Origin of the sequence: Duganella zoogloeoides, assembly GCF_034479515.1 — a bacterium.
In the GTDB taxonomy this organism is placed as follows: domain Bacteria; phylum Pseudomonadota; class Gammaproteobacteria; order Burkholderiales; family Burkholderiaceae_D; genus Rugamonas; species Rugamonas zoogloeoides.
Window position 1 is genome coordinate 2,804,339 of the sequence record NZ_CP140152.1, and the last position, 57,671, is coordinate 2,862,009.

General features: G+C 63.1%; 51 protein-coding genes (2 of these 51 running past the window's edge). 22 read left to right on the plus strand and 29 right to left on the minus strand.

Annotated features, from left to right (window positions below; genetic code table 11):
- Positions 1-61, plus strand: the 3' end of a protein-coding gene (locus tag SR858_RS12450; protein WP_322534580.1) for a TIGR03013 family XrtA/PEP-CTERM system glycosyltransferase. Its footprint begins 1,541 nt before the window's first position; only the last 61 of its 1,602 coding nucleotides appear in the window; its start codon lies off the left edge, out of view; its stop codon occupies positions 59-61.
- A gap of 60 nt (positions 62-121) precedes the next feature.
- Here the strand turns inward: SR858_RS12450 and SR858_RS12455 are convergent, their stop codons facing one another.
- The 7 genes from SR858_RS12455 to SR858_RS12485 all read right to left on the minus strand — a co-directional run bounded on the left by SR858_RS12455 (position 122) and on the right by SR858_RS12485 (position 5,949).
- Positions 122-472, minus strand: coding sequence for a hypothetical protein (locus SR858_RS12455; RefSeq protein WP_019921117.1), 351 nt, complete (start codon positions 470-472; stop codon positions 122-124).
- A 219-nt stretch (positions 473-691) separates the two neighbouring features.
- Positions 692-1,072: an Hpt domain-containing protein gene (locus tag SR858_RS12460; RefSeq protein WP_019921118.1), complete on the minus strand. Its 381-nt coding sequence runs from the start codon at positions 1,070-1,072 to the stop codon at positions 692-694.
- 94 nt (positions 1,073-1,166) lie between these two features.
- Positions 1,167-2,042 (minus strand): proteasome-type protease, encoded by an 876-nt coding sequence (locus tag SR858_RS12465; RefSeq protein ID WP_026637157.1) that lies wholly within the window; start codon positions 2,040-2,042, stop codon positions 1,167-1,169.
- A 58-nt stretch (positions 2,043-2,100) separates the two neighbouring features.
- The gene (locus tag SR858_RS12470; protein WP_019921120.1) at positions 2,101-2,904 is read right to left on the minus strand and encodes a transglutaminase family protein; all 804 of its coding nucleotides are present in this window, start codon (positions 2,902-2,904) and stop codon (positions 2,101-2,103) included.
- Positions 2,905-2,914: 10 nt separating this feature from the next.
- The gene (locus SR858_RS12475; RefSeq protein ID WP_019921121.1) at positions 2,915-3,868 is read right to left on the minus strand and encodes an alpha-E domain-containing protein; all 954 of its coding nucleotides are present in this window, start codon (positions 3,866-3,868) and stop codon (positions 2,915-2,917) included.
- A 10-nt stretch (positions 3,869-3,878) separates the two neighbouring features.
- Positions 3,879-5,309 carry a circularly permuted type 2 ATP-grasp protein gene (locus tag SR858_RS12480; protein WP_019921122.1) on the minus strand — a complete coding sequence of 477 codons (1,431 nt, stop codon included), beginning with the start codon at positions 5,307-5,309 and terminating at the stop codon, positions 3,879-3,881.
- Positions 5,310-5,430: 121 nt separating this feature from the next.
- Positions 5,431-5,949: a PRC-barrel domain-containing protein gene (locus SR858_RS12485; protein ID WP_019921123.1), complete on the minus strand. Its 519-nt coding sequence runs from the start codon at positions 5,947-5,949 to the stop codon at positions 5,431-5,433.
- Between the two features lie 199 nt (positions 5,950-6,148).
- On the opposite strand from SR858_RS12485, the gene SR858_RS12490 reads away from it, so the two are divergent.
- From SR858_RS12490 to SR858_RS12515, 6 genes are all read left to right on the plus strand, one after another.
- Entirely contained in the window at positions 6,149-6,979 is an 831-nt protein-coding gene (locus tag SR858_RS12490) for a ferritin-like domain-containing protein (protein ID WP_019921124.1), read from the plus strand.
- Positions 6,980-7,112: 133 nt separating this feature from the next.
- Complete coding sequence (paoA, locus tag SR858_RS12495) at positions 7,113-7,787, plus strand: aldehyde dehydrogenase iron-sulfur subunit PaoA (RefSeq protein ID WP_019921125.1); 675 nt, start codon at positions 7,113-7,115, stop codon at positions 7,785-7,787.
- Positions 7,784-8,737 (plus strand): FAD binding domain-containing protein, encoded by a 954-nt coding sequence (locus tag SR858_RS12500; protein ID WP_019921126.1) that lies wholly within the window; start codon positions 7,784-7,786, stop codon positions 8,735-8,737. Before paoA (SR858_RS12495) ends, SR858_RS12500 begins: the two co-directional genes overlap by 4 nt.
- Positions 8,738-8,740: 3 nt before the next feature.
- A complete protein-coding gene (gene paoC, locus SR858_RS12505; RefSeq protein ID WP_019921127.1) occupies positions 8,741-10,939 on the plus strand; it encodes an aldehyde oxidoreductase molybdenum-binding subunit PaoC in 2,199 nt (732 codons plus the stop codon).
- Positions 10,940-11,115: 176 nt separating this feature from the next.
- Entirely contained in the window at positions 11,116-12,519 is a 1,404-nt protein-coding gene (locus SR858_RS12510) for a glycoside hydrolase family 28 protein (protein ID WP_019921128.1), read from the plus strand.
- A 58-nt stretch (positions 12,520-12,577) separates the two neighbouring features.
- Complete coding sequence (locus tag SR858_RS12515) at positions 12,578-14,128, plus strand: TerC family protein (protein ID WP_019921129.1); 1,551 nt, start codon at positions 12,578-12,580, stop codon at positions 14,126-14,128.
- A 35-nt stretch (positions 14,129-14,163) separates the two neighbouring features.
- Here the strand turns inward: SR858_RS12515 and SR858_RS12520 are convergent, their stop codons facing one another.
- Positions 14,164-18,072 carry a beta-galactosidase gene (locus SR858_RS12520; RefSeq protein WP_084669888.1) on the minus strand — a complete coding sequence of 1,303 codons (3,909 nt, stop codon included), beginning with the start codon at positions 18,070-18,072 and terminating at the stop codon, positions 14,164-14,166.
- Between the two features lie 456 nt (positions 18,073-18,528).
- On the opposite strand from SR858_RS12520, the gene SR858_RS12525 reads away from it, so the two are divergent.
- From SR858_RS12525 to paoC (SR858_RS12560), 8 genes are all read left to right on the plus strand, one after another.
- Positions 18,529-21,375, plus strand: a complete 2,847-nt coding sequence (locus tag SR858_RS12525; RefSeq protein ID WP_019921131.1) for a TonB-dependent receptor domain-containing protein — start codon at positions 18,529-18,531, stop codon at positions 21,373-21,375.
- Positions 21,376-21,380: 5 nt separating this feature from the next.
- The gene (locus tag SR858_RS12530; protein WP_026637159.1) at positions 21,381-23,210 is read left to right on the plus strand and encodes a glycoside hydrolase family 28 protein; all 1,830 of its coding nucleotides are present in this window, start codon (positions 21,381-21,383) and stop codon (positions 23,208-23,210) included.
- A 2-nt stretch (positions 23,211-23,212) separates the two neighbouring features.
- Positions 23,213-24,820 (plus strand): DUF5060 domain-containing protein, encoded by a 1,608-nt coding sequence (locus SR858_RS12535; RefSeq protein WP_322534581.1) that lies wholly within the window; start codon positions 23,213-23,215, stop codon positions 24,818-24,820.
- Between the two features lie 11 nt (positions 24,821-24,831).
- Positions 24,832-26,103 carry a pectate lyase gene (gene pelA / locus SR858_RS12540; RefSeq protein WP_026637160.1) on the plus strand — a complete coding sequence of 424 codons (1,272 nt, stop codon included), beginning with the start codon at positions 24,832-24,834 and terminating at the stop codon, positions 26,101-26,103.
- A 192-nt stretch (positions 26,104-26,295) separates the two neighbouring features.
- The gene (locus tag SR858_RS12545) at positions 26,296-27,486 is read left to right on the plus strand and encodes an MFS transporter (RefSeq protein ID WP_019921135.1); all 1,191 of its coding nucleotides are present in this window, start codon (positions 26,296-26,298) and stop codon (positions 27,484-27,486) included.
- Between the two features lie 12 nt (positions 27,487-27,498).
- Complete coding sequence (gene paoA, locus SR858_RS12550; RefSeq protein ID WP_019921136.1) at positions 27,499-28,167, plus strand: aldehyde dehydrogenase iron-sulfur subunit PaoA; 669 nt, start codon at positions 27,499-27,501, stop codon at positions 28,165-28,167.
- Positions 28,168-28,219: 52 nt separating this feature from the next.
- Complete coding sequence (locus tag SR858_RS12555) at positions 28,220-29,161, plus strand: FAD binding domain-containing protein (RefSeq protein ID WP_019921137.1); 942 nt, start codon at positions 28,220-28,222, stop codon at positions 29,159-29,161.
- A gap of 3 nt (positions 29,162-29,164) precedes the next feature.
- Positions 29,165-31,366, plus strand: coding sequence for an aldehyde oxidoreductase molybdenum-binding subunit PaoC (gene paoC, locus SR858_RS12560; protein ID WP_019921138.1), 2,202 nt, complete (start codon positions 29,165-29,167; stop codon positions 31,364-31,366).
- A gap of 61 nt (positions 31,367-31,427) precedes the next feature.
- Here paoC (SR858_RS12560) and SR858_RS12565 read toward each other — a convergent pair whose 3' ends face one another.
- Entirely contained in the window at positions 31,428-32,321 is an 894-nt protein-coding gene (locus SR858_RS12565) for a LysR family transcriptional regulator (RefSeq protein ID WP_019921139.1), read from the minus strand.
- 110 nt (positions 32,322-32,431) lie between these two features.
- Here SR858_RS12565 and SR858_RS12570 point away from each other — a divergent pair, with 110 nt between their 5' ends.
- Complete coding sequence (locus tag SR858_RS12570) at positions 32,432-33,208, plus strand: DNA-binding protein (RefSeq protein ID WP_084669892.1); 777 nt, start codon at positions 32,432-32,434, stop codon at positions 33,206-33,208.
- A 3-nt stretch (positions 33,209-33,211) separates the two neighbouring features.
- Here the strand turns inward: SR858_RS12570 and SR858_RS12575 are convergent, their stop codons facing one another.
- The 10 genes from SR858_RS12575 to mdcA form a co-directional block, all read right to left on the minus strand.
- Positions 33,212-33,859 (minus strand): DUF2726 domain-containing protein, encoded by a 648-nt coding sequence (locus SR858_RS12575; protein ID WP_084669893.1) that lies wholly within the window; start codon positions 33,857-33,859, stop codon positions 33,212-33,214.
- Positions 33,860-33,894: 35 nt separating this feature from the next.
- Positions 33,895-34,836 carry a malonate decarboxylase subunit epsilon gene (gene mdcH / locus SR858_RS12580; protein ID WP_019921142.1) on the minus strand — a complete coding sequence of 314 codons (942 nt, stop codon included), beginning with the start codon at positions 34,834-34,836 and terminating at the stop codon, positions 33,895-33,897.
- On the minus strand, positions 34,833-35,492 hold the full coding sequence (locus tag SR858_RS12585) for a malonate decarboxylase holo-ACP synthase (RefSeq protein WP_019921143.1): 660 nt from the start codon (positions 35,490-35,492) through the stop codon (positions 34,833-34,835). Before SR858_RS12585 ends, mdcH begins: the two co-directional genes overlap by 4 nt.
- A gap of 3 nt (positions 35,493-35,495) precedes the next feature.
- The gene (gene madM / locus SR858_RS12590; protein WP_019921144.1) at positions 35,496-36,260 is read right to left on the minus strand and encodes a malonate transporter subunit MadM; all 765 of its coding nucleotides are present in this window, start codon (positions 36,258-36,260) and stop codon (positions 35,496-35,498) included.
- A 10-nt stretch (positions 36,261-36,270) separates the two neighbouring features.
- On the minus strand, positions 36,271-36,678 hold the full coding sequence (gene madL / locus SR858_RS12595; RefSeq protein WP_019921145.1) for a malonate transporter subunit MadL: 408 nt from the start codon (positions 36,676-36,678) through the stop codon (positions 36,271-36,273).
- Between the two features lie 87 nt (positions 36,679-36,765).
- Complete coding sequence (mdcE, locus tag SR858_RS12600) at positions 36,766-37,590, minus strand: biotin-independent malonate decarboxylase subunit gamma (RefSeq protein WP_019921146.1); 825 nt, start codon at positions 37,588-37,590, stop codon at positions 36,766-36,768.
- The gene (locus SR858_RS12605; RefSeq protein ID WP_019921147.1) at positions 37,590-38,435 is read right to left on the minus strand and encodes a biotin-independent malonate decarboxylase subunit beta; all 846 of its coding nucleotides are present in this window, start codon (positions 38,433-38,435) and stop codon (positions 37,590-37,592) included. The genes mdcE and SR858_RS12605 overlap by 1 nt, the downstream gene beginning before the upstream one ends.
- Positions 38,432-38,767 carry a malonate decarboxylase subunit delta gene (locus SR858_RS12610; RefSeq protein ID WP_026637161.1) on the minus strand — a complete coding sequence of 112 codons (336 nt, stop codon included), beginning with the start codon at positions 38,765-38,767 and terminating at the stop codon, positions 38,432-38,434. Before SR858_RS12610 ends, SR858_RS12605 begins: the two co-directional genes overlap by 4 nt.
- Complete coding sequence (locus SR858_RS12615) at positions 38,748-39,662, minus strand: triphosphoribosyl-dephospho-CoA synthase (protein ID WP_019921149.1); 915 nt, start codon at positions 39,660-39,662, stop codon at positions 38,748-38,750. The genes SR858_RS12610 and SR858_RS12615 overlap by 20 nt, the downstream gene beginning before the upstream one ends.
- Positions 39,662-41,323: a malonate decarboxylase subunit alpha gene (mdcA, locus tag SR858_RS12620; RefSeq protein WP_019921150.1), complete on the minus strand. Its 1,662-nt coding sequence runs from the start codon at positions 41,321-41,323 to the stop codon at positions 39,662-39,664. Before mdcA ends, SR858_RS12615 begins: the two co-directional genes overlap by 1 nt.
- Positions 41,324-41,472: 149 nt before the next feature.
- Between mdcA and SR858_RS12625 the strand changes: the two genes are divergently transcribed.
- The 3 genes from SR858_RS12625 to SR858_RS12635 all read left to right on the plus strand — a co-directional run bounded on the left by SR858_RS12625 (position 41,473) and on the right by SR858_RS12635 (position 45,201).
- Complete coding sequence (locus tag SR858_RS12625; protein ID WP_019921151.1) at positions 41,473-42,390, plus strand: LysR family transcriptional regulator; 918 nt, start codon at positions 41,473-41,475, stop codon at positions 42,388-42,390.
- Positions 42,391-42,548: 158 nt separating this feature from the next.
- Complete coding sequence (locus SR858_RS12630; protein ID WP_019921152.1) at positions 42,549-44,096, plus strand: methyl-accepting chemotaxis protein; 1,548 nt, start codon at positions 42,549-42,551, stop codon at positions 44,094-44,096.
- A 37-nt stretch (positions 44,097-44,133) separates the two neighbouring features.
- A complete protein-coding gene (locus SR858_RS12635; protein ID WP_019921153.1) occupies positions 44,134-45,201 on the plus strand; it encodes a porin in 1,068 nt (355 codons plus the stop codon).
- 58 nt (positions 45,202-45,259) lie between these two features.
- Here SR858_RS12635 and SR858_RS12640 read toward each other — a convergent pair whose 3' ends face one another.
- Positions 45,260-45,649, minus strand: a complete 390-nt coding sequence (locus tag SR858_RS12640; RefSeq protein WP_019921154.1) for a YfeK family protein — start codon at positions 45,647-45,649, stop codon at positions 45,260-45,262.
- Positions 45,650-45,741: 92 nt separating this feature from the next.
- On the opposite strand from SR858_RS12640, the gene SR858_RS12645 reads away from it, so the two are divergent.
- The 3 genes from SR858_RS12645 (at position 45,742) to SR858_RS12655 (ending at position 49,220) form a co-directional block, all read left to right on the plus strand.
- The gene (locus SR858_RS12645; RefSeq protein ID WP_019921155.1) at positions 45,742-47,295 is read left to right on the plus strand and encodes a phage tail sheath family protein; all 1,554 of its coding nucleotides are present in this window, start codon (positions 45,742-45,744) and stop codon (positions 47,293-47,295) included.
- 110 nt (positions 47,296-47,405) lie between these two features.
- Positions 47,406-48,956, plus strand: coding sequence for a S8 family serine peptidase (locus tag SR858_RS12650; RefSeq protein WP_026637164.1), 1,551 nt, complete (start codon positions 47,406-47,408; stop codon positions 48,954-48,956).
- 30 nt (positions 48,957-48,986) lie between these two features.
- Positions 48,987-49,220, plus strand: coding sequence for a hypothetical protein (locus SR858_RS12655; protein ID WP_019921157.1), 234 nt, complete (start codon positions 48,987-48,989; stop codon positions 49,218-49,220).
- Here SR858_RS12655 and SR858_RS12660 read toward each other — a convergent pair.
- From SR858_RS12660 to SR858_RS12700, 9 genes are all read right to left on the minus strand, one after another.
- The gene (locus SR858_RS12660) at positions 49,217-49,657 is read right to left on the minus strand and encodes a hypothetical protein (RefSeq protein WP_019921158.1); all 441 of its coding nucleotides are present in this window, start codon (positions 49,655-49,657) and stop codon (positions 49,217-49,219) included. The two genes, SR858_RS12655 and SR858_RS12660, sit on opposite strands and share 4 nt — an antisense overlap.
- 18 nt (positions 49,658-49,675) lie before the next feature.
- Entirely contained in the window at positions 49,676-50,548 is an 873-nt protein-coding gene (locus SR858_RS12665) for a hypothetical protein (protein ID WP_019921159.1), read from the minus strand.
- 109 nt (positions 50,549-50,657) lie between these two features.
- Positions 50,658-51,686 carry a methionine synthase gene (locus SR858_RS12670; protein WP_026637165.1) on the minus strand — a complete coding sequence of 343 codons (1,029 nt, stop codon included), beginning with the start codon at positions 51,684-51,686 and terminating at the stop codon, positions 50,658-50,660.
- 29 nt (positions 51,687-51,715) lie between these two features.
- Positions 51,716-52,699, minus strand: a complete 984-nt coding sequence (locus SR858_RS12675) for a DUF1852 domain-containing protein (RefSeq protein ID WP_019921161.1) — start codon at positions 52,697-52,699, stop codon at positions 51,716-51,718.
- 107 nt (positions 52,700-52,806) lie between these two features.
- Positions 52,807-53,703 carry a LysR family transcriptional regulator gene (locus SR858_RS12680; RefSeq protein WP_019921162.1) on the minus strand — a complete coding sequence of 299 codons (897 nt, stop codon included), beginning with the start codon at positions 53,701-53,703 and terminating at the stop codon, positions 52,807-52,809.
- 47 nt (positions 53,704-53,750) lie between these two features.
- Positions 53,751-55,577, minus strand: coding sequence for a glycoside hydrolase family 2 TIM barrel-domain containing protein (locus SR858_RS12685; RefSeq protein WP_322534582.1), 1,827 nt, complete (start codon positions 55,575-55,577; stop codon positions 53,751-53,753).
- A gap of 8 nt (positions 55,578-55,585) precedes the next feature.
- Positions 55,586-56,146 (minus strand): sugar-binding domain-containing protein, encoded by a 561-nt coding sequence (locus SR858_RS12690; protein ID WP_322534583.1) that lies wholly within the window; start codon positions 56,144-56,146, stop codon positions 55,586-55,588.
- A gap of 139 nt (positions 56,147-56,285) precedes the next feature.
- Complete coding sequence (locus SR858_RS12695) at positions 56,286-57,176, minus strand: class I SAM-dependent methyltransferase (protein WP_084669894.1); 891 nt, start codon at positions 57,174-57,176, stop codon at positions 56,286-56,288.
- 102 nt (positions 57,177-57,278) lie between these two features.
- Positions 57,279-57,671, minus strand: the 3' portion of a protein-coding gene (locus SR858_RS12700; RefSeq protein WP_019921165.1) for a MerR family transcriptional regulator. It continues 27 nt past the right edge of the window; the window shows 393 of its 420 coding nt (coding positions 28-420); the start codon falls outside the window, past its right edge; its stop codon occupies positions 57,279-57,281.

Genomic DNA, 57,671 nt, shown 5'->3' on the forward strand with positions numbered 1-57,671 from the left:
TGGCCTGCGCCAGGCATTACGCTGGTATATCGAACAACTGGACCACGGCCGGCGCGCATAAAAAAGCCGCGCGGCCCCGGGGGGCAGCACGGCGGTTGGTGAGACGAGGCGTCTCGACAGATCAGCGCTGCAAGTGGCCAGGGCCTGCGCGTACCAGTCCCACCAGACCTGCCGCACGGGCATCGCCGCCATTGGCCGCGCGCTGGAACAAGTCCAGCGCTTCGTCGCGTTTATCGGGATCGGAGAGATAACGCAGCGCCAGTTCGCGTTGGGCAACCGGGGAACCGAGGTCGGCCCATTCCTGCAACCTGCGCTCGGCAGCGACGTGGCCGGCGTCGCCGATACGCGTGGCCACGGCTTCAATCTTGGTCGGAGCGGGGATCGGGCTTTCCTGCGCCTGCCAGCCGATCGCGGTACCGACCATTACCAGTACCGACGCCACCAGCACTCCAGACTTGTTGAATAAATCCATATGCTCGACTATTCCCTTCGATGCTAGCCATTCGATGTCCCGATCTTACAATCGGGCGCATTGCAACGTCGCACGGCTTGCACAGCAAAAGAGGCTGCCATCCGTGATCAGCGATGGCGATAGTAGCATGCAGATTTCTCAATATTGACGATTCCAAGGGGGTGCCAGGGTAACAATTGTAACCATTCGTTAAAGCCGTCAACGGGCTGTGAACCCAGGTTACAGCTGTGCCAGCCAAGCGTCGGCCGCAGCCAGTACGGCGTTATATTCGGCGCTGGCGGCGTCCAGCAGGGCAGGGATGGCGGCGGCATCGCGCGCGACCAAGGCCTGTTCCAGCGCCAGCGAGGCGGCGACCAGGCGCTTGGCGCCGAGGCTGCCCACCGAACCGCGCAGGCCGTGGAAGATTTTTCCTGCTTCGGCCAGGCGGCCGTCATCGATGGCGGCGTGGGCCTGGTCGAGCGGCGCCTGGCGCGGGGCGCAGGCATCGCGGACGATCTTGGTGACAACGGCCAGCGCCTTGTCGTCGTTGCCCATGTATTTGAGCAGCGTGGTAACCGAGAATACGTCGTCGTCGGTATGTGACCGGGGGGTATCAGGCATGCGTCACTCCAGAGGTTGAGTGCACATCATACCCCGCTGCGCCACAGACGTGCCGGCCAGTTGTGCACACATTGTTACAATTTAAAGGGAAAGTTTACTGCTGACCGTCGGTGAACTGCTGCGCCAAAGTTTGCAGCGGCACCCTGGGTGCGGTGGCGACCGCGACGCCGGCCGGCGCCGGTACGCGCATCGGCTTGGCCGTCGCGGTACTGGCATGCAGCACGTTGTCGCGGGTATCGGGCGCAGCGTCCCATACCGGCTTGTCCAGTCCTTCGAACACCTGCTTGAGCTGGTCGCCCCAGGTGTTGCGGATCATCTGGAAGTACTGGTTGCGCTGGTCGATGGTGACAAAGTGGGTGATGGCCAGCGCGCCTTGCTCATACACGAGCAAATCGAGTGGCAAGCCGACCGAGACGTTCGAGCGCAAGGTGGAATCCATCGAAATCAGCGCGCACTTGGCTGCATCGTCGAGGCTGGTGGCAGGCGTGATCACGCGGTCGATGATCGGCTTGCCATACTTGGCCTCGCCGATCTGGAAATAGGTGTTTTCATCGTGCGATTCGATGAAGTTGCCTGCAGAATAAATCTGGAACAGGCGGCAGCGCTCGGCGCCGATCTGGCCACCGAGAATGATGCTGACATTGAAGTCGATGCCGAACTCGGCCAGCGCTTTGGCATCGCGCTCGTGCACCCGCCGCACGACATCGCCCATCAGGCGCGCCGCTTCGAACATGCTGGTGACATTCCAGATGCTGCGTCCGTCCGCGCTGACATAGTCTGCTACCAGTTGCCGGATCGATTGCGAGATCGACAGGTTACCAGCAGTCATCATGACCATGGTGCGGTCGCCTGGGACGTCAAAAACGCTCATCTTGCGGAAAGTACCCACCTGGTCCACACCCGCGTTGGTTCGCGAATCCGATAAAAACACCAGGCCGGCGTCGAGGCGCATGGCCACACAATAAGTCATGTTGGATCTTGATTAATGAAAACAGTTTAATTTTACACCGGGCAACCTTTGAGGGGCACTACCGGGTGGAAATATCGACTGTCACCTCCATCGATTCAATGCCGCCGCCGCGCCGCACGCCGCGTATCGGCGCGGCGCCGTCATAGTCGCGCCCGATCGCCAGCCGGCAATATGCATCGGTCATCAGGCGCGCATGGGTAACGTCGATGCTGATCCAGCCGTGATAATCCTTGTCCTGCACCCAGGCGTCCACCCAGGCATGGCTGGCCGCGTGGTCGCTGTTTTCCGGATCGATGTAACCGGATACATAGCGCGCCGGAATGCCATGTGCATGGCAGCAAGCCAGGAACAGGTGGGCGTGATCCTGGCACACGCCCTGGCCCAGAGCCAGGGCATCGCTGGCCGTGGTCGTGACCGCCGTTGCACCGCTTTGATACCGGACTGCACCAAAGATGTGCTCGGCTAAGCTCATGAGGTCGCGCGATTGGGCCTGGCCATCGGGCAGGCACGAGGCAGCCAATTCGAGAATGCCGGGCGTGGCTTCGGTCAGCCGGGTAGGCGCCGTGAACAACAGCGGCGACAGCGCATCGCTGTTCGGCACGCGGCCCTTGAGCGGGGCCGTGGTCTCGACTATGCCCGACGCAACGATGTCCAGCCCCCGGTGCTGGGTGTCCAGCGTCATCATGTGCGACAGGTTGCCGAACGCATCGGTATAAGCATGCACATGACCAGGCACGTTCAGGTGCCAGGAATGCACCTGCTGCTGCGGCTCCTTGCGCGGCGTCATGTGCAGTTGCTGGATGGTGTAGGCCAGCGGCGCCGTATAGATATAGCGCGTTTCGTGCCGTATGGTCAGTTGCATCGATTGCCTTTCAGGCCGCCAGGGGGACCAGGAAATCGCGGCTGACGCGATTGCCAAGCTGGTTGATGTCGGCCAGGAAGCGGGTGAGGGTGTCGTGCAGGCCAGCTTCGAGGATGTCGTCGATCTTGGAAAACTGCAGCGCCGCGCGCAGGCGGCCGGCCAGGCGCTCGGTATCGGCCGACACATCATTGCGCACTTCGCCCAGGTTGTGCACCACCTCGTCCATGCACGCCAGCAGCGAACGCGGCATGTCGGCACGCAGCATCAGCAGTTCGGCGATACGCGCCGGGGTGATCACGTCGCGGTACACCTTGCGATAGATTTCGAAACCCGATACCGAGCGCAGCAGCGCGCCCCAGTAATAAAAGTCGCGCTGGTTCATGGCGTCGCGCACGGCCGGCGCGGCGGTGCCGCTGTGGAACTTGACGTCGAGGATGCGCGCCGTGTTGTCAGCCCGCTCCAGGAAGGTGCCCAGGCGGATGAAATGCACGGCCTCGTCGCGCAACATGGTGCCCAGCGTGACGCCGCGCGACAGGTGCGAGCGGTACTTGACCCATTCAAAAAACTTGCTGGGGTCGTCTTCCAGCATATTAGTCTTCAGCATTTTCTGCATGTCGAGCCAGGTCTGGTTCTGGGTTTCCCAGACCTCGGTGGTCAGGGTGCCACGCACGGCGCGGGCGTTCTCGCGCGCCTCGGTCAGGCACGAGACCACCGACGACGGATTGGCGGGGTCGCGCACCATGAAGTCGATGACTTCGCGGGCGCCGAGGACGTCATAGTGTTCGGCAAAGCGGTGTTCCAGTTCGGAAATACCGAGCAGGGCGCGCCAGACCTGGGCGTTATCTTCGTCGGACTGCGGCAACATGCAGGTTTGCACATTGACGTCCAACATGCGGGCGGTGTTCTCGGCGCGCTCGGTGTAGCGCGCCATCCAGAACAGGTGGTCGGCGGTGCGGCTTAACATGGGTGTCTCCTTAGCGTTCCAAAATCCAGGTATCCTTGGTGCCGCCGCCTTGCGACGAGTTCACCACCAGCGAGCCTTCCTGCAAGGCCACGCGCGTCAGGCCGCCGGGCACCATCGAAATGGTCTTGCCCGACAATACGAACGGCCGCAGGTCGATATGGCGCGGCGCGATGCCGTCCTCGACATACGTCGGGCAGGCCGACAAGGCCAGCGTGGGCTGGGCGATATAGCCGTTGGGGTTGGCCAGCAGGCGAGCCCGGAAGTCCTCGATCTGCTGCTTGGTCGAGGCCGGTCCTACCAGCATGCCGTAGCCGCCGGCGCCGTGCACTTCCTTGACCACCAGGTCGGGCAGGTTGGCGAGCGTGTACGCGAGGTCTTCCTTCTTCCTGCACTGGTACGTCGGCACGTTGTTGAGGATCGGCTCTTCCGACAGGTAAAACTTGATCATGTCGGGCACGAACGGGTAAATCGACTTGTCGTCGGCCACGCCGGTGCCGATCGCATTGGCCAGCGTCACGCGGCCGGCGCGGTACACCGACAGCAAACCGGGCACGCCGAGCGAAGAATCGGGACGGAACGCCAACGGATCGAGGAAATCGTCGTCCAGGCGGCGGTAAATCACATCGACCCGCTTGGGGCCGCGCGTGGTGCGCATGAATACGGTATTGTCGCTGACAAACAAATCCTTGCCCTCGACCAGTTCCACGCCCATTTGCTGGGCCAGGAACGCATGTTCGAAGTAAGCCGAGTTGTACATGCCGGGGGTCATTACCACTACCACCGGGTCGGTAATGCCCATCGGCGCGACCGAGCGGAGGTTGTCGAGCAGCAGGTCTGGGTAGTGATCCACTGGTGCGATTTTGTTGCGGGCAAACAACTCCGGGAACAAGCGCATCATCATCTTGCGGTCTTCCAGCATGTACGACACCCCGGACGGCACCCGCAAGTTGTCCTCCAGCACGTAAAACTCGCCTGCGCCCGCGCGCACGATATCGACCCCGGCAATGTGGGCGTAGATGTCGGAGGCGACATTGATGCCTTGCATTTCCGGTCGATACTGGGCGTTCTTGTAGATCTGCTCTGCCGGGATCAGGCCGGCCTTGACGATATTCTGGTCATGATAAATATCATGGATAAACATATTGAGCGCCTTAACGCGCTGTACCAGGCCGGCTTCCATCTGCTTCCATTCGGCAGCGGTGATGATGCGGGGGATGGTGTCGAACGGAATCAGCCGTTCGGTGCCGGCGTCGTCCCCGTAGACGGCAAAGGTAATACCCACCCGGCGGAAGGTCAGGTCCGCCTCCGCCCGCTTGCGTTCGATGGTATCGGGCGACTGGCGCTGCAGCCAGCCACAAAACTCACGGTAATGCTCACGCACCTCGGCGCTGGCGTTGTGTGCCAGGCCATCTGCGGTCATTTCATTGAAAAATTTTCCCATAATATAACTTCCCCCTGTTGAGTGCAGTTATATCAAGAAACATGCCAGAAGACCCGCACGATTATGGTGCATAAAAAAAGCACGCGACCAGCGCGTGCTTTTTCGGTGAAACTTTTAAGATTTACAGGTTGCCCAGCCCCGAACCACGGCTGCTCGAATAGCCGGGATCGCTCTGCAGGCTGCCGGTGCCGGCGCTCATCACGCTGCCGCTGGCAGTACGGCCGCCGGGCACGGCTTGCTGGGTGCCATAGAAGTCGTGAATCTGGGTGGAGAATTCGGAACTGGCCATATCTGGCCAATTGTCCTTGTCGAAGCCGGGGGCGTTCTTCAGGTGGTCTTTCGACACGTTGAGCAGGAAGCGCTTGTTGACCGTGTCCAGTTGCAGCGCTTCCCATGGCACGGCAAACAGCTTGTCACCCATGCCCAGCCAGCCGCCGAACGACAACACGGCGTAAGCCACATTACCCTGGCGCATGTCGAGCATGATTTCCTTGATGTCGCCCAGGTCTTCTTCCTGCAGGTTGTACACGTCTTCGCCGATGAGGGTGTCGGCGCCCATCAGACGCGGGCCGGGGCCGTTATCGACGTCTGCATAGTCGGTGTTGTAGATGCCGTAGGTGTCGCGGTCGAGGTAGCTCATGGTGGTCTCCTGATGGTTGGGGGATACACGCTGGCTCCCGGCGCTTTCTGCCGGGTATGTAGCGCAGCACAGGACCCATGATGCGGTGAGCTCGCCGAACCGGGTATAGGTGCACGCGCGGCAGGGTTGTAGGACCAGGATGAGTAACTGAGGCACATAGCAAGATGCTACACTCGTGCCTTTGCTCTTCAGTATTTCCATGTCCTTGTCACCACACGCCAACAGCGGCGAACTGCGCGCGCGCGCCTTGCACTGCCTGCTGCAATCGGACCCGGTCGAGAAAGTCGCCGCCGTCAATGCCATGGCCGCAGCGGTCCGCGCCGGCGCCTGCGCGCCCGATCCCGCCGCGCAGCTGCAAGCGCCGGCAGACCGGCCCATACCGGGTCGTCCAAGCCTGCCGGAACTGGTGCTGCCCTCGGCGCTGGGCAAGCGCTCGATGAACACGGTAGAGGGGCGCGCCATGCTGATCCACGCACTGGCGCACATCGAATTCAACGCCATCAACCTGGCGCTCGACGCGCTGTGGCGCTTCCCCGATCTGCCCGCCACCTACTACACCGACTGGCTGAAAGTGGCGGAAGAAGAATCGCTGCATTTTTCGCTGGTGGCCGCGCACCTGGTGACGCTCGGCTACGCCTACGGCGACTTCACCGCCCACGGCAGCCTGTGGGAAATGGTGGCCAAGACCACCGGCGACGCGCTGGCGCGCATGGCCCTGGTGCCGCGCGTGCTGGAAGCGCGGGGGCTGGACGCCAATCCGCCGATGCGCGCCAAGATCGCCCAGGCCGGCGACTTGCAGGCCGCGGCCATTCTCGACATCATCCTGCGCGACGAAATCGGCCACGTCGAGATCGGCAACCGCTGGTACCGACACCTGTGCCACCAGCGCGGGCTGGAGCCGCGCGCGACGTTCGCCGCGCTGTGCGAGCAATACTGGGCGCCGGTGCCGCGCGGCCCGTTCAATCTCGAAGCGCGCCGCCAGGCCGGCTTTACGGAAGAGGAAATCGCCGACCTTTGCGCCAATAAGTAGTATCACGTAAGCCGCACTAACCTGGAGTCAACAGTGCGGATGTCGTCCTGATAATGCGATTAAGATGTTTTGACTCATCCGGCCACAAGTCGTCGATGAATCATTACTCACAATCTAGCCACAGGACGAATCGATGATGAACGACCTTAGCGATGTAAAAATCACCCGGCGCGACCTGCTGATCGCAGGCGCCATTACCGCCACCACTGCCGCCGTTCCCTCGGTAGCCGGCGCTCAAAACAACAGCAACTCCGGCGGTGGCAATGGCGGCGCGGCCCAAGCGGCTGCCGCCCCCGTGATCAACAAGGTCACGCTGGTGGTTAATGGCAAGTCGCGCGCAGTGGACGTCGATACCCGCACCACCTTGCTCGACGTGCTGCGCGAAAACATGCACCTGACCGGCACCAAGAAGGGGTGCGACCACGGCCAGTGCGGCGCCTGCACCGTCATTGTCGAAGGCCGGCGCATCAACTCCTGCCTGTCGCTGGCCGTGATGCACGACGGCGACAAGATCACCACCATCGAAGGCCTCGGTACGCCCGATAAATTGCACCCGATGCAAGCGGCGTTCGTCAAGCACGACGGCTACCAGTGCGGCTACTGTACCCCCGGCCAGATCTGCTCGGCCATCTCGGCCATCGAGGAGATCAAACAGGGCATCCCGAGCCACGTCACCGCCGACCTCAACACCAAACCCTTGCTCAGCAGCGAAGAACTGCGCGAGCGCATGAGCGGCAATATCTGTCGCTGTGGCGCGTACTCCAACATCATCGACGCCATCAACGACGTTGCCGGGAGCCGCGCATGAAAGCCTTCAGCTACGAACGCGCCAAGACCCCGGCCGAAGCAGCGGCCGCGATTGTCCGCCAACCCAATGCGAAATTCATTGCCGGCGGCACCAACCTGCTCGACCTGATGAAACTCGAAATCGAAGCGCCCACGCACCTGGTGGACGTCAACGGCATCGGCTTCGACAAGATCGAAGCGACCAAAGAAGGCGGCCTGCGCATCGGCGCCCTGGTCCGTAACACCGATCTTGCCGCCGACCAGCGCGTGCGGCGCGACTACGCGGTGCTGTCGCGCGCCTTGCTGGCAGGCGCCTCGGCGCAGTTGCGCAACAAGGCCACCACGGCCGGCAACCTGCTGCAGCGCACGCGCTGCCCGTACTTCTACGACACCAACCAGGCCTGCAACAAGCGTCAACCGGGCAGCGGCTGTTCGGCCATCGACGGCTTTTCGCGCCAGCACGCGGTGGTCGGCACCAGCGAAGCCTGCATTGCCACCCACCCGAGCGACATGGCCGTGGCCATGCAACTGCTCGACGCCCGAGTGGAAACCGTGAAAGCCGACGGCGCCACCCGCACCATCGCCATGGCCGACTTCCACCGTCTGCCGGGAAATACCCCGCATATCGAAACCGCGCTCGAACCGGGCGAGCTGATCACGGCGGTGACCTTGCCCAAGCCGCTGGGCGGCAAGCACTATTACCGCAAGGTGCGCGACCGCTCGTCGTACGCGTTTGCCCTGATTTCGGTGGCGGCCGTGGTGCTGCCGGACGGTACCGGCCGCGTAGCTTTGGGCGGCGTCGCCCACAAGCCGTGGCGTTTGCCAGCGGCGGATGCCAGCGTGGCGCAAGGCGGCAAGGCCGTGGCCGACCAGTTGCTGGCCGGCGCCCGCACCACCGAAGACAACGCCTTCAAGATCACCCTGGTCCAGCGCACGATCTCCGCCGTGCTGGCGGAAGCGAAGAAAGCCTAAGCCATGAAATTTACCACTCCCGCCACCATCAATCCGATCGACCAGCTGAAGGTCGTCGGCAAGCCGCTCGACCGCATCGACGGCCCCATGAAAACCACCGGCACCGCGCCGTATGCCTACGAGCAGCACGCGGTGGCGCCGAATGCCGCCTACGGTTACGTGGTCGGTTCGTCTATCGCCAAGGGCAAGATCACCGCGATCGACCTGGCTGCCGCCCGCAAATCGCCGGGCGTGCTGGCCATCGTCACCTACGAAAATGCCGGTAAACTCGGCAAGGGCAAGATGAACACCGCCCACCTGCTGGCCGGTCCCGACGTCGAACACTATCACCAGGCCGTTGCCGTGGTCGTGGCCGACACCTGGGAACAGGCGCGCGCCGCCGCCCAGCTGGTGCAAGTCAAATACGCCGAAAGCGCAGGCGCGTACGACCTCGCCAAGGTGAAAGACACCGCCAAGCCGCACAAGGACAAGGAAAACGCCGACACCAAGGTCGGCGACTTCGACGGCGCCTTCAAAGCGGCACCGGTGAAAATCGACCTCACCTACACCACGCCCGACCAGTCGCACGCGATGATGGAGCCGCACGCGTCGATCGCCAAGTGGGACGGCGACAAGGTCACCATCTGGACCTCGAACCAGATGATTGCCTGGGGCCAGGGCGATGTCGCCAAGACCCTCGGCCTGTCCAAGGACCAAGTGCGGCTGGTATCGCCGTACATCGGCGGCGGCTTCGGCGGCAAGCTTTTCGTGCGCTGCGAGGCCGTGCTGGCCGCGCTGGGCGCCAAGGCAGCGGGCCGTCCGGTCAAGCTGACCCTGCCACGACCGTTCATGTTCAACAACACCACGCACCGGCCGGCCACCATCCAGCGCCTGCGCATCGGCGCCAGCCGCGAGGGCAAGATCACTGCCATCGGCCACGAAAGCTGGTCCGGCGACCTGCCCGAAGGGCAACCGGAAACCGCCACCGCCCAGACCAAGCTGCTGTATGCCGGCGCCAACCGCATGACCAAAATGCGCCTGGCCGTATTGAATCTCCCTGAAGGCAACGCCATGCGCGCCCCGGGCGAAGCGCCGGGCCTGATGGCGCTCGAAGTGGCGATCGACGAGCTGGCCGAAAAGCTGAAAATGGATCCGGTGCGTTTCCGCATCATCAACGACATCACCCACGATCCGGCCAAGCGCGAGCGCAAATTCTCGCAACGCCGTTTCGTCGAGTGCATGCGCGTGGGTTCCGAGCGCTTCGGCTGGGACAAGCGCAACGCCCTGCCGGGCCAAGTACGCGATGGCCGCTGGCTGATCGGCTACGGTGTCGCATCCGCCTTCCGCAACAATATCGTCATGAAGTCGGGCGCGCGCGTCAAACTCGACAGCAAGGGCATCGTCACGGTCGAAACCGACATGACCGACATCGGCACCGGCAGCTACACCATCATCGCCCAGACTGCCGCTGAAATGATGGGTGTCACCATCGACAAGGTCGTGGTCAAGCTTGGCGACTCCGACTTCCCGGTCTCGGCCGGTTCGGGCGGGCAGTGGGGCGGCAACAGCTCCACCGCCGGCGTGTACGCCGCGTGCGTCAAGCTGCGCGAGGCCGTGGCGCAAAAACTGGGCCTGCCAGCCGACGCGGAATTTGCCGATGGTTCGGTGCGCGGCGGCGGCAAGACGGCCACCCTGGCCAAGGCCGCCGAAGGCGGCGACATCATGGCGGAAGACAGCATCGAATTCGGCGACCTGGACAAGAAATTCCAGCAATCGACGTTTGGTGCACACTTCGTCGAAGTGGGCGTCGATGCCGACACCGGCGAAACCCGCATCCGCCGCATGCTGGCCGTGTGTGCGGCCGGCCGCATCCTCAACCCCAAGTCGGCCCGCAGCCAGGTCATCGGCGCCATGACCATGGGCGCGGGTGCTGCCCTGATGGAAGACCTGGTGGTGGACCATCGCCGTGGCTTTTTTGTGAACCACGACCTGGCCGGTTACGAAGTGCCTGTCCATGCCGACATTCCCCACCAGGACGTGATCTTCCTCGACGAAACCGACCCGATGTCGTCGCCAATGAAGGCCAAGGGTGTCGGCGAGCTCGGTATTTGCGGGGTAGGGGCGGCAATTGCCAACGCCATCTACAACGCTACCGGCGTGCGCGTGCGCGAATACCCGATCACGCTCGACAAGCTGATCGACAAGCTGCCGCAGCAGGCGTGACAGCGACCGCTAGCCGCCGATCCGTCATTCCCGCGTTCGCGGGAATGACAAATTTCAGCGCAACGACTGCGATGACTATTGCGCGTTTGGTCACCCGCCTGAGAATTTGGCAGGGCCGGACAGCAGGGCACGGCTGCCGCGCTACCATCGCGGTAACGCCCATACCAAGATAACCCATGCTCCCAACGTCACCATCGCGCCGCAAGGCCGTTCTCGCCGGCCTCGGCCTGCCCCTGTTCGCCGGCTGCGCCAGCATCGCCGCTGGCGGCCACCCGCAACAACGGATCACGATCAAAGCCCCGTTCGCCATGCCCGTCATCGCGGTTCCCGACTTCGCCGCCAGCAAGCGTTTTCCGATCACCGATTTCGGCGCCGACCCGGCCAGCCAAAGCGCCACCTCGAGCGCGATCACGCGCGCCATTGCCGCCGCCCATGCCAGCGGCTCCGGCGTGGTCGTGGTGCCGCCCGGCGTATGGCCCACCGCCAAGATTCACCTCAAGAGCAACGTCAACCTGCACGTGGAGAAGGGCGCGACCCTGCTGTTTTCCGAGCGTCCAGAAGACTACCTGCCGGCAGTACTCAGCAGCTGGGAGGGGCTGGAATGCTATAACTACTCGCCGCTGGTGTATGCGTTCGAGTGCGAAAACGTCGCCATTACCGGCCAGGGCAAGCTGCAAGCCAAGCTCGACATCTGGCGCGTATGGTATGCACGGCCCAAGCCGCACATGGATGCGCTGGTGGCCCTGTACCACCAGGCAGCCAAGGGCGTACCCGTGAGCGAACGGCAAATGACCGGCGGCGCGGCCAACCTGCGCCCGCAATTCGTCCAGTTCAACCGCTGCCGCCATGTGCTGATCGAAGACATCAGCATCGAGGACAGCCCGTTCTGGGTGGTGCACCCGCTGCTGTGCAAGGACGTGGTGATCCGCCGGGTGAATATCCGCGCGCACGGCCACAACAACGATGGTGTCGATCCCGAGATGACCCAGAGCGTGCTGATCGAAGACTGCGTGTTCGACCAGGGCGACGACGCGATCTCCGTCAAGTCCGGGCGCGACCAGGATGCGTGGCGCCTTGGCGTACCTTCGCGCAACATCGTCATGCGCAACTGCCGTATCAAGAACGGCCACCAGCTGATCGCCATCGGCAGCGAACTGTCGGCCGGCATCGAGAACGTGTACGTCGATAACTGCCACTTCGACCATGCCGATTCGCGCGTGGCCAGCACCATCAACAACCTGCTGTTCGTCAAGACCAACGAGCGGCGTGGCGGCTACGTGCGCAATATTTACGTCAACAACGTTAGCGCCACCCGCATCGCCGGCGGCGTCCTCAGCGTGGAAACCGATGTGCTGTACCAGTGGCGCAACCTGGTGCCCACCTACGAACGGCGCCTGACGCCGATCGAGGGCCTGCATGTCAGTAACGTCACGGTGGGGGAGGCCAGGTTCGTTTGCCACATCAAGGCCGAGCGCGAGATGCCCGTCAAAAATGTCACTTTAAGCAAGATTCAAGTCAAAAAGGTGGGGGATACCCACATCTTGACCGAAAATGTCCACGGTTTCATAAACCAGGGATAAGTAGTCTTACCGAGATAATCGATTACAATGGCCTCCTCTTAACTCTGGAAGGCAAGGCATGGAATGGCTATTCGACCCAAACATTTGGGTCGGCTTGTTCGCACTTATCGTACTCGAAATCGTCCTCGGTATCGATAACCTGATATTCATAGCAATTCTCGCGGACAAACTCGCGCCCGAGCAGCGCGACAAGGCAAGGCTGATCGGTTTGAGCCTGGCCATGATCATGCGCCTCGGCTTGCTGTCTGTCATGTCCTGGCTGGTCACCCTGACCGAGCCGCTATTCCACATCGCCTCGCAACCGTTCTCCGGCCGTGACCTGATCCTGCTGTTGGGCGGCCTGTTCCTGCTGTTCAAGGCTACTACCGAACTGCACGAGCGGGTCGAGGGCAAGGTCCACGTCCACACCGGCAACCGCGAATATGCGAGCTTCGGCGCGGTCGTGGCGCAGATCGTCGTGCTCGACGCCGTGTTCTCGCTCGACGCCGTGATCACGGCCGTTGGCATGGTCGAGCAACTGGGCGTAATGATGGCCGCCGTGGTGATTTCGATGGCCGTGATGGTGCTGGCGTCGAAGCCGCTGACGCGCTTCGTCAATGCGCACCCGACCGTGGTGGTGTTGTGCCTGAGCTTCCTGCTGATGGTGGGCTTGAGCCTGATCGCCGAAGGCCTGGGTTTCCACATCCCCAAAGGTTATCTGTACGCAGCGATTGGTTTCTCGGTCGTGATCGAGTTTCTCAACCAGCTGGCGCGCCGTAACTTCCTGCGCAAGGATGAACACATGCCGCTGCGCGACCGTACCGCCGACACCGTGCTGCGCTTGCTGGGGAGCAAGAAGCGCGCAACGGCCGGCGAAGAGCCGGAACAGACCAGCGACACCGTCGAACTGCCCGCGTTCGAGGAGCAGGAACGCAATATGGTCAGCGGCGTGCTGAGCCTGTCGCAACGTTCGATCCGTTCGGTGATGACCAACCGATCCGACATTTCGTGGATCGACCTGGACCAGGACAGCGCCACCATCCAGGGCCAGTTGCTGGAAACGCCGCACAGCTTCTTCCCGGTCAGCCGGGGCCAGCTCGACAACGTGGTAGGCATCGTGCGCGCCAAGGACCTGGTGGCCTGCCTGGCCGCCGGCCAGGAAATCACCGATGAATACGTGCGCGCACCGATCATCATGCCCGAAGCCGGCGGCGTGCTGAAAGTGATGGAAACCCTCAAGCGTTCGCGCCAACTGGTGCTGATCGCCGACGAGTACGGCACCATCGTGGGCCTGGTCACGCCGATCGACATCCTGGAAGCGATCGCCGGCGAGTTCCCGGACGAGGACGAGCAGCCGGAAGTGCAAGTGGAAGGCCCGGGCCGCTGGCGCGTGGCCGGCAGCGCCGACCTGCACCACCTGCAGCAAGTACTGGAGACCGATGCGCTGGTCAGCGAGACCGACGACTACGCGTCCCTGGGTGGCTTCATGCTGGAACAATTCGGCGCCTTGCCGGAGCTGGGCCAGGCCATCGAGGTCGATGGCTTGCGCTTCGAGGTGGCGGAGCTACTGGAGCGCAGGATTGCCACGGTGCTGATCAGCCGGGTCGAGCCGCAGGGCGATAACGTGTAAAAAAAATCCCCGCAGCTGCGGGGATCGCATACTTCTTACTTCGCCGGGGCGTTCGACCCCGGCATTATTTCCAGCTTCACTCCACCGCGTACCGTCCGCAAATTCACCAGTTTCACAGGCTCCAGTGCGTTGGCCGCTTTGCCGTCAGTGGTGACCGCCAGCGCGATGGTGTTCTGACCGTTGGGATTCAGAATGCCCGGCGGCAGCACGAACACCCGTTGCGGGCCGATGTGGGCGATGAATTGGCCCATATTCCAGCCATTCACAAAGATCAGCACGCGATTCTCGCGTTCCGAACGCGGCGTGGTCGTGTCGCCGAATGCCAGTCCCAGTTGCACATCGTGGTCTTTCGGCAGGTCGAGGTCGAACGACGTGCGCAACCAGTAGGTGCCGGCTGCCGGTGGTGCAGCGGTGGGCTTGGCGGCGGCCCAGCCGATTTTGCTGTCCTGCTGCTCCCACAGCGGGCGATACCAGCCTGCGCGCTCGCCGTACAGGCCGCCGTTGTTCATCGGACCGCGCACCACGTCGGCAATCTGCTCGCCGCCGAGGTTGCCCTGGATGCGCCAGGTAATCGGCACGCCGAAACGCTGGCCGCCACGCTTGGTCAGCGACGCGGCGATCAGGCCGCGTGCTTCGCGGTGGTAATCGTCGGCCATCAGGTTCCAGTTGTGCGAATTGTTACGCACCATGACTGCGATGACGTGTTCGCCCTTCGTCAATTTATCGCCGAGCGACAGCTTGACGCTGTCGGTGGTCTCGGGGAACGAGCGGCCCACGTCCATCTCGTCCTGGCCGATGAACTTGCCATCGACCCACACCTGCACCATGCCCGCTCCGCCGGCGCCGTAGAACAGTTCCAGCTGGTTGGTTTTCGGGTCAACAATGTTGACGCGGCCGCGATACCAGACGTCGCCGTGGTGGAAGCCGTAGTCGCTCATCGCCAGCGTCGGCTGGCCACGCTCTGGCATGGTCCAGGTTTGCGCTGCCGAGGCGCGATTATCGACATGGGTCCACTTGCTGTCGTCGAAGCCGGGCTGGGCTTCCAGGCTGTCCATGCGGCGCGACCAGGGCAGGGTGGCCAGGTCGGGCAGCTTGACGGCGGCGGGACCGGCCAGGGTACCTGCCTTGATGCTGCCGTCCGGCTGCGGCGCCAGCGCCAGGTTGTCGCCATTGAAGCTGGCCGAGGTAAAGGCGGGGCCCCACACGGTCAGCTCGCTGGCGGCGGCGGTGTCGCCGGTCAGCGCCAGTTTGCCGTCGGCCAGGGTGGCGGTGCGCACCATGGCTGGCGTCAGCTGCAATACCGTGCCGGCAGGGGTGTTCTGGCTCCAGAACTGCAGGCTGTGCTTGTTATCGGCCAACAGCAGCAACAGCGGCGCCCGGCCACCGCCGGTGATGCGCACGCGCGCCAGGCCGTCGTGGGTATAGGTCAGCTTGAGGTCGCCCGTAGCGGCATCGAAACGCGCTGTCACCTGTCCGGCCAGCACTTCCACCTTCGGTTCGCCCTGGAAGCGCAGCACGGTTTCGCCGGCTTCGCCATCGCGGCCGTGCAGCAGCGCGATGTCGCGCTCGCCGTTGGCAAAGTGGGTCTGGATTTCGGAGGTCGAATACACCAGGTGCTGGCGTCCGAGCTTGTAGTTCGCCAGCAGCATCTTGGCATCCTGGCCGTTCAGGCGCAGCGGCACCTGGTACTTGCCGTCGGCGGTGGCCAGGTCGAACGTAAAGCTGTCGTCGGTGGTCAGGTCGGACGGGCTGTGCACGGCAAACAGCACGTGGGTGCCCAGGTCCGGGTTGATATTGTGATAGACCTTGGCTTTCGGCGACGAGGTGGCGATCTCCGGCCCCTTGTCCATCTTGACCAATGCCTGTTCGGCTGCCTGCACGAACATGCCTTGCTGCTTGAGCGACAGCGCCTTGGCACGCAAGCCGCGGTCTTCCGAGATCGGCGCGCCGTAATCGTACGACGTGTACACCACCGGACCGGCCAGCCAGCCCCACGACGTGCCGCCAAAAGTCATGTACACATTGTGGATGGTAATGCGGTTGATCAGGTTAGTGCCATAGAACACGCGCTGGTAGCCGGTGCCCTGGCGTTCAGCCGTGCAATTATAGGTGCCGTTTGAACCCCAGTAATCGAACCAGCCGCCGCCGAGTTCGGCCGCAAAGCCGGGCGTCTTCGGCGACGACAGCGAGCCGATCTTGGGCGAATTCTTGCCATAGATGCCCCAGTCGGGCGCCTTGTTGGGGCCGGCCGGGCTGGCAAACACGTTGCAGGTTCCGCCCGGGTAGCCGTCGAACGCGTACATGTCGGTGGGGCCGGGATTGGCCCATGGCGCGGTGGAGTTCTTTGGCGTCCAGTCCGGCAGGCGGCCGGCCGAGTTGTGGAAGAACGGCACGCTCAGGCCATCGGCGCGGGCTTTTTTGGCCAGGTGTTCCATCTGGCGTACGTGCTTCGGCTCGACCTTGCCCAGTTCGTTTTCGAGCTGGTAGGCGATCACGTTGCCGCCGCCGGTGGTGGCCTGGTGGCGGGCGATGATGGCGTTAATCTGCGTCATCCATTCATCGACGGCCGCCAGATACACAGGGTCGTCGGTGCGCGCTTCGGCGCGGTTGCGGAACATCCAGCCCGGGTAGCCGCCGCCGGTCAGTTCCGCATTCACGTACGGACCGGTGCGGGCGATCACGTACATGCCTTCTTCTTCGGCGATCTCGAGCGCGCGCTCGACATTGCGGACATTGGAAAAATCGTACACGCCGGGCGCCGACGAGTGATAGCCCCAGTCGAAATAAAAGGCCACGCCATTGAAGCCCAGCGCCTTCATCTTCTGGATCACGTCGCGCCACAGCGACGGGTTGGGCAGGCGGAACGGGTGGATTTCACCGGACCACACCACGATGCGCTTGCCATCGACCAGCATCGAATGCTCGTCCCAGCTGATTTTTTTCGGTTGGCCTTTCGTCTTGGTGGCGGCAGCGAACTGCTTGCCGTCTTCCGCCAGCACGGCAGTCTTGCCCAGCAGGCCGGACACGCCGCCCAGTTCCTGCTGCCTGGTCCAGGTGCGCAGGCCGTCACTGCTGTCGGCGTACCACAGCTTGCCCAGCACGGCGTCGGTAAAGTATGCGCGCCAGTGGCCGTTGGCCAGCTTGACCAGCGACTGGCCGCCTGCCGTGCGGCCCCAGCTCTCGCGGCCGCCGCGGGGGGCAACCGTCCATTGCCCGGCCAGCGTGGTGGAAGTGGCCAGCTCCAGCAACCCGGTTTGATCATCGCGCACCAGCGCGGCATAGCCGTCATCGGTCGCCACCACCACGGCATCGCTGGCGGCGGGCAGGCCGGCGAGCGTGACAGGCGCCGACCATTGCGACAGGTCGGCATTGGCCGTCAGCAGTTGCACAGTGCCGGTGCTGGAAGCGACCACGAGCTTGAGCGCGCCATCCTTGTCGCGCAGCCAGCGCGGGGTGCCGGCGATGCCGGGCAAGTCGCGCACGAACTGCCAGCGCTTCAAATCCCGCGAGCGCGTGAGGGCCAGCGCGCTGCCGGTGGCGTACACCACGTAATAATAGCCGTCGCTGTGCCGCACGATGGCCGGATCGCGCAGGGTGGCATTGCTGCTCTGCTGGTCGGGCTGGAACGCTTCCGAGGCCAGCGATGTGAAGGTCACGCCGTCGGTGGACGAAAACACGCTCAGCGCATTATTCGACGCCAGGTTGACACTGGTCAGCACGAACGCCTGGGCGTTGGCGGCCGCATTGTTGGCGCTGGCGGCAGAGGTGGCAGCATTGGCGGGGCGGTTGGCATCGGAAGCCTGGGGAATACCGAGTTCCTGCGCCATGCAGCTGAGCGCAAGCGACATGCCGCCAAGGGCGGTCAGGCCGGTATGGAGCAACTTGAGGCGGGGGCGGGAAGCGGGGGCGCGACGTCCGGAAAAGCGTGGTGGAATAGTGAGCATGGACCCTGTATCTGATGGTTAAAGATTCCGAGCGCTCATGATAAATGGTTACAGAGGACGAAAAATCTGTCATCCGATCAATTCCTTGAGAGATTCGCCCCGTTTTGAGCGCAAGTCACTATCAAAGAGATAGCCGAAAATCCACGAAAAACGTATTTCCTTCGACCCCGAAAACGCCCGCCGTTGCCAAAAAACCCGCATGGAAACGCGCTTGGTTAATCGTTTTCCAATTTAGTGATGCATTTCCACAACATCGATGCAAAGACTAATGACCGATTGGGCAACTACGTGCATACTAAAAAAACTGGTCCGACCAATTCTAAGATTGGTTTACCAGAAGATTAAACCGATCCAACCAATTTATAAAATCCAGGACGGAGGAGACACATGCATCAATCCACCCCACCACTGCGTCGGGCGACGATGGCAGTTTGCATTTCTGTAGCACTGCTTCAAATGAGCGGCCAGGCCTATGCCCAGACCGCACCGGCCGAAGCCCCTGCACAGGAAGTTCAGGCAGTCGTCGTTACCGGTTCGCTGATCCGCCGTGTTGCGGATGAAGGCGCCACCCCGCTGACCACCATCAAGTCGGCCGAGATGGAAGCGCGCGGCCACACCGAACTGAAAGACCTGGTCCTCGAACAGCCGCAGTCGCTGTCGCTGGGCACCAATACCGGCGCCGCCGGTCCGGTGACCAATTTGCGCGGCCTGGGCCCGATGCGTACCCTGACCCTGCTCAACGGCCGCCGCCTGGCCAACGAGCCGCTGCAGGACCAGTACGTGTCGGTCAACGTGATCCCGCGTATGGCGCTCGACCGCGTGGAAACCCTGTCCGGCGGCGCCGCATCGATCTACGGCGCCGACGCCATCGGCGGCGTGCAGAACTTCTGGACCAAGCGCGGTTACAAGGGCCTGACCCTGAAAGGCGAATTCGCCGCACCGCAAATGCACGGCGGCGGCACCACCAAGTCGTTCGGCGCCATCGGCGGCTTCGGCGACCTGGGCAAGGACGGTTTCAATGCGTACTTCGCCATCGACCACCAGGAGAAATCGGCGCTGATGCAGGGCGATCGTCCCGAACAGCACGACCCGGACACCCTGCGTTCCCTGGGCCTGGGCCTGCTGCCGGAAGGCCGCAACTCGAACCCGCTGGCCAACTTCGGTTTCACCCGCGCCTCGAACTCGAACTACAATCCAAACTACGCCACCGGCTGTAATTCGCCGGCCTCGCTGCCAACCCTGGGGGCGCAAAGTACCGCCGCCACCCCGACCTATGCGCCTGGTTGCTACCGCAATCCGCTGTACTTCAACGCGGTCACCGACGGCAGCAAAATCACCACCATGTCCGGTCGCCTGAGCTTCAACCTGTCCGGCGGTCACAAGATCGACATGGACGTGCTGAACTCCGAGTTCACGGTACAGAAATTCCGTGGCATGCAGACCCCGGCCGCGACCAATCCGTTCACCACCTACTCGATGCCATCGACCAGCCGCTTCTACCCGGGCAACGGCATCACTCCGGCGGTGCGCGTAGTGGGCACCAATGGCGCGACCAGCACGCCAACCATGTACATCGACGCGACCAAGACCCCTGGCACGCCGGTCAACCTGAACATGGCCAACCGTCCGATCTACTTCCAGTGGGGGCCGGCGGAACTCGGTTCGGCCTACCGCAACGACAAGCAGACCAACAAGCGCCTGGTGCTCACCGCCGAAGGCGAAGTGCTGGGCTGGGACTACCGCGCGGGCGCCAACTACGGCGTGGCAGAGCGTAACACCATGGTCGGCGACGGCTACATCCTGTACTCGAAAGCGCAGGACGGCATCAACCGCGGCATCCTCAACCCGTTCGGACCGCAGGACGAAGCCGGCACCGCTTACCTGAAGAGCATCGTCGCCAAGGATTACACGTACCGCCTGAACAAGGCCTACAACAAGAGCATCGACCTGACCCTGTCCAAGGGACTGTTCAAGCTCGGTGGCGGCGACCTGACGCTGGCCGTTTCCGGCGAGCTGCGTGAAGACAGCGCCCGCACGTTCAATGCGCCGCTCGACTACGTGTACAAGAAGGCCGACGGCAGCTACAACATCGATGCGGCCGGCAATGTGCTGCAAAGCGACCTGGTCGGCGAGCTGCCGCAAGGCGTGGCCAAAAAACTCAAGCGCAAGATCTCGTCGATCCTGGCCGAAGTCGATGCGCCGATCACCGACACGTTCCTGCTGAACGCCGCCGTGCGCGCAGACAAGTACGACGATCTCGATCAGACTACGGTCAATCCGAAACTGGCCGCGCGCTGGCAGCCATATCAGCCGCTGGTACTGCGTGGTTCGGTATCGACCGGTTTCCGGGCGCCGTCGATCATGGACATCCAGAACCCGACCGCCGAAGTGCGTACCCAGCAGATGGACGATCCGGTCCTGTGCCCGAGCGCGCAACCAACCGTGGCCGGCAGCGGCACACCGGTGGCCGGCCGTACTCGCGACCAGGTGTGCGACGTATTGACCAGCTACTGGACCAAGTCGCCGAACAACAGCTTCCTGAAACCGGAAAAATCGCGCGGCTTCTCGTACGGCTTCGCACTGGAGCCGATCAAGAACCTGTCCATCACGGTCGATTACTGGGGCCTGAAAATGCGTGACGTGCTGGGCGCCGTGTCAATCGCGGAAATCCAGCAAAATCCGGGCAAATACAGCGACCAGATCATCCGTGGCGCCGACGGCCTGATCGACCATATCGTCGCCAGCCAGGCCAACCGTGGCATGGCCCGCATCCGCGGCGCCGACCTGTCGGCCAACTACCGCTTCCCGAAAACCCAGGTTGGTACGTTCGACGCCAAGCTCGATGGCACCTGGTACCAGAAGAACGAGTTCCAGGGCGAGAAAGACGGCGTCTGGCTGCAAAACGTGGGCGTGATCACCAACGATGGCCGTTACGGCAGCGCTGGTCCTAACGCCGGCCTGGCAGGCCTGCCGCAGATCAATCCACGCTGGAAGCACACGGCGTCGATCGGCTGGGGCTACGGCGACTTCCGCACCACGCTGTCGCACCGCTATAACACCAGCGTGCGCGACCTGACGCCACGTACCGGTTCGACCCTGACCAAGGTCGATGCGTACAGCCAGTTCAACATGAACGTGCGCTACACCGGTATTCCAAAAGCGACCGTCACCTTCGGTGTGAACAACATCACCAAGGAATTCCCGCCACTGACCGCCAACAGCACCTATAGCGGCGGCTACGTGACGAGTATGGCGGACATGCTGGGCCGTGTTTACCGCCTGTCGGTGGAATACAAGTTCTAAGTCATATGAACCAACCGTCTCCACACCAGGGACGGCGCCGTTTGCTGAAGGGGGCGGCCGCCATGGCCGCCGCCTCGGTGGCGGGCGCGCCGTCTGCAGCCAGGACTGCGCCCGCAGATCCCTGGGCTTATGCCCAGGGCATCATCGATCAATTTTCCAAGCCGCTCGATTTCTCGCAGCGCGAAGTTTCTATCACCAGCCACGGCGCCAGGCCTTGCCAGTTGCATGCAGTCGATGGTTTTCCCACCATCGACGCCAAAGGTAAGGTCCTCACGCCCGTTCCCGGTTCCCACGACTGCTATCCCGCGCTGCGCGCTGCGATTGCCGCCGTCCACCAGGTCGGTGGCGGCACCGTGCTGGTGCCCGCCGGCGACTGGTACTGCAAGGGCCCGATCGTGCTGCTGTCGAACGTGCGCGTGCACCTGGCAGCCAGGGCGCGGATACGTTTTTCCGCCGATCCGCGCGATTACGCGCGCGACGGCGACTACGATTGCGGCGCCAACGGCAAGCTGGTGCTCTCGCGCTGGCAGGGCAATGACTGCCTGAATTTCTCGCCGCTCGTGTATGCGCGCGGCCAACGCAATATCGCCATCACCGGCGCCGACTGGACCAGCGAGCTCGATGGACAGGCCGGCGTGCCGTTCGAGGACGGCAGCGGCAACGGCTGGTGGGGCATGAACCCCAAGGGCGCGCGCCAGGGACCGAACCCGGATGCCATGCACCAGGGCCGCAACAATCCGCTCAATCCCGAGTCGCTGGCCGCGTTGGCGCCGGGGCTCGACGCGGCCGTGCTGGCGCGGATCCAGGGCGATGCGCCCGACTGGCGCAGCGATGAAAAATTCCTGCCGGCGCTGTCCGAAGCGGGCGTGCCCATCGAAAAACGTATCTTCGGCCTCGGCCACTACCTGCGCCCGTGCATGGTCGAATTCATCGACTGCGACCATGTGCTGATGCAGGGCTACCAGGTGATCAACACGCCGTTCTGGATCCACCACCCGGTCGATTGCCGCCGCGTGCATTTTTCCAAGGTGCGCATGGAGAGCATCGGTCCGAACTCCGACGGTTTCGATCCGGAATCGTGCGACACCGTGCTGGTGGACGGCTGCTGGTTCAACACCGGCGACGACTGCATCGCCATCAAGGCGGGCAAGAACCTCGATACCAATTACGGCCCCACCCGCAACGTCGTGATCCAGAATTCGGTGATGAACAGCGGTCACGGCGCCGTGACCCTGGGCAGCGAAATGTCGGCCGGGATCGAGCACGTGTACGCCCAGCACCTGGACGTGCGCAACCAGCACTGGCAGACCGACCCGCTCAATACCGTGGTGCGCCTGAAAACCAATATGAATCGCGGCGGCTTCCTGCGCCATTTTTATGTGCGCGATGTCAAACTGCCCAATGGCGTGCGTTTGAAGCCCGGCTTCTACAAGCCGATCCCGGGCGGCCCGGTCAAGGCCGGCACCGTGCCGACGGGCGGCGGCGCCGTGATTACCTTCGATTGCGACTACGCGCCCGCGTTCGACCTGATACGCAGCCGCCCGCCCGAAGTCTCGCACGTGCACATCTCGGATATCCGGGTGGCGGACGTCAAGACTGCCGAGGGCACGTTCGGCTGCTACCAGGCATTCATCGTGCTCGGTCCCGTGGCCCATAGCTACAACGGCCCGGCCGGCAAGCCGATACTGCCGGTCACGGACGTGACGATCAGCGATTGCGACTTCGGCAAGCCGGTCAGCGCCGCGCAGCCGTGGTTCATCCACAACGCAAAAAATATCGCGCTGCGCAACGTCGTCATCGGCGGCAAGCGGTACGACGAGAACCTGTCGGGGTAAAAATGAAGCGACGTGTTTGCATGATGTTGTTGGCTGGCGTGGTCGCTTTCGGACATGTAGGCCATGCAGCCGCCGCGCCTGCGGTGAACCAGTTCGGCGTGACGCAGGCAGCTGGTCCGGTGGAGCGGTGGGGCACGCTCGAACTGTCGTTTACGGGACCTGCCAACGGCAACCCTTTCCTGGAAGTGGAACTGTCGGCCGTATTCCGCCAGGGCGGGCGCGAACAGCTGGTGCCAGGCTTTTACGATGGCGACGGCGTCTATAAAATCCGCTTCATGCCCGATTCCGTGGGCGACTGGACCTACGAAACCCGCTCCGGCGTACCCGCGCTGCACGGCAAGCGCGGCACCTTCACGGCGGTGCAGCCGGCGCCCGGCAACCATGGCCCGGTCGCGGTGCGCAACACGTACCACTTCGGCTATGGCGACGGTACGCCGTTCTGGCAAGTGGGCACCACCAGCTATGCCTGGACCCACCAGAGCGCGGCGCTGCAGGAGCAAACGCTCAAGACCCTGGCCGGGGCGCCGTTCAACAAGATCCGCATGGCGATCTTCCCGAACAACGACGACCAGGTGGCGGGCCAGCATTTTCCGTTCGTCGGCAAGCCGCCGCACGGCTGGGACTTCACCCGCTTCGATCCGGTCTTCTTCCGCAACCTCGACCAGCGCGTGGCGCAACTGCGCGCGCTCGGCATCGAGGCCGATTTGATCCTGTTCCACCCGTACGACAAGGGCCGCTGGGGCTTCGACCGCATGCCGGCCGCCGTCGATGACCGCTACCTGCGGTACGTGGTGGCGCGGCTGTCCGCGTACCGCAACGTGTGGTGGTCGATGGCCAACGAGTACGACTTCCTCACCGAGAAGCGGACCGACGACTGGGACCGTTATTTCCGCATCGTCCAGGCCGCCGATCCGTACAACCACCTGCGCTCGATCCACAACGCGTTCCGCTTCTATGACCACAGCAAGCCGTGGGTCACGCACGTGAGCATCCAGCACGGCGCGGCAACGGAAGACCCGGAGCGCGCGGTGCTGTTCCGCGACGTCTATCACAAGCCGGTGGTGTTCGACGAAGTGAAGTACGAAGGCAACTGGACCAAGCGCTGGGGACAGCTGACACCGGAAGAAATGGTGCTGCGCTTCTGGAACGGTGCGGTGGCCGGCACCTACGTGGGCCACAGCGAGATCTACACCGACACCAGCGGCAAGGGCGAGATCTGGCTGGGCAAGGGCGGCGTGCTGCGCGGCCAGAGCGCGCCCCGGCTGGCGTTCTTCCACAAGATCCTGGCCGACAGCCCGGCCGAGGGCCTGGAACCGATCGACAAGTGGCAGGAGCATCCGTTCGCCGGCAAGCATGGCGAGTATTATCTCGGTTACTTCAACCGCGCGCAGCCGACCACCTGGCCGTTCGCCTTGTTCAAGACCGGCTTGAAGGACGGCATGCGCTTCAAGGTCGAAGTGATCGATACGTGGAACATGACGGTCGCGCCGGTTGAAGGCGTGTTCGAGATCAAAAAGCGCGACGACTATATGTTCGCCGACAAGGATGGCCGCAGCATCGCGCTGCCGGGCCGTCCGTACATGGCGCTGCGCATCGTGCGCGTGCCTTAGGAGTGTTGTTAATGAAACGATGTGTGCTGGCTGCGGCCATGGCGGTGGTGCTGGCGGCGGTCTCCGCCCACGCCGAGGTGATCGGCAAGATGGAGACCCCGCAAGCGTTGAGCGAAGCCCGGCTCGCCGTGTTGTCCGTGCCCGAGCGCGCCGTGTGGCAGGCCTACCTGGAGCGCTCGCGCAGCCTGATGGCGGCCGACAAGGCAGCGCTGGCCGCCGAACGCGCAACGCTTCCGCTGTGGCAGGTGGCAGCAGCAACGCACCCGCCGCAGGGCAACGGCATGCCGCTCAAGAATCCGGGGCCCTGGTATGGTTCCGCCGAGGCGCTGCGCGTGGCCGACAACATCGTCAGCTACCAGACCCCGGCCGGCGGCTGGGGTAAAAACGTCAACCGCAGCGAACCGCCGCGCCAGAAGGGTGAAGCGTATGTCCACAGCGACGGCGGCAAGCTGGAAGGCTGGTCGTACGTCGGCACCATCGACAACGATGCCACCATTACCGAATTGCGCTTCCTGGCGCGGGTGATCGCCAGCGGAGGTGGTGCCGGCAAACCTGAATATACCGCGGCCTTCGTGCGCGGCATGGAATACCTGTTTACTGCCCAGTATCCGAACGGCGGCTTCCCGCAAGTGTATCCGCTGGCTGGCGGCTACCACGACGCCATCACCTACAACGACAACGCGCTGGCCAACGTCACCGACCTGCTGGAAGACGTGGCATTGCGCAAAGGCGACTACAGCTTTGTCCCGCCGCAGCTGGCAGCGCGCGCGGCGCAATCGCGCGACCAGGCCGAGCAGGTGATCATCGCCAGCCAGATCCGGGTCGATGGCGTGCTCACCGCCTGGTGCCAGCAGCACGACGCGGTGACGCTCGCCCCGGTCGGCGCCCGCAACTTCGAGCCGATCGCGCTCACCAGCGTGGAAAGCGCGCGACTTCTCAACGTGCTGATGCGCGACCCGGCGCCCAGTCCGGCCATCGTCAACGCGGTGGATGCCGGCGCGGCCTGGCTCAAACGCGCCGCCATCCATGACCAGGAATGGGTGCGCAGCAAGGACAGTGCTGGCCTCAAGCCCAAAGCCGGCGCCGGCCCGCTATGGGCGCGCCTGTACGACATTGCCACCATGCGCCCGATCTTCGGCGACCGCGACCGCACCATCCACACCGACGTCAACGAACTCTCGCCCGAGCGCCGCGCCGGTTACGCGTGGTATGTCAATAACCCGGCATCGACGCTGGACAAGTACGCGAAGTGGGCGCGCAAGTATTCGGCGGCAGCCAAATAACGAGGTTTATTGATGAAGGAGTTTCATAAGGTCATCAAATATTCATGACGTTTTACGCATGAATTAGCATTTAGCATGCAGGCTCTCCGCATTGTGCAATTCAAAGGATCCTGTCATGACTATCGAAGCCTGCTGCGCCCACTCGGGCGTCTTCTTACCTGAGTCCCTCAACTTCATCACGCCGGCGGCTTGATGCGGGCGCAAAACACCTCTGCCTGGGGCGCGGTGCTGGCCATGTCGTTGGGCGCCTTCGCACTGGTGGCATCCGAATTCATGCCGGTCAGCCTGCTCACGCCGATCGCCGCCGACCTGCAGATCACCGAAGGGCAGGCCGGCCAGGCGATCGCCATTTCCGGCGCCTTTGCCTTGCTCACCAGCCTGTTCATCTCCGGCATGGCCGGCAAAATGGATCGCAAGATCCTGCTGCTGGCCATGTCGATGCTGATGATCGTCTCCGGCACCGTGGTGGCGTTTGCGCCGAACTACCTGGTCTTCATGGTGGGCCGCGCGCTGATCGGTGTGGCCATCGGCGGTTTCTGGTCGCTGTCGGCAGCAACCGTGATGCGGCTGGTAGAACCCGCGAAAATCCCGCGCGCGCTGGCCATCCTCAACGGCGGCAATGCGCTGGCCACCGTGATCGCGGCGCCCGCCGGCAGTTTTCTCGGTTCCCTGATCGGCTGGCGCGGCGCCTTCCTGTGCGTGATCCCGGTCGCGCTCATCGCGTTCGTGTGGAAGCTGGCCACGCTGCCGCCCATGCACAACGACACCAACGCCAGACCGGCCAGCCTGCCAGCGCTGCTCAAACGGCCCGAAGTGGCGCTGGGCATGGTTGCCGTGAGCCTGTTCTTCATGGGGCAATTCGCGCTGTTTACGTACCTGCGGCCGTTCCTGGAAACCGTGACCCACGCCAGCGTCTCCACCCTGTCGCTGCTGTTGCTGGTCCTGGGTGTGGCCGGCTTTGCCGGTACCGCGCTGATCGGCGGCCTGCTGGACAACCACCTGTACCGCACCCTGGTCGCGATCCCGCTGCTGATGGCGGCGATCGCCCTGGGGTTGATGACGTTTGGCGCGTCGGTGGCCGCCACTGCCGTGCTGCTGGCTTTGTGGGGCCTGCTGGCCACGTCGGCGCCGGTGGGCTGGTGGACCTGGCTGGCCCGGACCTTGCCGCATGATGCCGAGGCGGGCGGCGGCCTGATGGTGGCCGTGGTGCAGCTGGCGATCATGCTCGGCGCCATGGTGGGCGGCCTGGTATTTGACGTCGGCGGCTATCGCGGTACGTTCGAACTGGCGGCAGTAGTGCTGGTGGCGGCAAGTGGCGTTTCCCTGCTGGCGGCACGCGCCGGCGCTAAAACTTCGGTGGCCCTGGCTACTACTCTTAAATAAACAAGGACGACCATGCATAATCAAGACATCGACAACACCCGGCGCGGGATCCTGATCGGCGGCGCCCTCACGGCCACCGCCGCCGCACTGCCGGCCATGGCGGCCGGGCAGGGCGCCGCCTCAGCACTCACAGGCACCGCTGGCATCGATGCCACCACCCCGGCGCCGGTGCAGTCCACCGTCACCATGCGCATCAACGGCAAGCCGCACACCCTCTCGCTCGACACCCGCACCACCTTGCTCGACGCGCTGCGCGAGCACCTGCACCTGACCGGCACCAAGAAAGGCTGCGACCACGGCCAGTGCGGCGCCTGCACGGTACTCGTCGATGGCCGCCGCATCAACTCCTGCCTGACGCTGGCGGTGATGCACGAAGGCGCCGAGGTCGCCACCATCGAAGGTCTGGGTGCGCCGGACCGGCTGCACCCGATGCAGGCGGCGTTCGTCAAACATGACGGTTTCCAGTGCGGCTACTGTACCCCGGGCCAGATCTGCTCGGCGGTGGCGATGCTTGATGAGATCAAACGCGGCGTGCCAAGCCATGTCACCGGCGACCTGACCGCCCAGCCCTTGCTGTCGGCAGCCGAACTGCGTGAACGCATGAGCGGCAATCTATGCCGCTGCGGCGCCTATTCCAACATCATCGACGCCATCACCGAGGTGGCCGGGAGCCGCGCATGAGAGCCTTTACCGATCAACTAGCGTCCATGATGTCGATGGCGGGGAGTATTTCATGAGAGCCTTTACCTATCAACGTGCCGCCACAGTTGCCGAAGCGGCGGCAGTCGCGGCCCGCACACCCGGCGCCCGCTTCATCGCGGGCGGCACCAACCTGCTCGACCTGATGAAGCTCGAGATCGAAACGCCAACGCACCTGGTGGACGTGAACGGCCTGGGCCTGGACCGCATCGACGCCACGCCGGACGGCGGCTTGCGCATCGGCGCGCTGGTACGCAATACCGACCTGGCGGCCGACACCACCGTGCGCCGCGATTACGGCGTGCTGTCGCGCGCCTTGCTGGCGGGCGCCAGCGCCCAGCTGCGCAACAAGGCCACTACGGCTGGCAACCTCCTGCAACGCACGCGCTGCCCGTACTTCTACGACACCAACCAGGCCTGCAACAAGCGCACACCCGGCGCCGGCTGCGCCGCCATCGGCGGTTTTACGCGCGGCCACGCCATCGTGGGGCAGAGCGACGCCTGCATCGCCACGCACCCGAGCGACATGGCGGTGGCCATGCGCCTGCTTGACGCCGTGGTGGAAACGGTGAACCCGGACGGCGCCAAGCGCGCGATTCCCATCGCCGACTTCTATCGCCTGCCCGGCAACACGCCCAACCTGGACACCAACCTGCGCCCGGCGGAACTGATCACCGCCGTCACGCTACCCAAGCCGCTCGGCGGACGCCACGTGTACCGCAAGGTGCGCGACCGCGCCTCGTACGCGTTCGCGCTGGTCTCGGTAGCGGCCGTGGTGCAGCCAGACGGCACCGGCCGCGTGGCCGTGGGCGGCGTGGCGCACCAGCCGTGGCGCGTGCCGGCGGCCGACGCCGCACTGCCGCAGGGCGGCCAGGCCGCGACGACGCTGTTGCTGGCCGGCGCCCGCACCACCGAGGAAAACGCCTTCAAGGTCGTGCTGGTGCAACGCACGCTCGACGCCATCGTGAAAGGATAAGACATGAAATTCACCAAGCCGGCAAGCATCAATCCCATCGACCAGCTCAAGGTGGTGGGCAAGCCCCTGGACCGGATCGACGGTCCGCTCAAAGTCACCGGCACCGCGCCGTACGCGTACGAACAGCACGCAGCGGCGCCGAACGCCGTCTACGGCTATGTGATCGGCGCCAGCATCCCCAAGGGGCGCATCAAGGGTATCGACAGCACCGCCGCCAACCGCGCGCCGGGCGTGCTGACCATTGTCACGCACGAGAGTGCGGGCAAACTGGGCAAAGGCAATTTCAACACCGCCCACCTGCTGGCCGGACCCGACGTGCAGCATTATCACCAGGCCGTGGCCTTGGTGGTGGCCGAGACCTTCGAGCAGGCGCGTGCTGCCGCCGCGCTGGTGCGCGTCGATTACGAGGCTGCGCCGGGAGCGTTCGACCTCAAGGCAGCGATGGCCCGGGCCAGGCCGGTCAAGTCCGGCGACAGGGACGAAGACCGCACCGGCGACTTCGAAGGCGCGTACGCCAATGCCCCGGTCAAGCTCGACGCCACCTACACCACGCCCGATCACACCCATGCGATGATGGAGCCGTTCGCATCGATCGCATCGTGGCAAGGTGACCAGCTCACGGTATGGATCTCGAACCAGATGATAGCCTGGACCCGCACCGACCTGGCCACCACGCTGGGCATCCCCAAGGACAAGGTGCGATTGATTTCGCCTTACATCGGCGGCGGCTTCGGCGGCAAGCTCTTCCTGCGCAGCGAAACCGTGCTGGCCGCGCTGGCCGCCAGGTTCGTCAAGCGCCCGGTGAAGGTGACGCTGCAACGCCCGCTCATCGCCAACAACACCACGCACCGCCCGGCCACCATCCAGCGCATCCGCATCGGGGCCTCGCGCGAGGGCCGCATTACCGCCATCGCCCACGAGAGCTGGTCGGGCGACCTGGAAGGCGGCGGGCCGGAAACGGCGGTGGCGCAAACGCGCCTGCTGTACGCCGGTGCTAACCGCCTGACCCGCATGATGCTGGCCACGCTCGATCTGCCGGAAGGCAATGCCATGCGCGCGCCGGGCGAGGCGCCGGGCCTGATGGCGCTGGAAGTGGCCATCGACGAACTGGCGGAAAAACTCAGGATGGACCCGGTAACGTTCCGCGTCCTCAACGACACCACGGTCGATCCCGAGCAGCGTGGCCGCAAGTTCTCGCAGCGCCGCCTGGTGGAGTGCCTGCGCCAGGGCGCGCGCAAGTTCGGCTGGGACCAGCGCGCCGCGCAGCCGGGTACGCGCCGCGACGGCCGCTGGCTGGTGGGCATGGGCGTGGCCTCGGCCTTCCGCAACAACATCGTGATGACGTCCGGCGCGCGCGTACGGCTGGAGCAGGGAGGCACGGTGACGGTGGAAACCGACATGACCGACATCGGCACCGGCAGTTACACCATCATCGCCCAGACGGCGGCAGAAATGCTAGGCCTGCCGGTCGAGCGCGTAACGGTGCGCCTGGGCGACTCGTCGTTCCCGGTGTCATCCGGCTCGGGCGGGCAGTGGGGCGCCAACAGCGCCACGGCCGGCGTGTATGCAGCGTGCGTGAAGCTGCGCGAACAGATTGCGCGCCAGGCCGGCCTCGATCCGGTCGCCGCCGAATTTGCCGACGGCCAGGTGCACGTCGGCGCCAAGAAGGTGGCGCTGTCCGACGTGGCAGCCCCGGGTGCGATCACGGCGGAAGACGCGATCGAATTCGGTGATCTCGGCAAAAAATTCCAGCAATCGACTTTCGGGGCGCACTTCGTGGAAGTGGGCGTGGACCTGGCGACCGCCGAAGTGCGGGTGCGGCGCATGCTGGCCGTGTGCGCGGCGGGCCGCATCCTCAACCCCAAGACCGCGCGCAGCCAGCTGATCGGCGCCATGACCATGGGCGTGGGCGGGGCGTTGATGGAGCACCTGGTGGTGGACAAGCGCCTGGGCTTTTTCGTCAATCACGACCTGGCCGGGTACGAGGTGCCGGTGCATGCCGACATTCCGCACCAGGAGGTGGTTTTCCTCGACGAGAACGACCCGATGTCGTCGCCGATGAAAGCCAAGGGTGTCGGTGAGTTGGGCCTGTGCGGCGTAGGGGCGGCGGTGGCCAATGCCATCCACAATGCCACGGGCATCCGCGTGCGCGACTATCCGCTCACGCTGGATAAACTGATTGCGCAAATGCCGGCGGCGTACTGACCGCTGTACTGACCGCTGTACTGACACATGTAGAAACGATTACGGGGCTGCGGCCCCGTCTTCAATTCTTCAATCGGATCGCCTCGATCACCAGTGACAGGGCCCGCGAGGACTGCCGCCGGCTCGGATAATAGGCGTGCAGTCCTTCGAAGTTCGGACAGCAGTCCTCCATCACCGACACCAGGCGGCCAGCCGCGATATGTTCGTCCACCAGGTCGCCGGGCAGGAAGGCCAGGCCGCAGCCGGCCAGTGCCGCGTCGCGCATCGGATACACGCTGGTAAATACGGCTTGGCCGCGCACGCGCGCTTCCACGGGCTTGCCGTGTTCGCACAATTCCCACGCATACAAGCCGCCGCTGCCGGCAAAGCGCAGTGCGATGCAGTTCTGCTTCAGCAGATCTGCGATCGTGTTCGGCTTGCTGTGCCAGGCGAAGTACGACGGCGAGCCGACGATGCGCATCGGAATATCGGGCGTGAGGCGCACGGCGATCATGTCCTTTTCTACCTGGTCGCCGTGGCGCACGCCGATGTCGTAGCGCTCGGCAGCGATATCGACCAGCCGGTAGTCCGAGTTGATTTCCACGTGCAGGTCCGGGTATAGCGGCAACAGCGGCGCGATGCGCGGTAACAGGATCGTATCGACCACCAGGTCGATGGCGGTGATGCGGATGGTGCCGGCCGGCTTGTCGCCAAGGTCGGTGACGGCCGCGATCTCCGCCTCGATTTCCTCCAGGCGCGGCGCCACATTGAGCAGCAGCCGCTCGCCAGCTTCGGTAGGGGAGACGCTGCGCGTGGTGCGCGTCAGCAGGCGCACGCCCAGGCGTTCTTCCAGCGAACGGATGATATGGCTGAGCGCCGATTGCGTCATGCCGAGCTTGGCGGCTGCCCGCGTAAAACTGCGCTCGCGCGCGACGGCGAAAAAGACGAGAATGTCGCTGATATTGTCGCGTGCCATGGTCGATGCGGTGGTTGCAAAGACTCGATGATACAGCAAGTGCTTGCTTGGGATTGAATAGTATTACATAATACGTGGTATGTAATACGTTATTTTATCGGGAGTCATGCATGGCACGTACCGGATTGTCGAAAGAAGAGGTGGCGCACGCTCGCGCCGGTTTGCTGGCGCAAGGCCAGTACCCGTCGGTGGATGCGGTACGCGTGGCGTTGGGCAATACTGGCTCCAAGACCACGATCCACAAATATTTGAAAGAGCTCGATGAAGAGCAGGGCAGTGCTATCGCGGCTGGCGGGCGCCCATCGACTATCAGCGATGTCCTGCACGACCTGGTGGAGCGGCTGGCGGCGCGGCTGCGCCAGGAGTCGGACGACCAGCTCGATCTCGCGCGCGCGGAACTGGCCGAGAAAGAGCTGCAACTGGCGCACGCAAATCGGCAGATGGAAAGCGAATTGCGCACCACGCGCGAACAGGAGGCACGGCTGCAAACCGAGTTGCGCCAGCAGCGGCTGGCCTTCAACATCAAGCAGGACGAACTGGCGCAACTGAGCAAGGAAAGCAGCCGCATCGCGACCGAGCTGGCGCACACCCAGCAATCGCTGTACGAACAGCTGACCAACGCCCGCAAGCTCGAACAGAAAGTCGAGCAACTGCAGGCGCAGCAACGTCACACGGGCGACCTGGAACGGCAGCTGGCCACGAGCATCGCCCACAACGAGCGCCTGGGCGAGCAGGTGGCGGCGATGGAATCGGCCCTAGCGCCAGCGCAGGCGCGAGCCCGCGAACTGGAACTGCTGCTGGCGCAGGCCGAAGCACGCGCGCAGGTCCAGGAGCAGATGGGGGAGCAGTTGCGAGCCTACCTGGACCGGATGGCGGCGCCGAAGTAGGGCCTAGATGTAATGGAGCTCCGGGGCCGGTGGCGGCGCGGTCAACGCGACCAGCAGCGCCTCGATGTCGCGCCGTACATCTTCTGTCGGCGGTATGCCCTGGTAGCGCAGGGTGTGGTATCCGGCGTTGCGTAGCATGGTGTCCCGATCCGCGTCGGCCGCTCGCTTGTTCCAGTGCGACCGGTCATCAAGTTCGACGACCGCGATCGGCGTCAGTTGCCGCGAGCAGATAACGAAATCCGCCACCTTGCGGTCGAAACGGTTACGATGAGTTTGTTCGTCGGTGGTGATCAGGGCGGAAAACGCCACTTGGGCCAGTACCACGCACTCGGGCAGCGCGGTGGAAAGCGTGCTGAACATCTGTTCTTCGAACGGCGTCAGTGGGCGTCGGGCGCGTACCGGTATGCTGCTCAGCGGTGGCGGTGATGACGGTGGCAGATCCCGGACCGGGGGAGCGAAAACTGGCAGCGGCGTCGGACGCTCCTGGCGTTGCTGATTTCGCTGACGCCGTTTGTGCGCCGAGAGACGTGCTCTGATAAATGACAGCACTGCATAGAGCGCTAGGGCTGGCAAACCGTACTGAATAAATGCGGTGAACAATGGTTGCGCAATGCTCGCCACTAGCGGGTCTTGAAGTACGGGGGATGTCATACCCACAGCATAACGCCATTATTTCTCGATGGCAACTACCTTGACATTTGGCTACCCTCGCGCTCAATCAGCCGGGCGATATCCTCGAACCGCATCCCCTCGCAACTGACCGCCATCCCACCGTCAAACACCGGCTGCGCCAGCTTGGTTAGCACGCTGCCGCTCGGCATTTCCACGGCCAGCCGCGCGCCGCGTTCCCACGCGTGGCGCACGCTATCGTGCCAGAGCACCGGTCGCGCCATGTTGCGGGCCAGGTCGGCGCCGATGGCGGCGCCGTCAAATAGCGCCCCCGCCGCGCTGCCGCTGATGTACGTCATGCGCGGACGGCGCAACGGCACGCCAGCCATCGCCGCTGCCAGTTCCATCGCCTGCCGGTCGAATAATTCGCAATGCGACGGCACGCTTACCGCCAGCCGCTCGGTCTTGGCGCCCGAGCTGCCGGTCTGCACCAGCGCGGCTACTGCCGCCATGGCCTGGTCGGCACCGGCGATGACTAACTGGCGCGGGCCGTTCAGGTTGGCCAGGTACACGGGCGTTTCCATGCTGTGCACTTGCGCTATCAGCGGCGTGAGCTGGGCTTCCAACAGGCCCGATACCGCCGTCATGCCAAAGCCGGCCGGATAGGCATCTTCCATCGACTGTGCACGCTGGCGCACCAGCCGCACGGCGTCGGCAAAGTCCAGCACACCGGCAGTGACGGCGGCCGGATAGGCGCCGATCGACAGCCCTGCCACCATCGTCGGTTGTGCGCCGAGAACGGCCAGGTAGCGCGCGGCAGCCACGCCAGCCACCAGCAGGCACAGTTGCACGGGAACGGTGGAGCGCAGCGCTTCGACGGTGTCGAGCAACAACACGTCGCTGCGCAGCGCCGCCGATGCCTCGGCCAGCGTGTTACCCACCGCCGCGTGCACGGGCAGTGCGTGCAGCATGCCGGGCTTTTGCGCGCCCTGGCCGGGGAAGGTGAACAGCACGCTCATGCTGCCTCGCGCTGCGCGTCTGTCATGCGCCACGGATCGGCGACCAGCACAGGCCCGTGCGCGGTCTTGAGCAGCAGCCGGCCGCCGCGCGCGTATTCGTTGAGGGCGAAACCGCCCAGGCCCGTATCCACCTGGATATCGACCCGGCACGCCTGCTGGTCCTGCAACCGCAGCAAGCGGTCGATGATCCAGGCCGGCAGCGTTTCCGGTGCGCGCACCAGCAGATCGAGGTCGCTGTCCGCGTGCAGCACCGGCAGGCCGGACGCCAGGTAAAAGCCGGCGCCGCCGGTAGGGCCCCACGCCAGGCCCAGGTCTTTCAGGCGCGGCGCCATGGCGGCCAGCGCGCGCAGCGGCGGCAGGACCGACTGGCACTCGTCCGAACGCACCGCGCGCAGATGCAGGCGCGCCAGCATCTCTGGCGTGACGCAGCGGGCCACGGCATCGCGCTGCACATAACCCTTGCAGCGCTGGCTGCGCGTGAGGCCGCGTGCGCCCACCGGCAGCAGGCTGCCAGGCGCCGCCTCGCGCCGCACCACCAGCGGCGCTTGCATGAGCCACGCCGCGTCGAGCCACCCGGGCCAGGCACCTCCCGTGTCGAAACGGTCGGGTAAGCGCACGAACAGCAGGTCGTGCGGACGGCAGGGCAGGCTTTTCATGCGTTATCCAACAATGGCGCGGGTGGCAAAGAATAACAGCGATGGACCGAGCAGGCAGCCCAGTCCCGTGTGGAACGTGGCCACCAGCGCGCCATACGGCACCAGCCTGCGGTCGGTGGCCGCGAGGCCGGCCGAGACGCCGGACACGGTGCCGGCCAGGCCGCCGAACACCATCGCCGAACGCGGCGTGCGCAAGCCGAGGAACTTGGCGGCGGCCGGCGTGGCCACCATCACCAGGATGGCCTTGATCAGGCCGGCGGCAATACTCAGCGCCATCACGTCCGACGTGGCGCCAATGGCAGCCCCGGTGACCGGGCCGACGATATACGTGACCGCGCCGGCGCCGATAGTGGTGATGCTGACCGCATCGCGATAACCGAACGCGTAGGCCACGCCAGCGCCCACGATAAACGGCAGGAAAGTGCCCAGCAACAACGCCGCCACGCCGACCATGCCGGCCTTTTTCGCTTCCACCACTTGCACTTCGAACGCGGTGGCGACAATCGCGAAGTCGCGCAGCATGGCGCCGCCCATCAGGCCCACGCCGGCAAACAGCGAGACGTCGGCCAGGCCCTTGGTGCCGCCGGTCTGCACGCCGCCCCAGTAGGCCAGCCCAAGGCCGATCACGATGGCGATGGCGGAGCCGTGCACGCGTCCCATGGTCAAGTGGCGCGAGAGTTTCATGGAGATCAGCATCACCAGGCCCACCAGTGCAAATGCGGTGACCAGGCCGTTGTGGCGGGCGGTTCCTTCGAGTAGTTCGAGCATGACGATCTCCTTAGCGCACGGTGGCAGGGGTTGGCACTTCCAGCGGCGGCAAAGCCGTTCCTTCAACCTTTTCGCCGCGGTTGATCAGCGCGATCACGCAGGCGCACACCACCACGCTGCCGACGGCCGCCAGCAGTGCGACCGGGCCGCCGCGCAGCGCGGTCAGCACATTCTGTTGCGCGGCCATGGCGACCACGACCGGGATATACATCGCGCCCCAGAAGGCCACGCCCATTTCGGTCTGCTCGGGCATCCAGCCCTTCTTGTGCATCCACAGCCGGGCGCAGATGAGCAATATCATCGCAATGCCGACGCCGCCGACATTGGTCTTGGCGCCGATCAGGGTGCCCAGCAGGTCGCCGAGGAAGATTCCCAGCAGGTGGCAGATCGCCAGTAAAGCGGTTCCGTAGATAATCATGATTGTGTCTCCAACTCGTTTCAACTCGTTCCAGGGATCGACCGCACCGGTTTATATAGTGGTTTCATGGGCGGCCGTCATAGTGGGTCAGGCGCTGGTCTCTCCTTTCCACTGCTCGCGCAGCAGTTGCCGGACGCGCCGCGAGGCGGCCCGGTGTTCGCCATCGAACCGGGTGGCGAGGTATTTGCGGGTGTCGTTGGCGATATCGGCCAGCGCGGCTTCCAGAGTGGTCGTCACCAGCGCCACGTCGTCCGATGACGGCGCCGATGCGCTCGAAGGCTGCAGCACCTTCCACAACAAACCGAGCGACGCATAGCTGTGGATGTCGTACGCCATCGGCGGCACGCTTTGCGCGAGCGCTTCCAGGGCTTCCACCGACCGCAGCGTGATCCGCGCAGCGGACGCCTTGCCCATCGCATGCACCATCACGCCGGGATCGTCGAAAGCGATCAGGCGGTTGGCCTGGTAGCCATGGGCGAGGAATGCGCCCGACATCGCCAGCCCGACGATCAGGCCGATCACCGGGTGGCCGGCCAGCCGCGCCTGGGCATAAGCGCCCGCCGCGCCGGCCAGCGCCTGGTGGATGCCGAAGGCTTCCTCGCGGCGGCCATAGGCCTGGCTGGTGACGTCGATCACGGCGACGATGGCGCGCTTGTTGGAAGATGCGCGGTCGGCGTTTATAACCTCGTGCACGGCCTGCGCCAGCTGCCAGCCTTCGACTAGGCCCACTTCGCCGGTGCGGGCGCGCGGGAAACGATTAGCGGCGTCGGGCACCACGGCAATAAAACGCGCGGGTGCACCGGCCAGGCTCGCATCGCGCACGCGCACCGCCGGCCAGTCATAAACATCGGCGCCGCCAGCGAGCAGGTCGAGCCAGGTGCCACCGTTGGAGGTGTGGTTTGCGGTATTCATCAGAGATCCTTTCCGTACAGGGCGCGGACATCGGCCGCCTCGGGCTGGCCGGCGGTGTCGAAACGCGCCAGGCGTTCGAGGTAATGGGCGTAACGGTCGCTGCGATGCTCGGCCGGCACGCCGGCGCGGAACAGGTCCACCACCAGGCTGCGCACCTGCGCCGTATCGTCGTCTACCAGCGCATCGGCCAGGCCGGTCGCTGCGCGCTGCTGGCCGCCGGTCAGGCCCCAGATCAGGGCGCGGTTGCGGGCATCGAATTCGGCGATCCCCGCTTCCTGCTCGATCACCTGCGGGCCGTTGAGCCCCAGGCGCGCCTCGCGGGTGAGCACCAGGTACGAGCACAGGCCGGCGGCGATCGACATGCCGCCATAGCAGCCCACGGTGCCGGCACTGACGCCGATCACTGGCCGGTAGCGGCGCAGATCGACGATGGCCGACTGGATTTCGGCAATTGCCGCCAGCCCCAGGTTGGCTTCCTGCAGCCTTACGCCGCCGGTTTCAAACACGATCACGGCCTGAGTGGGAATGCCGGCGCGGTTGTCATCGGCCGCCAGTTCCAGCGCGCCGGCGATTTTTGCGCCGCCCACTTCGCCCATGCTGCCGCCCTGGAACGCGCCTTCGATGGCCAGCACCACGGTGGCCACGCCATCGACCGTGCCCTTGGCCACGACCACGCCGTCATCGGACTGGGTGACCAGTTTTTGCTGCGCCAGCCATGGTGACGTGACGCGATCAAAAGGGCCGATCAGTTCGCGCATCGAGCCTGCATCGAGCAGGGCGCGGGCGCGGTTGCGGGCGCTGCGCTCGATAAAGCTGTCGCGATTGAGCAGTTGTTCGATATTCATGGTTGACCTCCAGCCGCTTGCGCTTCTTCGAACGCCTGCTCGATGCGCATGCGCACCACGCCGGGCGTGGCGCCGTTGTCGTTGATCTCGATGCTGGCCGCCGGCAGCGTGGCGTCGGCAAACACGCGTTCGAGCAGCGCTTTCCAGGTGCCGCCGTAGCCGTCCACCGAGGTTTGCACGGCGATGGTGGTCAGCGCGCCGCCTTGCGGGGCCAAGAGCACCTCCAGGTCGCCAGATGCCACCACGCCGGTGACCACGCGGGTAACGGCGCAGGTAACAGCAGGGGAAGCGGCGGGCTGGCCAGCCGGGAATTCAAAATGCAGTCGTTCCATGTTGGGCCTCCGTAACTTGTAATTGTGGGGTGGTGCGGTGGTTCGGATGCGCGAGGCGGTCGAGCAGCAGTGTGGCCGCCAGCAGGTCCGCTGCGCCCCCGGGCGAGACGCGGCGCGCCAGCAGGTCGGCGTCGAGTTCGCGCAAGGCCGCGCGGCCGGTGTCCGTGCCGGCGCCACCGGCGTGAAGCACCGCCTTGGCGCCGGTCTGCGCCGCTGTCAGTGCGGCCGGGCCGCCGCGCGCCAGCAGGCAGGTGTCATCCAGGCCGGCCATCACCGCCAGCAGCGCGTTCAGTTGCGCTGCGGTTTCGCTGTCGCCCCGGGCGCGCGAAGCATGCAGCATCGGCAGCGCCACGTCGGTCACGTGCGGGAACGCCGCCTCGGCCTGGCCGCGCGCGCCGCCCACACCATAGATGCGGCGCACGGTCTCGCCCTTGTTGCCGGTGCTGGCCGGGGCGGCAGGATCGTGCAGCCGCGCCAGGGCGCCGGCCCGGGCCGCGATGGTGCGTGCATCGGCGTCGCCTTGCGCGGCCGCAGTGACCAGCAGCCCGAGCGCCCAGATCGCGCCCCGGTGGGTGTTGACGCCTGCGGTGGCGTTCATCATCAGCGTTTCACCGGCGCGGCCGATGGCGCCGATGCGCCGGCGCAGCGCGGACAGGTCGTCCATCGTGGCGCCCGCGTGGGCCATGGCTTCGAAAGCGGGCCGCAGCGCGTGGGCCGAGCGGCACATCAGCAGCCAGCTCAAGTCGGTGTGGGCGCCGCTGCCGCGCATGTCCACCAGGCCCGGTTTCGGTGTGAGCATGGCTTCGTCCACCAGTGCGGTGACGGCAATGTCGGCCAGCACGGCGCCATTTAATTCCACTGGCGCGGCGTAGGAGATTTCGGTCAGCATCGTCATTACCAGCTCCTGAATTTGGCAGGCGGGTCGTACAAGCCATCGGACCAGTCGACCAGGTCGGCGATGCTCTTGGCGGCCAGCAGCGAGCGCGTGGCCTGCGTGCGCTGCACGCCCAGGTCTTCCGGCAGCGCGATCAGTCCTTCCTGGCGCATGCGCGCGGTCTGTTTCGGATCGTGGCGCAGGCCGACGGGTGTGACGCCCGCCACCGCCGCCAGCATGGCCTTGCGCTCTTCCAGGTTGCGCGCCTTGTACAGGTAGGCGATGCCTTCCTCGGTCAGCACATGGCTGACGTCGTCACCGTAAATCATCACCGGCGCCAGCGGCATGCCGGACGCCTTGCCGACGGCGACGGCGTCGAGCGATTCGACGATGGTGGGCTGGGTGCCGTCCTGGAAGGTTTCCACCATCTGCACCACCAGCTTGCGGCCGCGCGAGAGCGGGTCGTCGCCTTCAATCAGGTCGAGCCAGGCCGGCGTGGCGTGGCGGCGGCCGTGCGGGTCGTGGCCCATGTTCGGCGCACCGCCGAAACCGGTGAGGCGGCCGTGGGTGACGGTCGATGAATTGCCCAGGCCATCCATTTGCAGGGTGGCGCCGATGAACAGGTCCACTGCGTACTGGCCGGCCATCTGGCACAGCAGGCGGTTCGAACGCATGGAGCCGTCGCGGCCCGTGAAGAACACGTCGGGGCGGGCAGCCGTATACGCTTCCATGCCCAGTTCGGCGCCGAAGCAATGCACGCTGTCCACCCAGCCGCTTTCGATGGCGGGGATCAGCGTGGGATGCGGATTCAGGGTCCAGTGGCGGCAGATCTTGCCCTTCAAGCCCAACTGTTCACCGTAAGTGGGCAGCAGCAGCTCGATCGCGGCGGTGTTAAAACCGATGCCGTGATTCAGCGACTGCACGTTGTGGCGCTCATAGACGCCACGGATCGCCATCATCCCCATCAGCACGTGCACTGGTTTGATCAGGCGCGGGTCGCGGGTAAACAGCGGCTCGATATAAAACGGCTTGTCGGCCTGCACCACGAAGTCGATCCACGAACCGGGAATGTCCACGCGCGGCAGGTCGCCCGGATCGTCGACGATCTGGTTCACCTGGGCGATCACGATGCCATCGTGGAAGGCGGCCGCTTCCACCAGCGCCGGCGTGTCCTCGGTGCTGGTTCCCGTGTACAGGTTGCCCTGGCGGTCCGCCATGTAGCCGGCCACCAGCACCACGTTGGGCGCCAGGTCCACGTACAGCCGCGCATACAGTTCCACGTAGGTGTGTAGCGCGCCCACTTGTAGCACACCGTCCTGCAGCAGTTGCGAGATACGCAGGCTCTGGGCGCCGGCAAAGGCGAAATCGAGCTTGTTGGCGATACCGCGCTCGAACAGGTCCAGGTGCTGCGGCAGGCTCACGCTGGGCATGATCATGTGCAGCTGGTTGACCTTGTCCGCATTCATTTGCACCATGGCGCGGGCCAGGAAATCGGCCTGTTTCTGGTTGTTGCCTTCGAGTACCACGCGGTCGCCGCTGGCGATCAGCAGCGAGAGGGCATCGACGATGGCGTCGGTGCCGATGATGGGGCCCTCGCTGAGGTGGCGGACGGAGTCGAGGCGGCGGCGCTTTTCCTGGCGCCGCGTGTCCCACTGGCGCGGCGGCTTGCTGCGGTTGTTCATATTGTCTCCTGTCATTACGTTCTCTACATACGCTGGATGTCTGACAGGACCCAGCATAGGCTGCAATACCGCCCGGTTCAATCAACCGCAGCGGCGCAACGTTTACCTTCAGGTTAACTATCGCTATACTCGATTAGAGGAGAATGACGATGATCGACGAAGAAATCACGCTCAAGAAACTGGAAATCTTCCTGGCGTTCATGCGCCTGGGCAGCCTGGCGCGGGTGTCGGACGAGGTCGGGCAAAGCGTGGTCAGCGTGCACCGGGCGCTGCATTCACTGGAAGAGGGCCTGCGCTGCCAGCTGTTTGCGCGCGAAGGCCGCAAGCTGACTGCCCAGCCGGCCGCGTTTGCGCTGGCCACGCATGCGCAGCGGGCTGTCAACGAGGCGGAAGAAGGTATCCGCAAGGTGCGCGAGATCGCCGGTTTTAACAGCGGCCGGCTGCGCATCGGCTCGCTGTACTCGCTGACCTTGCGCTGCATTCCGCACCTGCTGATGGGCCTGAAATTGCGCCGTCCCGAGCTGCACGTGGATCTCACGCTCGGCTCCAACAAGGACTTGCTGCAAGGCCTCGCCGACGGCCGTCTCGACGCCGTGGTCATCGGCCTGCAAGCACCGAGCGACGACGCCCGCCTGATTGCCATCCCGATGTTCGAGGACGAGGTGCGCCTGGCCGCGCCGCTTGGCTCTCCCTACGCGGGCGCCAAGCAGGTGGACTTGCGCCAGCTGCGCCACGAGCAATGGATTACGCTGGGCGCCGGTTTCGTGACGGCAGACAGTTTCAACCACGCATTCCGCCAGGCCGGCTTCGAGCCGGAAACCGCGATGCAGGTCAGCGACATTTTCTCGCTGATCAACCTGGTGGGCAGCGGCATGGGCTACAGCCTGCTGCCGGCGCGCGTGGCCGAGTACAGCGCGCGCATCGAGCTGATCGCGCTGGCGGCGCCGTATGCGTCGCACCAGGTGATTTCGCTGCTGATGCTCAAATCACGCGAGCGCGATCCGAACCTGCTGGCCCTGGCGGCCGAGTCGCGCATGTTCGACAACGATCGGCGCCGACACAATTGAGAGGCTGGTGTTTTACACAACATGGATTAACTTCTACCTGATTCACCTAAAAAGCCACAAATTCACCGCAAATCGTCGAGGCCATGCCGGTTTTATCGACTTTTAAAAAGCCGGTCGCTATGATTATGTTTCTAAAAGGAAAATAATCCGGAGGCGACATGCAGTGGTTTTATGATTTAAAGATCGGCAAAAAGCTGATCATTTCGTTCGCTATCCTCACCATCTTCACCTGCGCACTGGGCCTGTTCTCGATCGCGCAAATGACCAAGGTCAGCCAGGCGTCCAGCGATATCGCCACCAACTGGCTGCCAGCGGTGCGCTACCTGGGGCAGATGCAGAATTCGCTCTCACGCTACCGCATCTCCGAATCGACCCACATCCTGCTCACCACCGAAGAAGACATGGTGGCCACCGACAAGTCGATGGCCACCCGGCTAGAAACCCTGTCCAAGCAGCAGGCGTCGTACGCTGCCTTGGTGTCCGAACCAGAGGAAAAGCGCATCTACGCCGAGCTGCAAAAGTCGCTGGCCGACTACATGGCGCAAAGCAAAAAACTCACCGGCCTGTCGCACGCGGGCAGCAAGGAAGAAGCGCGCACGCTGTTCCGGGGTGCGTCCAATAAGCTGTTCCGCCAGGTGAACGAGCAGCTCGAAGCGCTGGTCAAGATCAACGACGACGGCAGCGCGGCGTCCGATGAGCAGGCTTCGGCCACTTACGCCCTGTCGCGCAACCTGATCCTGGGCGTGCTGGTGGTGCTGATCGTGGTCGGCATGGCGCTGGCCGTGTGGGTCGCGCGCATCGTATCGCGGCCGTTGCAGGAGGCGGTCGAAGTAGCGCAGCGCGTGGCAAACGGCGATCTGACCGCCAATATCGCCCGCGGCGGCGCCGACGAAACCGGCCAGTTGATGGTGGCGCTGGGCCTGATGAACGCCAGCTTGCTGCGCGTGGTCGGCGAAGTACGCAGCGGCACCGACACCATCGCCACCGCCTCGGCCGAGATTGCCAGCGGCAACCTCGACCTGTCGAGCCGCACCGAGGAGCAGGCCAGTTCGCTGGAAGAAACCGCGTCGGCCATGGAAGAGCTGACGTCCACCGTCAAGCAGAATGCCGACAACTCGCGCCATGCCAAGAAACTGGCGCAATCGGCCTCGACCATCGCCGGCGATTGCGGCAAGGTCGTGGGCGAGGTGATCACCACCATGGAATCGATCAGCGCGTCATCCCGCAAGATCGTCGACATCATCAGTGTGATCGACGGGATCGCGTTCCAGACCAATATCCTGGCGCTGAACGCTGCCGTCGAAGCCGCGCGTGCAGGCGAGCAGGGCCGAGGCTTTGCCGTGGTCGCCACCGAAGTACGCAACCTTGCCCACCGCAGCGCGGCAGCCGCCAAGGAAATCAAGGTGCTGATCGACGACTCGGTGGTGCAGGTAGGTTCCGGCACGTCGCAAGTGCAGCAGGCCGGCAAGTCGATGAACGACATGCTCGAGAGCGTGCGCCGCGTGAGCGACGTGGTGACCGAGATCACCGCTGCCAGCGAAGAGCAGAGCGTGGGCATCGAAGAAGTGAACCGCGCCGTGATCCAGATGGACCAGGTAACGCAACAGAATGCCGCGCTGGTGGAAGAGGCCGCCGCAGCGGCAGCGGCATTGCAGGAACAGTCGGCCAACCTGGCGGCGGTCGTCAGCGTCTTCCGCCTGGCATAGGCAAACAACATCACAATAATTAACTCAGGAGATCTCCATGCATAAGACCACCGTCATCGCCGGCGCCGTGCTGGCCGCCGTCAGCGCAGTCACTCCGGCCGCCGCGCAATCGAACGTCACGCTGTACGGCCTGCTCGACACCGGCGTGGAAAACCTGACCCATGCGGGACCCGGCGGCAGCGCCACCCGGGTGAGCTCGGGCGGCATGAACAACTCGCGCTTCGGTTTTCGTGGCACCGAGGACCTGGGCGGCGGCCTGAAAGCCGTGTTCAATCTCGAAGGCGGTTTGCTGACCGACATCGGCGGCTCCGACGGTGGCGGTTTGTTCCGGCGCCAGGCCAACGTGGGGCTGGAAGGTTCGTTCGGCCGGGTGGTCCTGGGCCGTTCGTTTACCACCGTGTACGATTTCATCGTGCCGTTCGACCCGATGGCATACGCGCCGTACTACTCGTGGGCCTCGAGCGGCTCGGCCTCGAACGTCAACAGCTACGGCATGATCACGTCGGCCGACAACATCGTCAAATATTCGCTGGAAACCGGGCCACTCAAATTCGGCGCCACGTATGCCTTCGGCGAACAGAGCACCGGTACCGCCGACGGCGCGAGGATGCAGGTGGCCGCCACCTACACGGCCGGCATGTTCTCGGTAATCGGCTCGGCCGAACAGGGCAACAGCAATAATGTTGCTGCCACCAATCGCCATGACACCAGCAATATCTACCACCTGGGCGGCATGGTCACTGCCGGCGACTTCAAGGTGCAACTGGTAGGCCGGAGCTACAAGAACGAATCGAACAACCGCGCCTTGCCCGATGTGCGCGCCAACACCTACTGGGCCGGCCTCACTTACAAGGCCGGCCCGGCGCTGACGCTGGTCGGCGCCATCTACTACACCGACGTGCGCAACGTGGCGGCCCGCACCGATGCCGATCCGAAGATGTACGTGACCCGCGCCCGCTATGCGCTGTCCAAGCGCACCGACGTGTACGTGACGGCAGCGTATGCCAAGGCCAAGAACGGCAAGTTGATCAGCCTGTCGCGTGCGGATGCAGGTTTTGCCGATAGCCAGCGCGGCTTGATGGCCGGGGTGCAGCATCGGTTCTAAAGTGTAATGATGCCGCGCCAGTCGAGGTGGCTCGGCTTGCCCGCCCTTGTTGTAAGGGTTATTTCGGCGAAGCGGCTTTGGCGCGGATGGTTTGCAGTTCGGTAGTCAGCCAGGTCTGGCTGGCCACGGGCTGGCTGTCACCACACCGCACCTGGTAAGGCTTGCCCGACATACTGCTCGAGCTTGCCGCCAGCTTGATGAACTGTTCGGTGCCATCAAGCTTGTTTTTCTCTATCAAGTAATTTAATTTTTTCGCCAGGTGCGCCTTGGCGTCGGTGGAGCTGTACCAGCTGCCATTGCGGTTGAACTGGCAACCGGATGTACCCAGTCGGTTGAGCAGGGCATCGATTTCGGCGCGGGACGTGGCCGGCAGGTCGGCGGCGAATGTCGGGGACGCGGCAGTTGCCAGCGTAACGAGTATGACGGCGAGAATATTTGTTATGCGCATAGGAGAATGATACTGCCTTTTTACGTGATATATTTATTGCTCTTGAGCCACTATTTACTTCGAATATGACAGCTTCTTACGCAACCCCGGGCGTGTACATTCAGGAAATCAACGCCCTTCCCAACTCGGTGGTGCCGGTGCAAACCGCTGTCCCCGCCTTTATCGGTTACACCCCGGCCGCTGCGTACCAGGGCAAGTCATATGCCAATGTCGCGGTAAAAATCACCAGCTTCGCGGACTTCCAGGCATATTTTACGCTGCCCGATCCGCCGCCGCCGCTGGATCCGGCGGTGCAATATACTCCCGGTTATTACCTGGTGGCGCAGAAAGCCCAGCCGGCCTCGGGCGAATACATCTTACTCGATGGCGTGTATTACGCGGTGCTGCCCGACCCGAGCACGATTTACTATCTGTATAACAGCGTGCGCCTGTTCTACCAGAATGGCGGCGGCGACGCGTATATCGTTTCGGTGGGTACCTATGGCGCGGCCAGCGGCAAGCCGATCACCGATCCGGCCGCGCAGATCGTCAATCCCAACGTGAAACTGGCCGATTTGCAACGCGGTCTGGCGCTGCTGAAGCACGAGCAGGAGCCGACCATGTATCTGTGTCCAGATGCCACGTTGATGTCATTGGCCGATAACGCCATCTTGAATCCGGAGATGTTGCAGCAAGCAGCGGCAATGGGAACTGCGGTATGCTTGCTCGATATCATTGGCGGCGCCCAACCCGATCCGATCCAGTACACCGACGACATCGCCAATTTCCGCGGCAGCACCGGCACTACCGCACTCGATCATGGCATCAGCTACTACCCGTTTATCGGCACCACCATCATGCAAACGGGTGAACTCAATTTCACCAATTTGTTCGGTAGCGATACGACCAGGCTCAATTCTTTGCTGAGCCCGGCATCGGCGCCGAATCCGCAAGCGCTGCAAATCCTCACCCAGATCCAGCATCCACCGGCCAAGCCGATGACCAACAGGCAGTTGCAGGCGGCGCTGGTGGCGGCGAGCCCGGTCTATGCCCGGATCATGGCGTCGGTGACCGAGTCGGCCAATATTCTGCCGCCAAGTGGCGCGATGGCGGGCGTGTACACGGTCACTGACAACACGGACGGCCCCTGGTGCTCGCCAGCGAATTGCCCCATCACCGGCGCAGTCAGCCTGCCGATCCGGCTGTCGGACAGCCAGCAGGCCACCCTGAACATCGATGAGGCCACCGGTAAATCGATCAATGCCATCCGCTTGTTCAATGGCCTGGGCATCCTGGTGTGGGGTGCGCGCACCCTCGATGGCAATAGCCAGGACTGGCGTTATATCGCGGTGCGCCGCACCATGATTTACCTCGAGCAGTCGATCAGGGAGGGGGCGCGTGCCTATGTTTTCCAGCCTAACGATGCCAATACATGGGCTGCCGTCAAAAGCATGATCGGCAGCTTCCTCACCAATGTGTGGAAACAGGGCGGGTTGCAGGGCGCGTCGCCGGGCGAGGCCTACCAGGTCGATGTCGGCCTGGGTGTCACGATGACACCCGAAGATATCCAGAACGGCATCATGCGGGTAACGCTCAAGGTGGCCATGCAGCGGCCGGCAGAGTTCATCGTGATCACATTCGAGCAGCAACAGGCAACATCTGACTGATCCGTGAATGTTGTTGCGCGCAGACAGTTCAAAAAATATATGTTGGTTATCCGATATATATTATTTTAAAAGTAATATGATCGGATGACATCCATGGAAGAGGTACTCATATGGCTTCACGATCGCGCAACACGGCAACCGATGTTCAACGCTACGTCCTGTTACCTAAACGAGGTCTGCATTCCGAGGCGCTACGGGAGCCGCTCGCATCGCCCAACATTTTTTCCTCTGTGCTGTCGGCCAGGCTGGACTTGCAAGGTGTTGCCAGGGCGGCTGCCAAGCCGGCCGCCGCCGCCGCCGCCGTCAAGATCGTGCACTCGAGCGCGCAAAGCGGCCCCAAGCTGGTCGAACTGAGCGATGTCGCGGCAACTGCCTTGAAGGCGAGCAATGCCGGCGTCAGGCTGGTGCCGCTGGTGCGCTACGAGATCGCCCGCAGCCCCCGGTGGCAGGTCCTGCGGCCCGCAGCGGTGCGCAGCAAGGCGGCTGCGGCAGCGGCGCCGGGCTTGAAGATCAAGGTGGTCGATACCGTGAGCGGCAAGCCCGTCAGGGGCGCCATGGTGGTGGCGTTTACGAATTTCGCCGGCCAGGAAGGCGCGCAAGGCACCAGCAATGCGAAAGGCGAGGTCACCTTGCAGTTTTCCACTGCCAGCAAGACGCTGGACCTGTTGCTGATCTACGGTCCGGCCGGATACTGGGGACTGTGCGAACGTTCCCGCAAGATCAAGAACGGCGACAGTGTCGGTATCGCCCCCATCGACCTGTCCGTACCGGACTTCGTCGCCACCGTCTATGGCGGACATCCAGCCGAAGCTGGCGAAGGCGTGCGGGTGGGCGTGATCGACACCGGTGTCGATGGCAAGCATCCCGATTTAAAAGTGCTGGGCGGCGCCGCGTTTGTCGCCGATGAGAATGATGCCGGCGGCTGGGGACCGGCCAAGGAGCAAGGCGAACACGGCACCCATGTGGCGGGCATCATCGCCTCCCGTGGCCAGCACCCTGCCGGCAAACCGGGCGTGGCGCCAGGCGTGGCGCTGTACAGTTACCGGGTATTTCCTAACGCTGGCGGCGGCGCCACCAACTACGACATCTTGCGCGCGATCGAGCAGGGCGTGCAGGACCAGTGCGACTTGCTGAACTTGAGCCTGGGCGGCGCGTCGCCCGATGAGGCCGTGCACGACGCCATCAAGGAGGCGTATGACAAGGGCACCTTGTGCATTGTCGCGGCCGGCAATGACGGCCGCCAGCCGGTTTCCTATCCGGCCGCATGGACCGAGGCCGTCGCGGTGTCGGCCGCTGGAAGGTTGGGTACTTTCCCCGCCAATTCTTCCGAGCTACTGGATGTGGCGCCGCCGGCAGCCACCACCGATGAACAGCTTTTCATTGCGCAGTTTTCCAACGTGGGGCCTGAAATCGACCTGACTGGTCCGGGCGTCGGCATCGTCTCGACGCTGCCCGGTGGCAGCTACGGTGTGATGAGCGGCACGTCGATGGCGTGTCCGGCCGCAGCCGGCGCCGCAGCTGCGTTGCTGGCTGCCCAGCCCAAGGTCCTCAAGATGAAACGCAACCGCGACCGGTCCACCGCCATGCTGGCCGTGATTAATGCCGCAGCAAAGCCGCTCGGCTTCCCCAAGGACCTGGAGGGACTCGGGATGTTGCCTTGAGCGGGCCGGTGATCGTGCTATATTGGGTGTATGAGCCAAGTTATCCTGCGACGTACCGCTGATGCCACCGTCTCCACCGAGGAAGCGCTTTCCCTGGTGGGGGCGACCGTTGACGGGCGCGTCATTCATCAAAGCGGCAACAATTTGCTGGTCGATGTTGCTGCCGGCGAGCTGGACACGCTCAAGAGCAAATTGACGGGCTGGGTTGTGTCGCCGCAGCAGGAACGGATAGACGCTCCGGACACGCGGCGGCGCATCGCTTAACCTTGGTTACTTTCCGGAGGTCGTGATGCTGGCGCCTGCGCCGCCTTTACCGCATCGTCCAGGTTCTTGACGGCAGCAATCATCCCCAGCACGTTCCCGGTAGGAATGGTAGCAGCCAAGCCGATCAGGGCGGTGGTAATGCCGATCATCGCCTTCGCGTCTATGATGTGCTCGAGTGCTTCCCTGGCAGATTCGGTGGCACGGTCCAGTGCTGCCAGGCTGATCTTGCCATCGTCGAGAGCGATGCCAACGGCCTGGGTGGTGAGGTCGGTCGCCAGGTTGAGCAGCGTTACTTCCAGTGATTGCAGTTGCGCCCTGTCTTTTTTGGCCATGGCGTCCCATTCGCTAAACACGCGGTCGCCCACTGCCACCGCTGCCAGCCGAAACTGCCTGGCCAGTTGCAACGCCTGTTTTGCAGCCAACTTATTGTCGCTCATGGTCACCCCCATATAGTGTTACCCGGCTGCACGCACGGCAACGTAAGCGGCGCGAATCTGCCGGGTCTGCTTTGCGAGTTGCGATAGAACTTCCTTGTCCGATATCCGGTTCCGGTTGTCGTACAGCGACTGATGCGCAGTGGCGATCTTCTGCAAGGTCTCGATATACTTGGGAATGGCAAGGGCGCGGGCCGCGTAAGCAGGCTTGCCGAGCTCGAGATTTGCGTACGCCATTTGCGCGGCGACCGGTTCGCGCATCCTGCCGTCCCGGTCTTTTTCCTCGGCCATGCCGATCAGGGTCCGATGGTAGCTGACGAAAGCCGTGTGCTCGGTGTCCAGGGACTCGGCGAAGCCTTCCATCATCACGGTCATGGAAGCAATCACTTTTTGCAGGGGCGCATTGGCATTCTCGATCACCTGCTTCAATTCCCGTTGTTGATAGGCGCTGGCGATAGCATTGGTCAATGTCTTGCCGAGTGCTCTGACAGCCTCTGCTTTTTCCTCGGTGAGATTGCGTGCTTCTGCAGCTGCATCGACCATTGCGTCAAGCTCGGGATCGAAACCTGGGGTCTCGTCCCCGGCCAGGTCGGCCAGGGCGTTCATGTAGGCGGAAATGGATTTGTGATAGATCGCCAGTTCCGCACTTTGCTTCCTGCGCTCTTCTGCAACCCGGCTCAGGTTATCTCGCTGTGCGATATCGGCCCTGAACGTGTAGGCTTTTCTGACTTCCGGGCTTTGCACGTAGTCATCGCTCAGCCTGGTATAGCTGGCGCCATCGGCCGACATCCTGCCGAATTCCTGGATCGCACCGAGGTTGGCGCATCCGGTGAGGATCAGCGCAATCGCCAGCACGGCTGGCCGGGTCATTGAGTTGAACAATTTATCCCCCATGGTTTAACCAATTGGCAAGCCAGAAACCGATGGCCATCCAAGCGATAACACTACTATTATTTAAATAATAATGGGGAGAATTTTTGATGTATTTTTGCCACTCCACCTATCAGGCTGACAGCTCTCGCCGGATAATCTCCGCACCGGCACTGAGCGCATTGAGTTTTTTTCGGGCGACATGGCGCGGCAATGGCGCCATGCCGCAGTTGGTGCAAGGATAGAGCTTGTCGGCATCGACGAACCGCAGCGCCTTGCGCAAGGTATTGGCAACTTCCTCGGGTGTTTCAATCGCATGGCTGGCCACGTCGATGGCGCCGACCATCACCTTTTTGCCACGGATAAGTTCAATCAGGTCGATTGGCACATGCGAGTTGTGGCATTCCAGCGAGATGATATCGATACTGGACTTCTGCAACTTGGGGAAAGATTCCTCGTATTGGCGCCACTCGGACCCCAGCGTATTTTTCCAGTCGGTATTGGCCTTGATACCGTAGCCATAGCAGATATGGACGGCAGTTTCGCACTTGAGCCCTTCGGTCGCCCGCTCCAGCGTGGCAACGCCCCAATCGTTCACTTCATCGAAAAACACATTGAAGGCCGGTTCGTCAAACTGGATGATATCGACACCGGCTGCTTCCAGTTCCCGCGCTTCCTGGTTGAGAATCGTGGCGAATTCCCAGGCCAGTTTTTCGCGGCTCTTGTAGTGGCGGTCGTAGAGCGTATCGATCATCGTCATCGGGCCTGGCAGGGCCCACTTGATCGGTTGGTCGGTTTGCCGGCGCAAGAATTTGGCGTCTTCCACGAACACCGGCTTCTGGCGGCTCACCGCGCCGACGACGGTCGGTACACTGGCATCGTAGCGATCGCGTATCCTGACGGTTTCGCGTTTTTCAAAATCGACGCCGCTCAGGTGCTCGATAAACGTGGTGACAAAATGCTGGCGGGTTTGCTCGCCATCGCTGACGATATCGATGCCGGCCTGCTGCTGCTCCTGCAGCGCCAGCAGCAACGCATCCTGTTTGCCCTCCGCTAATTCTTCGCCTTGCAATTTCCAGGGCGACCAAAGTTTTTCAGGCTGTGCCAGCCAGGAGGGTTTGGGCAAGCTGCCGGCCGTTGAAGTTGGTAATAATTTTTTCATGATGAGGTCTTTGTCTCTAGGTCGGTCGTTCAGCGCGCGTCATTCGCAGCCCATTGTTCAAGGATATTTTTGTACGGCTTGATGAAATGCTCTTCCGTATATTTGCCCTGCCTGACCGCCAGCTGGCTGCGCTCTTCGCGGTCATAGACGATTTGCGTCAACGAGTAATCCTGGTTTTTCAGGCTGGGCTGATACAGTTTTCCCGCTGCGGAATTGGCGTTATAGATCTCGGGCCGGTAAATTTTCTGGAACGTCTCCATCGTGCTGATCGTGCCGATGAGTTCGAGGTTGGTATAGTCGCCGAGCAGATCGCCGATAAAATAAAATGCCAGCGGGGCGAAGCTGTTGGGCGGCATGAAGTAGCGAACCTTCATCCCCATTTTGTCGAAATACTGGTCGGTCGGCGACAACTCGTTTTGCCGGTACTCGATGCCCAGTATCGGATGCACATTCTCGGTCCGGTGATAAACCTTGCTGCTCGAGGCGCTGATGCAAATGACCGGCGGCTTGTTGAAATGCCGTTTATAGGCGTCGGAGTTGACGAAGTGCTTGAACAGTTTGCCGTGAAAATCGCCGAAATTATCGGGCGTGCCAAACGTGGCTTTGTCGGCGTTATGTTCTGGCAGCAGCACGCTGAAGTCGTAGTCGCGCACATAGGACGAGAAATTATTTCCCGCGATGCCATTGGTGCGTTCGCCGGTTTTCTTGTCGATGATATTCGGCTTCAAGATCTCGATCAGCGGCAGTGCATCATTGCCGCCTGCGGCACCGATCGTCATTTCTACCGAAATGATGTCGAGTTCTACCGTATAGCGGTCGCCATGGGGGTTATCCCAGTGCGCCAGGTTGTTGAAGCGGTTGTCGATCATCCGCAGCGTATTGCGCAGATTTTCCTGGCGGCTTTTGCCTCGCGCCAAATTGGCAAAGTTGGTCGTCAGCCGGGTATGGTCGGACGGATGATAGTTTTCATCGAAAACGATGCTTTTGATGTTGAAAGTAAAATCGTTGCTCATGGTGATCTGTCGTCCTGATTTCTGCAAGAAATGATGGAGCGATGATAACCATGGGCATCGTTGAAGTAAAATGGTCTTATTTCATACTTCCATGAGCCTGGCTCATGTTAAGTCGAGTAACTTTCGGCCTTGCGCGCCATCGCAATGAACGATTGCAGGTAGTCGGTGTCGTAATCGACCTCGCGGGCGCCCAGGTAGATATGCTTCTGGATGCCGGTGGGGCCCAGGCGCAGCGTGCGCAGTTGCAGGTGCGGCGCGTAGTCGGTCACCAGCCACTTGGGCAGGGCGGTCACGCCGCGGCCGCTGGCCACCATCTGCAACATGATGTCGGTGGTTTCGATGGTCTTGTGCTTGCGCGGACCAACCTTGGCCGGCAGCAGGAACATATTGTAGATGTCGAGCCGTTCGAGCGGGACCGGGTACGTGATTAGCGTCTCTTCGTTCAACTGTTCAGGGCGCACTTCCTGCTGGTCGGCCCAGGGATGGTCCTTGTGCACCACCAGCACCTGTTCGTAATCGAACACGGGCTCGAACCGCAGGCCCGGTTTGAGCAGGGGATCGGGCGTGACCAGCAGGTCGATCTCGAAGCCGAACAAGGCGCCGATGCCGCCGAACTGGAACTTTTGTTTGACGTCCACATCCACGTGCGGCCACGCCGCCAGGTAGCCGCTGACGATTTTCAGCAGCCACTGGTAGCACGGATGGCACTCCATGCCAATGCGCAGCGTGCCGCGCTCGCCCTGGGCAAACTGGCGCAGGCGTTCCTCTGCCAGGTCCAGTTGCGGGATCACGCGCTGGGCGACCGCATGCAGGTACTGGCCCGCCTGGGTGAGCCGCAACGTGCGTCCTTCCCGCAGCCAGATGTCTGTGCCCAGTTGCTGCTCGAGCTTTTTCATGCTGTGGCTCAGCGCAGACTGGGTCAGGTGCAGCACTTCGGCGGCTGCCGTCAGAGAGCCTTGCTTTTCAACTTCCAGCAGGGTGGCGAGATGGATACGTTCCAGCATGGCGGATGAGTAAAACTCATGGTTGGTTGCGCGAAGGACATTTTACGTCATCTGACGTTGAAGGTTTGCTCGATCCCTTGCAATCCCGGTGCCGACACGCGCAGCTTGACGACGCCCGGCATCCGTCCGGCACGTAAGATACCCATGGCGAAACCGTTGTGCAGCACTTTTTTATTTCCCGCGAACAGGTCGTCGCTCCAGTGGTTGCCATTGTCCACCGCGATCAGGCTTGCCGCACCGCGTACGTCGAAGGTCAGCTCGCCGCCGACGGTTGGCACTTTGCGTCCCTTGGCGTCCACCGCGTACACCTTCACATATTGCAGATCGAGACCGTCCGCCTTCCACGCGGAATTTTCCGCCTCGAGCACCAGGGCCACGGCGGCGCCGGTGGTCTCGAGCTGGTGTTGCGCCACAATCTTGCCGCCGGTACGTGCCACGGCGGTGATCGTGCCGGCAGAGTAGGGCACGTCCTTCCAGTAAATGGTGTTGCGCTGGGTAACGTCCATCGAGTTCTTCTGCACGCCCACAGATTTGCCGTTGACGAGCAGTTCGACCTCCTCGGCATTGGTGTACGTGTACAAGTTATAGGTCTTGCCTTGCTGCCGGTTCCAGTGCGACGACACCACTTTTTGGCCCACCATCACATCGTTCCACATCTTCGACTCGCCCTCGTTGTCGACGATGCCGATATGGACCAGCGGCTCCGGCTTGAAAATGCTCTTGGTCAGCCAGGCTTGCGGGAACGGTTCCAGCGCATGGTTGAAGAACGAATAGGCCCAGCCTTTCTTGGGCCAGCCGTCCGATTCGCCCCAGTATTCGATTGCGCCCCAGTAGGCCAGGCCCACCATCTTGTCGCGGTCCATGCCGAAGTAAGGGCCTGCCAGTTCGTTGGTGACTGCTTCGCTCTGGTAAATGATCATGTCGGGCGCGTGCTTCAGGTATTGCGGATAGTCCACCCAGGTGTAGTTGAAACTGGCCACGTCGGTAATGGTGGCCAGTTCCGGCGGCACGATGTTTTCCTTGATATTGAAATCGGGATTGGCCTTGATGATGCCATTGGCCCGCGCCGGGTACATGGCCACGGTGGTTTTACGGGTGGGATCGTAGCGCTTGGCGACCACGTCCATGATGCGGTAGGTAGTCTTGCCCCAGTCGCCGGTCGGGAATCCCCAGCGCTCTTCCTGGAATTGCAGCTCATTGCCAAAGCTCCACATGATCACGGAGGGGTGATTGCGGTCGCGCTTGATCCACTCCTTGAGGTTAGAGAACCAGACATCGTTCCATGGCGCGCTGCCGGCCCAGGCGCGGGTGCTGCCCCATTTATCGTACAGCTCGTCCACCACGAGGATGCCTTTTTCGTCGGCAAGTTCCAGGAACGATTCCGAGTAAGGGTTGTGCGAAGTGCGGATGTGGTTGAAGCCGAACGCCTTGAGGCGGTCCATCGTGCGTGCGATCGACGTCCGGTATGCCGCCGCGCCCACGGCGCCAAGGTCATGGTGGTTGGCCACGCCTTGCAGGAACACCTTCCTGCCATTGAGACGCAGGCCGAAATGCTTTGAGAATTCAATGGTGCGGATGCCGAACCGCTTGGTCAACCGGTCGATCACCTTGCCTCCGGCCGCCAGTTCCACTTCGGCCACATACAGCGCAGGCGTGTCGATCGACCACAGCTGCGGCGCCGCGAGCCGAAGCTGCGGCAAGGGCACTTCGATCTCGGCGAGATTGCGCGCTGGCGGCACTGCCGCCCGTGTTTCGCCGACTTGCTTGCCATCGGGCGCGTAAATGCGGGTGGTGATCTCAACGGCCTCGTTCTTGCCTTTCAAACCTGCCACTTCCACCTGCACCTGTATGTCGGCATGATGGTCTGAAACCACGGGTGTCGTTACAAAAATGCCGTGGCGGGCGATCGAAACCGGTTGCCTGACCACCAGGTGATATCGCGGAACAGGCCGCCACCCGTGTACCAGCGCGAGTTGCCATCGCGGGTGGATGCCCGCACGGCCACCACGTTGTCGCCATCGTAGTTGAGCACATCGGCGATATTGGTCTCGAAGCCGAGGTAGCCATAAGCGGTGCCACCGACTTTTTTACCGTTCACCCACACCTCGCCGGCCAGCATGATGCCCTCGAAATCGAGCAACACCTGCTTGCCGCGCCACTTGGGATCGGTCTTGAAGGTCTTGCGGTACCAGCCCACGTCCGCAGTCTTGAAACCCAGGCTGCGGTTGGCGGCCTTGTCCCATGGTTGTTCGATCTGGAAGTCGTGCGGCAGATCGAGTTTGCGCCAGTCCTGGTCGTTCAGGGCGGGATCCTGGCCATTGGCCACGTCGCCTTGCTGGAATTTCCAGCCGAAGTTAAATAATTCGCTGGTGCGTGGTGATTCGCCGGTCGTGGCGCCTTGGGCCTGCAGCGCGCTGCTGCATAACAAGGCGAGGCAAAGCATTAAAAATCTGGTGGTACTCAACATGACATTCGTCTCCGGCTATTGTATGGGAAGTGCGCGCAGCGCCCTCGTTATCTATGACGACGAGGAAGTGCGGCATTTCCTAGGCACGCAGGACGGCGAAGCAGAAATAGTCAGATTATTGAGCAGAAAGTACACCTGGCCGGAAGGCGCCAGACTTGGCTTTGCGAAATACGCAGAAAATAATGTCGCTCGGGAAAACTGACAACACGGGAATCGAACATAACACGGCAAAATATTGCAGGTATAAAGAGAATCCCGAAATATCGCCTGTACAACGTATCCGCTCGAACAGGCCTTTCTTGCGCATGGAAGGCAACTGCCCGGAATACACGCTCACGAAGCCATGCCGGGTCACGAGCAGTTCCAGGTTGCGGGGATTGAAATAATGAACGTGGGGGGAGGGCAGATCCTTTTGCCAGAGCCGGTTGAACGGATTGCGCCACCCCAGTCGGGCAAATATTTTAGATAAGCGATAGAAAAAGCCCCGGCTGTTCGGAAGATTAAGAACCAGCAGGCCGTTTTCACTCAAGCGCGCATTGCATGCCTCCAGGGCCGAGGCAATATCAGGAATATGCTCGATAACGTCGTTAAACACGATGACATCGAACGATTCATCGGGCGTGAGCGCGTCGGGAAAATAACCAGGTCGTACCGGCAGGCCGCGCGAGGCGGTGCGGCTGCCAACCACCGAATCGGGCTCGACGCCCAGGACATCGAAATGCGCGCGCGCAGTTTCGAGAAACCATCCGTGGGCGCAACCCACATCGAGCAAACGCCGAGCCCCTGGCTTCACATGCTTGAGTACGACGCTTAAAATGTCGCGAAAGTTTTCCTGCCGCAGCGATTTCAAACCCACTTCACGCTCAAGTTCGTCAACCGGCGCACCGTCCGGTTGCGCGTTGATTTTTACACTCAGCGCAGCGCCTTCGTATCCACATGCCGAACATGAAGTATGCCAATCGGTTAAACCTTGCAACTGCAAGGTGCTGCAAACAACACATCGCATAATCCTCCTCGGGGACGCGGCATAGATGGGCAAGCTTAACTTATTGGCGATGTTTTTGAAATACCAACAGGCTTCACAGCGGGGCCCGGTGAACGAAATATGCTAACTCCCGGCCGGAGGAACCTTTCTTGGTGTAAGCGCATCGATAATGCGGCAATTTGCCACCGTGCCGCCATGGCACGACACCAGCAATTGCGACAAGTGGTGCTTGAGTGCGCTCAGGTCGGCGATTTTCTGCTCGATTGTCGCCAGATGTTGCTGCGTCAGTTGATCGACCATGCAGCAATCGTGTTCGCGCTGGTCCGACAGGTCCAGCAAATTGCGTACTTGATCGATCGAAAATCCCAGGTCTCGGGCGCGGCAAACAAAACTCAGGCGCGCCAGGGCATCGCCGTCATAGCGGCGGTAGTTGCTGCCGGTACGGGCCGGTGCAGGTAGCAAGCCGATCTTTTCGTAATACCTGATGGTTGCCGCCGGCGTTTGCGCCGCCGTTGC

Excerpts from the sequence above, each read along its gene's own strand:
- SR858_RS12455 (WP_019921117.1), bottom strand. The coding sequence starts at position 472 with ATGGATTTATTCAACAAGTCTGGAGTGCTGGTGGCGTCGGTACTGGTA.
- SR858_RS12460 (WP_019921118.1), bottom strand. The coding sequence starts at position 1,072 with ATGCCTGATACCCCCCGGTCACATACCGACGACGACGTATTCTCGGTT.
- SR858_RS12465 (WP_026637157.1), bottom strand. The coding sequence starts at position 2,042 with ATGACTTATTGTGTGGCCATGCGCCTCGACGCCGGCCTGGTGTTTTTA.
- SR858_RS12470 (WP_019921120.1), bottom strand. The coding sequence starts at position 2,904 with ATGCAACTGACCATACGGCACGAAACGCGCTATATCTATACGGCGCCG.
- SR858_RS12475 (WP_019921121.1), bottom strand. The coding sequence starts at position 3,868 with ATGTTAAGCCGCACCGCCGACCACCTGTTCTGGATGGCGCGCTACACC.
- SR858_RS12480 (WP_019921122.1), bottom strand. The coding sequence starts at position 5,309 with ATGGGAAAATTTTTCAATGAAATGACCGCAGATGGCCTGGCACACAAC.
- SR858_RS12485 (WP_019921123.1), bottom strand. The coding sequence starts at position 5,949 with ATGAGCTACCTCGACCGCGACACCTACGGCATCTACAACACCGACTAT.
- SR858_RS12490 (WP_019921124.1), top strand. The coding sequence starts at position 6,149 with ATGTCCTTGTCACCACACGCCAACAGCGGCGAACTGCGCGCGCGCGCC.
- paoA (WP_019921125.1), top strand. The coding sequence starts at position 7,113 with ATGATGAACGACCTTAGCGATGTAAAAATCACCCGGCGCGACCTGCTG.
- SR858_RS12500 (WP_019921126.1), top strand. The coding sequence starts at position 7,784 with ATGAAAGCCTTCAGCTACGAACGCGCCAAGACCCCGGCCGAAGCAGCG.
- paoC (WP_019921127.1), top strand. The coding sequence starts at position 8,741 with ATGAAATTTACCACTCCCGCCACCATCAATCCGATCGACCAGCTGAAG.
- SR858_RS12510 (WP_019921128.1), top strand. The coding sequence starts at position 11,116 with ATGCTCCCAACGTCACCATCGCGCCGCAAGGCCGTTCTCGCCGGCCTC.
- SR858_RS12515 (WP_019921129.1), top strand. The coding sequence starts at position 12,578 with ATGGAATGGCTATTCGACCCAAACATTTGGGTCGGCTTGTTCGCACTT.
- SR858_RS12520 (WP_084669888.1), bottom strand. The coding sequence starts at position 18,072 with ATGCTCACTATTCCACCACGCTTTTCCGGACGTCGCGCCCCCGCTTCC.
- SR858_RS12525 (WP_019921131.1), top strand. The coding sequence starts at position 18,529 with ATGAGCGGCCAGGCCTATGCCCAGACCGCACCGGCCGAAGCCCCTGCA.
- SR858_RS12530 (WP_026637159.1), top strand. The coding sequence starts at position 21,381 with ATGAACCAACCGTCTCCACACCAGGGACGGCGCCGTTTGCTGAAGGGG.
- SR858_RS12535 (WP_322534581.1), top strand. The coding sequence starts at position 23,213 with ATGAAGCGACGTGTTTGCATGATGTTGTTGGCTGGCGTGGTCGCTTTC.
- pelA (WP_026637160.1), top strand. The coding sequence starts at position 24,832 with ATGAAACGATGTGTGCTGGCTGCGGCCATGGCGGTGGTGCTGGCGGCG.
- SR858_RS12545 (WP_019921135.1), top strand. The coding sequence starts at position 26,296 with ATGCGGGCGCAAAACACCTCTGCCTGGGGCGCGGTGCTGGCCATGTCG.
- paoA (WP_019921136.1), top strand. The coding sequence starts at position 27,499 with ATGCATAATCAAGACATCGACAACACCCGGCGCGGGATCCTGATCGGC.
- SR858_RS12555 (WP_019921137.1), top strand. The coding sequence starts at position 28,220 with ATGAGAGCCTTTACCTATCAACGTGCCGCCACAGTTGCCGAAGCGGCG.
- paoC (WP_019921138.1), top strand. The coding sequence starts at position 29,165 with ATGAAATTCACCAAGCCGGCAAGCATCAATCCCATCGACCAGCTCAAG.
- SR858_RS12565 (WP_019921139.1), bottom strand. The coding sequence starts at position 32,321 with ATGGCACGCGACAATATCAGCGACATTCTCGTCTTTTTCGCCGTCGCG.
- SR858_RS12570 (WP_084669892.1), top strand. The coding sequence starts at position 32,432 with ATGGCACGTACCGGATTGTCGAAAGAAGAGGTGGCGCACGCTCGCGCC.
- SR858_RS12575 (WP_084669893.1), bottom strand. The coding sequence starts at position 33,859 with ATGACATCCCCCGTACTTCAAGACCCGCTAGTGGCGAGCATTGCGCAA.
- mdcH (WP_019921142.1), bottom strand. The coding sequence starts at position 34,836 with ATGAGCGTGCTGTTCACCTTCCCCGGCCAGGGCGCGCAAAAGCCCGGC.
- SR858_RS12585 (WP_019921143.1), bottom strand. The coding sequence starts at position 35,492 with ATGAAAAGCCTGCCCTGCCGTCCGCACGACCTGCTGTTCGTGCGCTTA.
- madM (WP_019921144.1), bottom strand. The coding sequence starts at position 36,260 with ATGCTCGAACTACTCGAAGGAACCGCCCGCCACAACGGCCTGGTCACC.
- madL (WP_019921145.1), bottom strand. The coding sequence starts at position 36,678 with ATGATTATCTACGGAACCGCTTTACTGGCGATCTGCCACCTGCTGGGA.
- mdcE (WP_019921146.1), bottom strand. The coding sequence starts at position 37,590 with ATGAATACCGCAAACCACACCTCCAACGGTGGCACCTGGCTCGACCTG.
- SR858_RS12605 (WP_019921147.1), bottom strand. The coding sequence starts at position 38,435 with ATGAATATCGAACAACTGCTCAATCGCGACAGCTTTATCGAGCGCAGC.
- SR858_RS12610 (WP_026637161.1), bottom strand. The coding sequence starts at position 38,767 with ATGGAACGACTGCATTTTGAATTCCCGGCTGGCCAGCCCGCCGCTTCC.
- SR858_RS12615 (WP_019921149.1), bottom strand. The coding sequence starts at position 39,662 with ATGACGATGCTGACCGAAATCTCCTACGCCGCGCCAGTGGAATTAAAT.
- mdcA (WP_019921150.1), bottom strand. The coding sequence starts at position 41,323 with ATGAACAACCGCAGCAAGCCGCCGCGCCAGTGGGACACGCGGCGCCAG.
- SR858_RS12625 (WP_019921151.1), top strand. The coding sequence starts at position 41,473 with ATGATCGACGAAGAAATCACGCTCAAGAAACTGGAAATCTTCCTGGCG.
- SR858_RS12630 (WP_019921152.1), top strand. The coding sequence starts at position 42,549 with ATGCAGTGGTTTTATGATTTAAAGATCGGCAAAAAGCTGATCATTTCG.
- SR858_RS12635 (WP_019921153.1), top strand. The coding sequence starts at position 44,134 with ATGCATAAGACCACCGTCATCGCCGGCGCCGTGCTGGCCGCCGTCAGC.
- SR858_RS12640 (WP_019921154.1), bottom strand. The coding sequence starts at position 45,649 with ATGCGCATAACAAATATTCTCGCCGTCATACTCGTTACGCTGGCAACT.
- SR858_RS12650 (WP_026637164.1), top strand. The coding sequence starts at position 47,406 with ATGGCTTCACGATCGCGCAACACGGCAACCGATGTTCAACGCTACGTC.
- SR858_RS12655 (WP_019921157.1), top strand. The coding sequence starts at position 48,987 with ATGAGCCAAGTTATCCTGCGACGTACCGCTGATGCCACCGTCTCCACC.
- SR858_RS12660 (WP_019921158.1), bottom strand. The coding sequence starts at position 49,657 with ATGAGCGACAATAAGTTGGCTGCAAAACAGGCGTTGCAACTGGCCAGG.
- SR858_RS12665 (WP_019921159.1), bottom strand. The coding sequence starts at position 50,548 with ATGGGGGATAAATTGTTCAACTCAATGACCCGGCCAGCCGTGCTGGCG.
- SR858_RS12670 (WP_026637165.1), bottom strand. The coding sequence starts at position 51,686 with ATGAAAAAATTATTACCAACTTCAACGGCCGGCAGCTTGCCCAAACCC.
- SR858_RS12675 (WP_019921161.1), bottom strand. The coding sequence starts at position 52,699 with ATGAGCAACGATTTTACTTTCAACATCAAAAGCATCGTTTTCGATGAA.
- SR858_RS12680 (WP_019921162.1), bottom strand. The coding sequence starts at position 53,703 with ATGCTGGAACGTATCCATCTCGCCACCCTGCTGGAAGTTGAAAAGCAA.
- SR858_RS12690 (WP_322534583.1), bottom strand. The coding sequence starts at position 56,146 with ATGCTTTGCCTCGCCTTGTTATGCAGCAGCGCGCTGCAGGCCCAAGGC.
- SR858_RS12695 (WP_084669894.1), bottom strand. The coding sequence starts at position 57,176 with ATGCGATGTGTTGTTTGCAGCACCTTGCAGTTGCAAGGTTTAACCGAT.